The 56515-nt window shown below is 45.2% G+C and carries 59 protein-coding genes, 16 tRNA genes, 1 rRNA gene and 1 other annotated feature (1 of these 77 cut by a window edge); of the genes, 56 read left to right on the top strand and 20 right to left on the bottom strand.

What is annotated here, in order from left to right; genetic code table 11:
• The 18 genes from IFU39_RS26735 to IFU39_RS26820 form a co-directional block, all read left to right on the top strand.
• Positions 1-80, top strand: a 23S ribosomal RNA gene (locus IFU39_RS26735); the annotation flags it as partial.
• Positions 81-147: 67 nt separating this feature from the next.
• Positions 148-223: transfer RNA gene (locus IFU39_RS26740), tRNA-Asn, on the top strand.
• 3 nt (positions 224-226) lie between these two features.
• Positions 227-318, top strand: a tRNA-Ser gene (locus tag IFU39_RS26745).
• A 9-nt stretch (positions 319-327) separates the two neighbouring features.
• Positions 328-399 (top strand) — tRNA-Glu (locus IFU39_RS26750).
• A 68-nt stretch (positions 400-467) separates the two neighbouring features.
• Positions 468-543 (top strand) — tRNA-Val (locus tag IFU39_RS26755).
• 17 nt (positions 544-560) lie between these two features.
• Positions 561-634, top strand: a tRNA-Met gene (locus IFU39_RS26760).
• Between the two features lie 27 nt (positions 635-661).
• Positions 662-739: transfer RNA gene (locus tag IFU39_RS26765), tRNA-Asp, on the top strand.
• Between the two features lie 95 nt (positions 740-834).
• Positions 835-910 (top strand) — tRNA-Phe (locus IFU39_RS26770).
• Positions 911-930: 20 nt separating this feature from the next.
• A tRNA-Thr gene (locus IFU39_RS26775) sits at positions 931-1006 on the top strand.
• Positions 1007-1015: 9 nt separating this feature from the next.
• Positions 1016-1101: transfer RNA gene (locus IFU39_RS26780), tRNA-Tyr, on the top strand.
• A 6-nt stretch (positions 1102-1107) separates the two neighbouring features.
• Positions 1108-1181 (top strand) — tRNA-Trp (locus IFU39_RS26785).
• 28 nt (positions 1182-1209) lie between these two features.
• Positions 1210-1282 (top strand) — tRNA-His (locus IFU39_RS26790).
• A 22-nt stretch (positions 1283-1304) separates the two neighbouring features.
• Positions 1305-1379 (top strand) — tRNA-Gln (locus IFU39_RS26795).
• A gap of 4 nt (positions 1380-1383) precedes the next feature.
• Positions 1384-1458, top strand: a tRNA-Gly gene (locus IFU39_RS26800).
• A 6-nt stretch (positions 1459-1464) separates the two neighbouring features.
• A tRNA-Cys gene (locus IFU39_RS26805) sits at positions 1465-1538 on the top strand.
• 6 nt (positions 1539-1544) lie between these two features.
• Positions 1545-1623, top strand: a tRNA-Leu gene (locus tag IFU39_RS26810).
• 170 nt (positions 1624-1793) lie between these two features.
• A complete protein-coding gene (locus tag IFU39_RS26815; protein WP_192135839.1) occupies positions 1794-2720 on the top strand; it encodes a methyltransferase domain-containing protein in 927 nt (308 codons plus the stop codon).
• A gap of 309 nt (positions 2721-3029) precedes the next feature.
• A tRNA-Asn gene (locus IFU39_RS26820) sits at positions 3030-3102 on the top strand.
• Between the two features lie 59 nt (positions 3103-3161).
• Here the strand turns inward: IFU39_RS26820 and IFU39_RS26825 are convergent.
• Positions 3162-5525, bottom strand: a complete 2364-nt coding sequence (locus IFU39_RS26825; protein ID WP_206759596.1) for a helix-turn-helix domain-containing protein — start codon at positions 5523-5525, stop codon at positions 3162-3164.
• Between the two features lie 582 nt (positions 5526-6107).
• On the opposite strand from IFU39_RS26825, the gene IFU39_RS26830 reads away from it, so the two are divergent.
• The 12 genes from IFU39_RS26830 (at position 6108) to IFU39_RS26885 (ending at position 16832) form a co-directional block, all read left to right on the top strand.
• Positions 6108-6416, top strand: a complete 309-nt coding sequence (locus IFU39_RS26830; RefSeq protein WP_017692311.1) for a LiaF transmembrane domain-containing protein — start codon at positions 6108-6110, stop codon at positions 6414-6416.
• A 35-nt stretch (positions 6417-6451) separates the two neighbouring features.
• Positions 6452-7123 carry a PspA/IM30 family protein gene (locus IFU39_RS26835; RefSeq protein ID WP_062838036.1) on the top strand — a complete coding sequence of 224 codons (672 nt, stop codon included), beginning with the start codon at positions 6452-6454 and terminating at the stop codon, positions 7121-7123.
• Between the two features lie 4 nt (positions 7124-7127).
• Positions 7128-7361 carry a PspC domain-containing protein gene (locus tag IFU39_RS26840; protein WP_091020938.1) on the top strand — a complete coding sequence of 78 codons (234 nt, stop codon included), beginning with the start codon at positions 7128-7130 and terminating at the stop codon, positions 7359-7361.
• Positions 7362-7378: 17 nt separating this feature from the next.
• The gene (locus tag IFU39_RS26845) at positions 7379-7888 is read left to right on the top strand and encodes a PspC domain-containing protein (protein WP_192135843.1); all 510 of its coding nucleotides are present in this window, start codon (positions 7379-7381) and stop codon (positions 7886-7888) included.
• Position 7889: 1 nt separating this feature from the next.
• Positions 7890-8597 carry a PspA/IM30 family protein gene (locus tag IFU39_RS26850; RefSeq protein WP_017692315.1) on the top strand — a complete coding sequence of 236 codons (708 nt, stop codon included), beginning with the start codon at positions 7890-7892 and terminating at the stop codon, positions 8595-8597.
• A gap of 150 nt (positions 8598-8747) precedes the next feature.
• On the top strand, positions 8748-9395 hold the full coding sequence (gene liaF, locus IFU39_RS26855) for a cell wall-active antibiotics response protein LiaF (RefSeq protein ID WP_091020935.1): 648 nt from the start codon (positions 8748-8750) through the stop codon (positions 9393-9395).
• A 31-nt stretch (positions 9396-9426) separates the two neighbouring features.
• Positions 9427-10542: a sensor histidine kinase gene (locus IFU39_RS26860; RefSeq protein WP_192135845.1), complete on the top strand. Its 1116-nt coding sequence runs from the start codon at positions 9427-9429 to the stop codon at positions 10540-10542.
• Positions 10484-11152: a response regulator transcription factor gene (locus IFU39_RS26865; RefSeq protein WP_091020933.1), complete on the top strand. Its 669-nt coding sequence runs from the start codon at positions 10484-10486 to the stop codon at positions 11150-11152. The genes IFU39_RS26860 and IFU39_RS26865 overlap by 59 nt, the downstream gene beginning before the upstream one ends.
• 451 nt (positions 11153-11603) lie before the next feature.
• Positions 11604-12353 (top strand): YwmB family TATA-box binding protein, encoded by a 750-nt coding sequence (locus IFU39_RS26870; RefSeq protein WP_192135847.1) that lies wholly within the window; start codon positions 11604-11606, stop codon positions 12351-12353.
• Between the two features lie 214 nt (positions 12354-12567).
• Entirely contained in the window at positions 12568-14118 is a 1551-nt protein-coding gene (gene zwf, locus IFU39_RS26875; RefSeq protein ID WP_105601359.1) for a glucose-6-phosphate dehydrogenase, read from the top strand.
• Positions 14119-14496: 378 nt separating this feature from the next.
• Entirely contained in the window at positions 14497-14895 is a 399-nt protein-coding gene (locus IFU39_RS26880; protein WP_024634146.1) for a DoxX family protein, read from the top strand.
• Positions 14896-15248: 353 nt separating this feature from the next.
• Complete coding sequence (locus IFU39_RS26885) at positions 15249-16832, top strand: peptide chain release factor 3 (protein WP_105601357.1); 1584 nt, start codon at positions 15249-15251, stop codon at positions 16830-16832.
• A gap of 227 nt (positions 16833-17059) precedes the next feature.
• On the opposite strand, the gene sspI is transcribed toward IFU39_RS26885, so the two are convergent.
• Positions 17060-17293, bottom strand: a complete 234-nt coding sequence (gene sspI / locus IFU39_RS26890; RefSeq protein ID WP_036673259.1) for a small acid-soluble spore protein SspI — start codon at positions 17291-17293, stop codon at positions 17060-17062.
• A gap of 128 nt (positions 17294-17421) precedes the next feature.
• On the opposite strand from sspI, the gene IFU39_RS26895 reads away from it, so the two are divergent.
• The 7 genes from IFU39_RS26895 (at position 17422) to IFU39_RS26925 (ending at position 23922) form a co-directional block, all read left to right on the top strand.
• The gene (locus IFU39_RS26895; protein WP_076211287.1) at positions 17422-18123 is read left to right on the top strand and encodes a potassium channel family protein; all 702 of its coding nucleotides are present in this window, start codon (positions 17422-17424) and stop codon (positions 18121-18123) included.
• 26 nt (positions 18124-18149) lie between these two features.
• Entirely contained in the window at positions 18150-18938 is a 789-nt protein-coding gene (locus IFU39_RS26900; protein WP_105601388.1) for a TrmH family RNA methyltransferase, read from the top strand.
• Between the two features lie 262 nt (positions 18939-19200).
• Positions 19201-19959 (top strand): SDR family NAD(P)-dependent oxidoreductase, encoded by a 759-nt coding sequence (locus IFU39_RS26905; protein ID WP_091020770.1) that lies wholly within the window; start codon positions 19201-19203, stop codon positions 19957-19959.
• A 62-nt stretch (positions 19960-20021) separates the two neighbouring features.
• On the top strand, positions 20022-21107 hold the full coding sequence (locus tag IFU39_RS26910) for an alkene reductase (RefSeq protein WP_105601356.1): 1086 nt from the start codon (positions 20022-20024) through the stop codon (positions 21105-21107).
• Positions 21108-21414: 307 nt separating this feature from the next.
• Complete coding sequence (locus IFU39_RS26915; protein WP_105601386.1) at positions 21415-22413, top strand: NADP-dependent oxidoreductase; 999 nt, start codon at positions 21415-21417, stop codon at positions 22411-22413.
• 61 nt (positions 22414-22474) lie between these two features.
• On the top strand, positions 22475-23053 hold the full coding sequence (locus IFU39_RS26920; RefSeq protein WP_105601354.1) for a TetR/AcrR family transcriptional regulator: 579 nt from the start codon (positions 22475-22477) through the stop codon (positions 23051-23053).
• Positions 23054-23139: 86 nt separating this feature from the next.
• Positions 23140-23922, top strand: coding sequence for an SDR family NAD(P)-dependent oxidoreductase (locus tag IFU39_RS26925; protein WP_105601352.1), 783 nt, complete (start codon positions 23140-23142; stop codon positions 23920-23922).
• A gap of 4 nt (positions 23923-23926) precedes the next feature.
• Here the strand turns inward: IFU39_RS26925 and IFU39_RS26930 are convergent, their stop codons facing one another.
• The 5 genes from IFU39_RS26930 to IFU39_RS26950 are packed head-to-tail and all read right to left on the bottom strand — an operon-like array spanning position 23927 to position 27482.
• Positions 23927-24520 carry a class I SAM-dependent methyltransferase gene (locus IFU39_RS26930; RefSeq protein ID WP_091020921.1) on the bottom strand — a complete coding sequence of 198 codons (594 nt, stop codon included), beginning with the start codon at positions 24518-24520 and terminating at the stop codon, positions 23927-23929.
• 19 nt (positions 24521-24539) lie between these two features.
• Positions 24540-25583, bottom strand: a complete 1044-nt coding sequence (locus IFU39_RS26935) for a sensor histidine kinase (protein ID WP_105601384.1) — start codon at positions 25581-25583, stop codon at positions 24540-24542.
• Positions 25584-25632: 49 nt separating this feature from the next.
• Positions 25633-26313, bottom strand: a complete 681-nt coding sequence (locus tag IFU39_RS26940) for a response regulator transcription factor (protein ID WP_105601351.1) — start codon at positions 26311-26313, stop codon at positions 25633-25635.
• Positions 26314-26370: 57 nt separating this feature from the next.
• The gene (locus IFU39_RS26945) at positions 26371-26937 is read right to left on the bottom strand and encodes a class I SAM-dependent methyltransferase (RefSeq protein WP_105601349.1); all 567 of its coding nucleotides are present in this window, start codon (positions 26935-26937) and stop codon (positions 26371-26373) included.
• A gap of 41 nt (positions 26938-26978) precedes the next feature.
• Positions 26979-27482 (bottom strand): DedA family protein, encoded by a 504-nt coding sequence (locus IFU39_RS26950; RefSeq protein WP_105601348.1) that lies wholly within the window; start codon positions 27480-27482, stop codon positions 26979-26981.
• 855 nt (positions 27483-28337) lie between these two features.
• On the opposite strand from IFU39_RS26950, the gene IFU39_RS26955 reads away from it, so the two are divergent.
• Together IFU39_RS26955 and IFU39_RS26960 are read left to right on the top strand one after the other, a co-directional pair.
• Positions 28338-28925, top strand: coding sequence for a sigma-70 family RNA polymerase sigma factor (locus tag IFU39_RS26955; protein WP_105601346.1), 588 nt, complete (start codon positions 28338-28340; stop codon positions 28923-28925).
• The gene (locus tag IFU39_RS26960; RefSeq protein ID WP_192135848.1) at positions 28912-29661 is read left to right on the top strand and encodes a DUF3600 domain-containing protein; all 750 of its coding nucleotides are present in this window, start codon (positions 28912-28914) and stop codon (positions 29659-29661) included. Before IFU39_RS26955 ends, IFU39_RS26960 begins: the two co-directional genes overlap by 14 nt.
• A gap of 74 nt (positions 29662-29735) precedes the next feature.
• Here the strand turns inward: IFU39_RS26960 and IFU39_RS26965 are convergent, their stop codons facing one another.
• The gene (locus IFU39_RS26965; protein ID WP_206759597.1) at positions 29736-30608 is read right to left on the bottom strand and encodes an AraC family transcriptional regulator; all 873 of its coding nucleotides are present in this window, start codon (positions 30606-30608) and stop codon (positions 29736-29738) included.
• A gap of 110 nt (positions 30609-30718) precedes the next feature.
• On the opposite strand from IFU39_RS26965, the gene IFU39_RS26970 reads away from it, so the two are divergent.
• A complete protein-coding gene (locus tag IFU39_RS26970; protein WP_192135850.1) occupies positions 30719-31876 on the top strand; it encodes a Gfo/Idh/MocA family protein in 1158 nt (385 codons plus the stop codon).
• Positions 31877-32210: 334 nt separating this feature from the next.
• On the opposite strand, the gene IFU39_RS26975 is transcribed toward IFU39_RS26970, so the two are convergent.
• Positions 32211-32531 carry a winged helix-turn-helix transcriptional regulator gene (locus IFU39_RS26975; protein WP_036605715.1) on the bottom strand — a complete coding sequence of 107 codons (321 nt, stop codon included), beginning with the start codon at positions 32529-32531 and terminating at the stop codon, positions 32211-32213.
• 415 nt (positions 32532-32946) lie between these two features.
• Here IFU39_RS26975 and zwf (IFU39_RS26980) point away from each other — a divergent pair, with 415 nt between their 5' ends.
• From zwf (IFU39_RS26980) to yunB, 4 genes are all read left to right on the top strand, one after another.
• A complete protein-coding gene (zwf, locus tag IFU39_RS26980; RefSeq protein WP_192135851.1) occupies positions 32947-34401 on the top strand; it encodes a glucose-6-phosphate dehydrogenase in 1455 nt (484 codons plus the stop codon).
• 537 nt (positions 34402-34938) lie between these two features.
• Positions 34939-35832 (top strand): phosphogluconate dehydrogenase (NAD(+)-dependent, decarboxylating), encoded by an 894-nt coding sequence (gnd, locus tag IFU39_RS26985; RefSeq protein WP_062838007.1) that lies wholly within the window; start codon positions 34939-34941, stop codon positions 35830-35832.
• Between the two features lie 86 nt (positions 35833-35918).
• Complete coding sequence (fsa, locus tag IFU39_RS26990) at positions 35919-36563, top strand: fructose-6-phosphate aldolase (RefSeq protein WP_036605718.1); 645 nt, start codon at positions 35919-35921, stop codon at positions 36561-36563.
• Between the two features lie 263 nt (positions 36564-36826).
• On the top strand, positions 36827-37708 hold the full coding sequence (gene yunB / locus IFU39_RS26995; RefSeq protein ID WP_051446910.1) for a sporulation protein YunB: 882 nt from the start codon (positions 36827-36829) through the stop codon (positions 37706-37708).
• Positions 37709-37798: 90 nt separating this feature from the next.
• Here the strand turns inward: yunB and IFU39_RS27000 are convergent, their stop codons facing one another.
• The gene (locus tag IFU39_RS27000) at positions 37799-38869 is read right to left on the bottom strand and encodes a M23 family metallopeptidase (protein WP_076319835.1); all 1071 of its coding nucleotides are present in this window, start codon (positions 38867-38869) and stop codon (positions 37799-37801) included.
• 241 nt (positions 38870-39110) lie between these two features.
• Between IFU39_RS27000 and lipA the strand changes: the two genes are divergently transcribed.
• Both lipA and IFU39_RS27010 read left to right on the top strand, forming a co-directional pair.
• Positions 39111-40010 (top strand): lipoyl synthase, encoded by a 900-nt coding sequence (lipA, locus tag IFU39_RS27005; protein ID WP_017692371.1) that lies wholly within the window; start codon positions 39111-39113, stop codon positions 40008-40010.
• A gap of 14 nt (positions 40011-40024) precedes the next feature.
• Positions 40025-40444 (top strand): YutD family protein, encoded by a 420-nt coding sequence (locus tag IFU39_RS27010; RefSeq protein ID WP_235200693.1) that lies wholly within the window; start codon positions 40025-40027, stop codon positions 40442-40444.
• Between the two features lie 27 nt (positions 40445-40471).
• Here IFU39_RS27010 and IFU39_RS27015 read toward each other — a convergent pair whose 3' ends face one another.
• Both IFU39_RS27015 and ylbJ read right to left on the bottom strand, forming a co-directional pair.
• On the bottom strand, positions 40472-41275 hold the full coding sequence (locus IFU39_RS27015; RefSeq protein ID WP_036673293.1) for an NAD kinase: 804 nt from the start codon (positions 41273-41275) through the stop codon (positions 40472-40474).
• Between the two features lie 104 nt (positions 41276-41379).
• Complete coding sequence (gene ylbJ / locus IFU39_RS27020; protein ID WP_100529781.1) at positions 41380-42633, bottom strand: sporulation integral membrane protein YlbJ; 1254 nt, start codon at positions 42631-42633, stop codon at positions 41380-41382.
• Between the two features lie 152 nt (positions 42634-42785).
• On the opposite strand from ylbJ, the gene IFU39_RS27025 reads away from it, so the two are divergent.
• The 3 genes from IFU39_RS27025 to IFU39_RS27035 all read left to right on the top strand — a co-directional run bounded on the left by IFU39_RS27025 (position 42786) and on the right by IFU39_RS27035 (position 44346).
• The gene (locus IFU39_RS27025; RefSeq protein ID WP_155984997.1) at positions 42786-42950 is read left to right on the top strand and encodes a hypothetical protein; all 165 of its coding nucleotides are present in this window, start codon (positions 42786-42788) and stop codon (positions 42948-42950) included.
• 243 nt (positions 42951-43193) lie between these two features.
• On the top strand, positions 43194-43571 hold the full coding sequence (locus IFU39_RS27030) for a globin domain-containing protein (RefSeq protein WP_076254602.1): 378 nt from the start codon (positions 43194-43196) through the stop codon (positions 43569-43571).
• A 43-nt stretch (positions 43572-43614) separates the two neighbouring features.
• On the top strand, positions 43615-44346 hold the full coding sequence (locus tag IFU39_RS27035) for a DUF2225 domain-containing protein (RefSeq protein ID WP_036605724.1): 732 nt from the start codon (positions 43615-43617) through the stop codon (positions 44344-44346).
• A 12-nt stretch (positions 44347-44358) separates the two neighbouring features.
• Here IFU39_RS27035 and IFU39_RS27040 read toward each other — a convergent pair whose 3' ends face one another.
• Complete coding sequence (locus tag IFU39_RS27040; protein ID WP_017692378.1) at positions 44359-44592, bottom strand: hypothetical protein; 234 nt, start codon at positions 44590-44592, stop codon at positions 44359-44361.
• Positions 44589-44759 carry a YycC family protein gene (locus IFU39_RS27045; protein WP_074096390.1) on the bottom strand — a complete coding sequence of 57 codons (171 nt, stop codon included), beginning with the start codon at positions 44757-44759 and terminating at the stop codon, positions 44589-44591. Before IFU39_RS27045 ends, IFU39_RS27040 begins: the two co-directional genes overlap by 4 nt.
• Positions 44760-44877: 118 nt before the next feature.
• Here IFU39_RS27045 and IFU39_RS27050 point away from each other — a divergent pair, with 118 nt between their 5' ends.
• Both IFU39_RS27050 and IFU39_RS27055 read left to right on the top strand, forming a co-directional pair.
• A complete protein-coding gene (locus IFU39_RS27050) occupies positions 44878-46677 on the top strand; it encodes a M3 family oligoendopeptidase (RefSeq protein ID WP_192135852.1) in 1800 nt (599 codons plus the stop codon).
• Between the two features lie 288 nt (positions 46678-46965).
• Complete coding sequence (locus tag IFU39_RS27055) at positions 46966-47376, top strand: O-methyltransferase (RefSeq protein ID WP_105601329.1); 411 nt, start codon at positions 46966-46968, stop codon at positions 47374-47376.
• Positions 47377-47453: 77 nt separating this feature from the next.
• Here the strand turns inward: IFU39_RS27055 and IFU39_RS27060 are convergent, their stop codons facing one another.
• Positions 47454-47687, bottom strand: a complete 234-nt coding sequence (locus IFU39_RS27060) for an alpha/beta-type small acid-soluble spore protein (RefSeq protein WP_105601328.1) — start codon at positions 47685-47687, stop codon at positions 47454-47456.
• A gap of 205 nt (positions 47688-47892) precedes the next feature.
• Complete coding sequence (locus IFU39_RS27065) at positions 47893-48867, bottom strand: aldose 1-epimerase (RefSeq protein ID WP_192135853.1); 975 nt, start codon at positions 48865-48867, stop codon at positions 47893-47895.
• 245 nt (positions 48868-49112) lie between these two features.
• Positions 49113-49380: a binding site (T-box leader), on the top strand.
• A gap of 75 nt (positions 49381-49455) precedes the next feature.
• On the opposite strand from IFU39_RS27065, the gene trpS reads away from it, so the two are divergent.
• Positions 49456-50448 carry a tryptophan--tRNA ligase gene (trpS, locus tag IFU39_RS27070; protein ID WP_192135854.1) on the top strand — a complete coding sequence of 331 codons (993 nt, stop codon included), beginning with the start codon at positions 49456-49458 and terminating at the stop codon, positions 50446-50448.
• Between the two features lie 114 nt (positions 50449-50562).
• Here trpS and IFU39_RS27075 read toward each other — a convergent pair whose 3' ends face one another.
• Positions 50563-50763 (bottom strand): hypothetical protein, encoded by a 201-nt coding sequence (locus IFU39_RS27075; protein ID WP_017692385.1) that lies wholly within the window; start codon positions 50761-50763, stop codon positions 50563-50565.
• Between the two features lie 120 nt (positions 50764-50883).
• On the opposite strand from IFU39_RS27075, the gene IFU39_RS27080 reads away from it, so the two are divergent.
• Positions 50884-51102, top strand: a complete 219-nt coding sequence (locus tag IFU39_RS27080) for an alpha/beta-type small acid-soluble spore protein (protein WP_017692386.1) — start codon at positions 50884-50886, stop codon at positions 51100-51102.
• Positions 51103-51218: 116 nt separating this feature from the next.
• Here IFU39_RS27080 and IFU39_RS27085 read toward each other — a convergent pair whose 3' ends face one another.
• The gene (locus IFU39_RS27085; protein WP_192135856.1) at positions 51219-52199 is read right to left on the bottom strand and encodes a metal-dependent hydrolase; all 981 of its coding nucleotides are present in this window, start codon (positions 52197-52199) and stop codon (positions 51219-51221) included.
• Between the two features lie 424 nt (positions 52200-52623).
• On the opposite strand from IFU39_RS27085, the gene IFU39_RS27090 reads away from it, so the two are divergent.
• A complete protein-coding gene (locus IFU39_RS27090) occupies positions 52624-53235 on the top strand; it encodes an SCO family protein (protein ID WP_192135858.1) in 612 nt (203 codons plus the stop codon).
• A gap of 78 nt (positions 53236-53313) precedes the next feature.
• Here the strand turns inward: IFU39_RS27090 and IFU39_RS27095 are convergent, their stop codons facing one another.
• Together IFU39_RS27095 and IFU39_RS27100 are read right to left on the bottom strand one after the other, a co-directional pair.
• Entirely contained in the window at positions 53314-53661 is a 348-nt protein-coding gene (locus IFU39_RS27095; protein ID WP_192135859.1) for a toprim domain-containing protein, read from the bottom strand.
• Between the two features lie 521 nt (positions 53662-54182).
• Positions 54183-55358: an MFS transporter gene (locus IFU39_RS27100; RefSeq protein WP_192135861.1), complete on the bottom strand. Its 1176-nt coding sequence runs from the start codon at positions 55356-55358 to the stop codon at positions 54183-54185.
• A gap of 188 nt (positions 55359-55546) precedes the next feature.
• On the opposite strand from IFU39_RS27100, the gene IFU39_RS27105 reads away from it, so the two are divergent.
• Positions 55547-56029: an ATPase gene (locus IFU39_RS27105; RefSeq protein WP_192135863.1), complete on the top strand. Its 483-nt coding sequence runs from the start codon at positions 55547-55549 to the stop codon at positions 56027-56029.
• Positions 56030-56098: 69 nt separating this feature from the next.
• Positions 56099-56515, top strand: the beginning of a protein-coding gene (locus IFU39_RS27110) for a transglutaminase domain-containing protein (RefSeq protein WP_197997940.1). The gene runs 678 nt beyond the window's last position; the window shows 417 of its 1095 coding nt (coding positions 1-417); it begins with the start codon at positions 56099-56101; its stop codon lies beyond the right edge, outside the window.

Below are 56515 nucleotides of genomic sequence, written 5' to 3' on the forward strand. Positions count from 1 at the left end.
CGACGAGGTAGATAGGCTGGGGGTGGAAGTGCAGCAATGCATGGAGCTGACCAGTACTAATCGGTCGAGGGCTTATCCAATTAGCAAGTGATAATTCGCATGTTTCGTTTCGAATCTAGTTTTCAGAGAACGATCTCTGAAGCATATTCCCTGATAGCTCAGTTGGTAGAGCACTCGACTGTTAATCGAGTTGTCACAGGTTCGAGCCCTGTTCGGGGAGCCATATGGAGAGGTGTCCGAGCTGGCCGAAGGAGCACGATTGGAAATCGTGTAGGCGTCACAAGCGTCTCGAGGGTTCGAATCCCTCTCTCTCCGCCATAATATTAAGGCCCGTTGGTCAAGGGGTTAAGACACCTCCCTTTCACGGAGGTAACAGGGGTTCGAATCCCCTACGGGTCATAATAACTTCTCAAAAAAGAAGTTGATTTTTACAACAAGATTATGGTATGATCATAAATGTGTTGTTCGGAGGCTTAGCTCAGCTGGGAGAGCATCTGCCTTACAAGCAGAGGGTCGGGGGTTCGATCCCCTCAGCCTCCACCATATAAACTTTATAACGACGCGGGGTGGAGCAGCCCGGTAGCTCGTCGGGCTCATAACCCGAAGGCCGCAGGTTCAAATCCTGCCCCCGCAATCATACTTTCCTTTGAGAAAGTGATCTGGAACCGTGGTGTAGTTGGCCTAACATGCCTGCCTGTCACGCAGGAGATCGCGGGTTCGAATCCCGTCGGTTCCGCCATTTAATCTTTACATGAGGCAAACTGTTCACTACATCTGCTGTATGGCACTGATGCCCTATATAAAGTGTAAGGAATTAAGATTAGACTTTATTATGGCTCGGTAGCTCAGTCGGTAGAGCAGAGGACTGAAAATCCTCGTGTCGGCGGTTCGATTCCGTCCCGAGCCACCATTTTTAAAACAATTTAATATGCCGGTGTAGCTCAACTGGTAGAGCAACTGACTTGTAATCAGTAGGTTGGGGGTTCAAGTCCTCTCGCCGGCACCATGTAATCCTGGAGGATTAGCGAAGTGGCCAAACGCATCAGACTGTAAATCTGCTCCCGTACGGGTTCGGTGGTTCGAATCCATCATCCTCCACCAGTTTTTAGGGGCATAGTTTAAAGGTAGAACAACGGTCTCCAAAACCGTTGGTGTGGGTTCAATTCCTGCTGCCCCTGCCAATTATCTTTTAGAAAATAACCTTTTGTGGCGATCGTGGCGAAGTGGTTAACGCACCGGTTTGTGGATCCGGCATTCGGGGGTTCAATTCCCCTCGATCGCCCCTTTGTTTTTTCATTTTTTATTGGGGATTAGCCAAGCGGTAAGGCAACGGACTTTGACTCCGTCATGCATAGGTTCAAATCCTATATCCCCAGCCATTATGCGGACGTGGCTCAGCGGTAGAGCATCGCCTTGCCAAGGCGAGGGTCGCGGGTTCGATTCCCGTCGTCCGCTCCAAAATATGGCGCCATAGCCAAGTGGTAAGGCACAGCTCTGCAAAAGCTTTATCCCCAGTTCGAATCTGGGTGGCGCCTCCAGCATATGCCGGCGTGGCGGAATGGCAGACGCGCTCGACTCAAAATCGAGTGGGAAACCGTGGAGGTTCGAGTCCTCTCGCCGGTATATTGAATAGCCCTACATGTTGCTTATGCAATGTGTAGGGCTATTTTTATTTTATATAAATTGATTTTTTGTATTGTAAGGATAGTTGGACGTTAATAAAGATTGACGTATGATTTAATTAAGTATATTGTAGATAATTGAAGTCTTCAATTAAAGAGGAGTGAAGCATAGTGACTACTGGAAAAAATGTAACGGATACCGATCTGTTATTTGATCTTTCTGTATGGGAAGAGGCATGGAAGAACCGCCCGAGAATTTCAAAATATGAGAAGAAAAGCACTCCCTTTAATACAGAAGAAGCATTTGAGCGGTGGGCCAGGGATTATCATGCACAGTCGTTTACCGAAGAAGGAAAGCAGCGTTCTGAACGTATTATGGGCTGGATTGAAAACCAGGGTGTGGAATTCGCAGGGTTATCCATTTTGGACATTGGAGCGGCCTCAGGCATATTTACCATTCCTTTTGCGGAAAAGGGGGCAAATGTGACAGCAGTTGAGCCTTCTGAGTTGCTAGTCTCCTTTATGAAAGAGACGATACCTCCAGCACTTGAATCCAAAATCGAAATCGTAAACGAACGATATGAGGAAATCTCTATTCAGGATAAAGGCTGGGAGAAGAAATATGACTTTGCATTTGCATCCATGTGTCCGGCCATGTCGGATTGGGAAACGATTGAGCAGGCGATCAATTGCGCCCGGAAGTATGTGTATATAAGTACTATGGCGGGACAGAAGGAACACACACTAATGGATGAACTTAAGGATGTACTTGGGGTTACTTCTTCATACAAGGCCGGTGATATGGGCTATATCCAACAGTTGCTGTATTTGAAGGGTTATTCTTATACGATGATCATTACGAGAGAAGTTAACTCATTTGAAGTACCGGTGGAAGAGATTATCGAAAAGCTGCCAGAATGGCTTAGTACGTATGAGTTACCATCGAATGAAGATTCCCTCAGATTGGCTGAGAATTACATTAGCGATACGTACAAGGATAGTACGGTGACCTTCTCACGTGGAGCAAGATTTGGTAAAATTCTAATTCAACTTGAACAGCCAAATATGAAAACAGTTCGTACTAAGGATAAGCGATAAATCGCATACGCTTGGCAAGTGTACTGATAATCAGGAATTGAGATGGACAATGTAGTCTAACGTCTAAGATGACACTAGGAAGCATCACAACGCTGTGCAAAAAGATGAACGGTTGAAACATATGATGTTAAGATTGTAGAAGTAAAGTTGTAAGTGAAGGGAGCAGGTTATGTGCTCCCTCTTTTTTGAAGCTACTAATTCATCGACCGCTTTGAACCAGCCCACCAGCCCTCGTTTATTTAGAGATATTCAAGACAACGAAAAACAAAACACAGACCTCGTTTTCAGAGAATGATCTCTGAAGCACATTCCCGGATCTCTCAGTTGGTAGAGCACTCGACGGTTAATCGAGTTGTCACAGGTCCGAGCCCTGTTCGGGGAGCTATATGGAGAGGTGTCCAAGCTGGCCGAAGGAGTACGACTTACTATCGTGCTCCTTTTCTAATCTCTGTTCGACACTTCTGCTTTCTGCTTACGCTCCCGATACTGGCCGGGGGTGATTCCTTCCCATTTACGGAATGATCGGATAAAATTTTGTGGATTGTTGTACCGAAGTCGTGCTGCGATCTCTTTAACGGTTAGATCACTTTCGTCCAGCCATTTTTTAGCGATATTAAATCGGTACTTGGTAAGATATTCACTAAATGCACAGCCGGTCTCTTTGCGGAAAACACTACTTAAGTAGTTGGCATTGTAGTGAAGCTTAACAGCACATTCCTCAAGCGTCAGATCCTTATCATAATCTTGATGAATCATGGCAATCATTTTCTCAGATATATGCTGATACTGGGCATATTGTCTCGCTTTAAAAACCTGAATGACGGGCAAGATGACTTGATGGTTAAACCACTCCTCAACTTCAGCAGCGTACTGCAAACCATGAAGTTCATGAAACATCGAGCCACGACCTTGGGAGAACTGTCCGAGTCGTATGCCGGATTCCTGAGTCATTTGCAAAATATGCGTGAGTAGCCTCGTAAGAGCCACCTCATACTCCTCGGGTGTAACCTCCATACCAAAGATCACTTCAAGCAGTTGTTGCAGAAGAGCAGAGGACTGAACTTCGTCCGCGCTTTGAATAGCTTGGATCAACGAATATTCCAATGATTCCGGGTAGGTCATGGACCAAGTGGGAGCGTAATGATCTATGTTCTCATATTGAAAAATAATGCCTGTTCCCAGCTTCATCCGATGCCTCAATGCTTCCATGGCTTCTGTATAAGCTTGAGGGATGTGATGTAGAGAGCTGTGCGGCTGGCTGAATCCTATACTGACTTGAAGAGCTAGAATCTTATCCATCTGTTGTTGTAACTGATCTGTTAATACATATAGCTGCTGTGAAAAAATAAACTGATCCTGTTCAACGGTCCCAATCACCGTGACTACCGTATGTTCCAGCACAATGGGAAGCAATTGTTGGTTATGCACAACCGTTTCCTCCAATATATTTTGAATAGCGAATAATAAGAGATCACGATCACTAGCTCTATATTTTGTATGATTAACAAGATCGGCCTGTAGTGTAATAACAGCAATTTGTTGCCATTCCCGAACCTGATGTGTGTAGCCATATTCATGCAAGGTGTCATGAAGAGTATGAACAGGGATCTTACCCTGGAACAGATTCATCATAAAATGATTGCGAATCTGCAACAGATGCACATTAAGTGTGTTCTCTAATTGGGACCGAGAGGCAGATAATTGTGAGACCCCTGCCCTGATTTGTTCGAACTCATCAGAAAATGGTGGTGATTGCTGAGCTACCGTGTTTCCTTCTTTGGACAGGTGGTTGTCACCAAGTTGGGTTAAAAGTTTACGAATCGGGACATGCATTCGCTTGGAGCCGAGCCAGGCGAGTAATAATGAAAGTAAAAGTAAGAAGATACTGATATACAAGGTGTGTAATCCGATATCGATATATTCTTGTGTCAGAATATTGGTAGGTGAGATTAGAACATAAGTCCATCCTTTTAAGGTAGAAGGGCTATACGTCAGAGTATAATGTGTATCGTCGATCTTCACTTCTCGGTTTTCAAAACCTGTTGAAAATGTGATGGGTGATAGTTTGGTTATGTTGGCTTCTGTATCCCGATCCTGTAATCCAATGGCAGACAGCGGTTGTCCAATGTATATAGGATCGGGATGGACCAAGATACGTTGTTCCCGATTCATAATGATCAGTCCTGAGGCAGCATTTCCTAAGGATGCTTCTCCTCGTGTATTTTGCAAAGAGCATGCAGGGATTCCCGCAATCAGAGCAGCATCAGAAGACGTATTCAGATTGGGAATAGACCTCGCTAGGGCAATATGATAAATACAGCCTGTACCGGGTGAACGCTCATCATTGCTGAACACCGATGAAGGGGAGAGCTGCCATCCAGAAATTAACGTATCCGATATCAATTCCTTCATGGGAAGAGCCAGTGGAAAATCGGTATTACGATATAATCCGGCATGATCAATAAGCCAATTCTGGGATTGATTCACCAGGGTAATATCCAGCAATGGCTCCCATGACCTCATATTCTGAAATTCGCTCTGTAGCTTGTCGGCAAGCAAAGGTCCTTTCCCTTCTAGTGAAGAAGAAGCAGACAGGGAACGAAGGGTTACTGGAGAGCGAACGGCCTGATCAAGCATATAACTGACTGTAGCGAGTTTGTGTTCTACGTTGGTTTGCATTTGTTCCAGCAACTGTCTGTTGGCCTGCGTACGATGCAGCTCAGTTTGGTTTGATGAATAGATAAATGCGGCAATTCCCGTTAACAAAATGGGCAGGGTGCTTAACAGGATTCCGAAGATGATCATTTTATGGAGATAGCTGATTGGTCGCACAGTTTCAGTTCCACCCCTGACATTAGTAATAGTAACACTTTCTATTTTAGTAAACGCTTACATATAGAACAATCTAAATTTTGTTTATTTGGATAAATAAGTAATTTCATAAGAGGGTATAGAAGTAGAGATAAGGGATTGCTGATAGATGATTTTGCAGAAAAGGCTAGAGAAGCGGCTTGGAATGACTATCCAATACGGAATCATGAGAAACGAAATTGCAGTGTGAACGTAAATAGAGACATGGCCATCATTCTCTCTACAGGTCGATATCGGCTAAAGGGTAGCCTGAATACGGGTAATAGAAGGTATCTGGAGTGTTATTCAGCTTAGGTGGAACGTTGGTCTTATATAGGGACAGTCAAAGGTCCAACTAGATCCCCGACCTGAGTCTAGGATGAAAAACCGTCCACGGTCTGTTTTGAAAAGTCGCAGAATCCCCTAGAATAAGGACATAAGGTTAAACAAGAAACACGGAAACAAAAAAACAAGAAACAAACGAACAAATGACTCAACATTAAAACGAACGAATGGAAAGGGCGGTGAACAACAATTATGAGATTGAATAAGGGAAATGGCTGGGCGATTGTATTGATTGCGCTGGGTGCACTACTCCTCTTCGGAAAGTTAACTCCACTTCTTGGACACTTAATGGGTTATCTGATTCCGGTCCTGATGATTGCACTGGGATACTACGGAGTCAAACGAGGGAATGTGATGCTTGGCTGGATTGTTCTCATCATCGGTATCATCTCACTGATGGGTAAACTGGCATGGTTGATCGGACCGATCATCGCGATCGGGTTAATCATCTTTGGTATCTCAATGCTAAGCAATAACCGCAGTCGTCGTGGTCGGTACTAAGCTTTCACGATTATGAAAAGGAGGGACAGAACATAATGAGTGTATTTCGTCGAATGCGGGATATTACCGTAGCCAATCTGAACGAACATTTGGAGCAAAGTCAGGACCCAGTCAAACTGATTGATCAGTTTCTGGTCTCGACCCGCCAAGACATCGGTGAAGCCGAGAAACTTCGTCATCAATATGCAAGTCATACCAGACAAATGAAACAACAAGCCGATCAGGCAGCAGGTATGGTGAACAAACGCGAAGAACAGGCTTCCATGGCTCTCAAAGCAGGAGAAGAACATCTCGCTAAGCTGGCCTTGCAGGAGAAAATCCTCCACGAGGAAAAAATGGAACAGTACAATGAATTGTATGCACAAAGTTATGCGGCATTACAGGAGCTGGATGAACAGATCGACCAGTTGAAAGTTGAATATCAGAATGTATACAGCAAACGCCAATATTACTACGCTCGTATGCAGACGATTCAGTTACAACAACGTATGAACCAGAGAGGGAATCACAACGGTCAGAATGTACCTCGTATGTTTAACCGACTGGATGACCAAGTCTCAGATCTCGAATATGAAGCACAAAGTCTCCGGGATATCCGGCGGATGGGTCAAGATGGTTCAGGAGTAACTGGAAGCATGTCATCCTCCACGCTGGATAAGGAACTGGAGCGCTTAAGACAGAAATTGAACAATGACAGAAAGGAGTAGTCACATGAATAAATTATACCGCTCGGCGCGTAATCGAATGCTAACAGGTTTGATCGGCGGCATTTCTGAAAATCTCGGATTGAGCACCACGCTGCTACGTATCATTTTCTTCATCAGTATTTTTGCTACGGGAGGTACTTCATTGTTGATCTACTTCATCGCTGCATTGGTGGTACCCAAGGAATCCAACCACGTTGATCCATATGCTTATGATCCCAACGTAAGAGGATACAAGTAAACGAAAGGAGCAAGAACATGAGCAAATTATACCGCTCAACGCGTGACCGGATGTTAACCGGCTTGTGCGGCGGAATTTCCGAAACCATCGGAATGGATTCCACCCTGCTGCGTATCATCTTTGTTATCAGTATCTTCGTAACTGGCGGCACGTCGTTGTTAATATACTTTATTGCAGCACTGGTGGTACCAAAAGAACCGTATCCGCCTTATGATCCATATGGCTACGGTCAGGGCCCAGGTCCTGGTCCTGGCAGAGGATACAACAACTATGATCATCAGCCACCGAGAGGTCCTTTTCAAAATAATCACAACCAGCAAGGTCCTGGTAACTTCGGTCCCGGCCATGGATTCAACGGCAGACCTCAATCTGGTCCCCGTTCTTATGACAACAACGCCTACGGAGCAGGTGCACCACAAGAAAGTGAACTTGATTCCATGATGAAAGATATCGAGAAAAAAGCACTGAAAAAAGAAGTTGAAGAGCTTCGCCAAAAATTATCTCGTTACGAGAAGGGAGAAAAGTAAAATGGGAGTATTTAAACGGATTAAGGATATGACGAAAGCATCGGTAAATGATATGTTGGATAAGGTAGAAGATCCGATTGTAATGTTGAACCAGTACTTGCGTGATATGGAGGCTGAGATTCATGAGGCAGAGGTAACTGTTGCTAAACAAATGGCAAATGAGCGCCGCATGAAACAACGTTTGGATGAAGCGGAGCGTACTTCGGTACAACGTGAGTCCCAAGCAGAAGCTGCTCTGTCTAACGGTCAGGAAGAAGTGGCACGCAAATTGTTGGAAGAGAAAATCTACTTTGATCAAAAAATTACGGAGTACAGCGAACTGCATGCACAGTCCGAAGCACAAGCAAAAGATCTGTTGCAACAGTTGCATGATATGAAAGATGAGTTCTACAAAATGCGTAACAAACGTAATGAACTTGTATCCCGTGCACAAATGGCAAAAGCTAAAAAACAAATGTCTTCCATCAACAGCTTGCATTCGATCGAAAGTGGCGGCGCATCACTTGGATTCCACCGCATGGAGGAGAAAATCATGCAGCTGGAAGCTGAAGCTGACGTAGCTCGTGCACCTTATCGCAACACATCATCCACGTACACGAATCCTGTAGATGTGGAAAAACAATTCAAAGTGGATCAGCAATTACAAGCCCTCAAAAACAAAATGGGCAATGGTTCCAAGAATGAAGCGAACGGAACTTCAAAAGAATAACTGTTCGCTTAGTGGACAATATGATATTCTATAAATCGTGTATAATGTACGGTTGGTAGAACAAAAGTTAAGCCATACAGGACTTCATTGCCTGATATGGCTTTTCCGTTGAATAAAGAGAGATTAACTTACAGAGGAGGTGCGGCGGGGATGAATCAAAAGAGTAAATGGCTTGCAGTTGTCATTATGATTATTGGCACAATGATGTTATTGAATGACAATATTAACTTCCTGACCGCTGCCGCACTGATTCTGTTAACGGTTGGAATGCTTCAAGTCCGCAATGGGGATACCCGCAAAGGTCATCGGTATCTTGGCATTGGTGCGGCACTGTTATTGCTGGATAATTTAATGATTGTATTTTTGATTGTACTTGCTTCTTTAGCTTACTTTTATTCGAAAAACAAAAAGATTCATCTGGACGAAGGCGTTATGAAGAAACAGAATTTCATGGCTCGTTACTACTGGGATCAATCATCCTGGACGTTACGTAGTATGAGTCTGTGGCATGCCATAGGTGAGGTTAACGCCGATCTATCTCTTTCGATTCCGGAGGAGAAACAAACGATTGTGCTGCTGCAAGGAGTTATGGGCAATGTTCGCCTTACGCTACCAGAAGATTATGGAGTGGAGATTGAAGCATCGGTTCTTTTCGGCCGGATTAATCTTCTTGGAGAACAAGATAGCGGCATGATGAACAAATTAGTATGGAGAACGCCTGGATATGAATCCAGTGAACATAAAGCAAAATTTGTCATTTCTTATATTGTTGGCGACCTAAGTATCAGTAATCCGTAGTAAAATAGATGAAGAGAAGGAGGAGACCCCGATGAAGACAAAACGACATACCGACATGGTAACCCGAAGTATGGGTGAAGGGATCCTCCTGGTTTTCATTGTGCTCGCTGTTATTTTGTATGTATTGTATACATATGGTTATCTTGCTCCGTTTACAGGTTGGCGGCATCTGATTCAATCCGGGCTGGCTCTATTGCTGCTTCTGATTGGGATTGGTGCGGTCTTTGGGTTCTATCAGAGTTACCGCGTTAAACGCCGGCTCGAACTGCTGCGGGAAACACTTCTACTGTGGGAGAAGGGCTCTCTATCCCGCACTGTACCTGATCTGGGCGATGATGATGTGGGTCGTCTAAGTGAGCAACTCGGACGAATCGGCAAAAAGTGGGAAGATCAGGTATCTTCGCTCCAGCGATTGTCTACTCATAATGCACAGCTTGCTGAACAATCCAGAATTACGGCTATTGTGGAAGAGCGGCAGCGTTTGGCACGGGAACTGCATGATGCGGTATCGCAGCAATTGTTCGCGATATCCATGACAGCAACGGCCGTTGGACGGAAGATGGAGAAGGATTTTGAACGTGCTCAGCGGCAGGTGGCTTTGATTGAGGAAATGGCTTCGGTAGCTCAGTCCGAGATGCGTGCGTTACTGTTACATCTGCGGCCAGTTTATCTGGAGGGTAAACATCTCGAACAAGGTCTACGTGATCTGGTGATGGAACTGAAAACAAAAGTACCTATGGACATTGTGCTCGAAATGGACGAAGACATTGAACTGATCAAAGGCATCGAGAATCATCTGTTTCGAATCGTTCAGGAGGCTATGTCCAATACGTTACGGCATGCAAAAGCGGAAAAAATGGAGATACGGATCCAGCGCCGTACTGATGCGATCCGAGTATTGATTCGTGATGATGGGCAAGGCTTCGATCTGGATGAGAATAAACAAGCTTCCTACGGTCTGGCTAACATGCGTGAACGTGTTACGGAGATTGGCGGGGCTATACAATTTGTAACAGCGCCTGGTAAGGGAACGCGGATTGAGATTACGATACCTTTGATGAACGATGAAAGTGAGGAAGAACATGTCAATGGAACCGGAAGTCGAAACGGAGACGGAAACGTCGATCAAAGTATTGCTCGTGGATGATCATGAGATGGTGCGTATTGGTCTTGCAGCGGTACTGGATACCGAAGATGGAATTGAAGTTGTTGGTGAAGCAGGTAGTGGAGAGGAAGGCATTCGGCTTGCACAGGAGTATAAGCCTGATGTTGTTCTGATGGACCTGGTTATGGAAGGCATGGATGGCATTGAGGCTACTCGTCAGGTACTTAAAATGTATCCAGAGTGCAAAGTCATTGTATTGACCAGTTACTTGGATGATGAAAAAATGTATCCTGTCATTGAAGCAGGTGCATTCAGTTATCTGTTGAAAACATCAAGAGCCAATGAAGTGGCAGATGCGATTCGCGCAGCCGCTCGCGGGCAATCCGTTCTGGAGTCACAGGTCGCTTCGAAAATGATGAATCGATTCCGGCAGCCACAGGCAGCAGCTCCTCTGCATGATGAATTGACGGACCGTGAAATGGATGTGCTCCGGTTGCTCGCCAAAGGTAAATCGAATCAGGACATCGCTGATGATCTGATCATCGGCATTAAGACAGTCAAATTCCATGTCACGAATTTACTGGCAAAATTGGGCGTAGACGACCGTACACAGGCTGCGATCTATGCTTATAAAAATGGACTTGCAGAGTAATAACAAGAATCATATGCGTTAACATCATTAAGCCAAATAACCGTGCATTAATGTGCGGAAGTTATAGATAAGAGATGATTTATATATAAGTGCGTGTTCAAAAAGGTCGGTTTTCAGTACCAAGAAGATGGGATAAAGCTAGAAATGGAGTAGCGGAGCGTAGATCGAGCTACGTGAGCAACCGCAATGTTTCCGAAGGAAACATTCTTCGTAAGCCCCTACTTATTTCGGCTGAATTCCATAATGATGTTGAGGATGCCGCTAGGCACCCTTCGTAATCAAAAGCGGACTTTTTGAACAACCTCTATAAGTATGAATGGAAAGCTCTGATCTGCCATGCAAGTGGCGGGTGGGGCTTTTTTTTGCTGTGTTCAGAAGAAGTATGGCTAATGTGGGAATGGGGCATGCTGTTGATAGATTCATAGAATGCAAGAATGAACGGGGGATTCAAATGTTAAATCGTTGGATGACAGCAGGTATATTGGCAATGGCTATTATTATTCTTATTGGTGTGACACAGGTATACGCAGAGAAGAACGAACCGAAAGCAGCCCAACTGGAACAGCTAATCTATACTGCTGACAGTGTAATTGATAATGTGGATCGTCTGGTGATTAAATGGCAAGGAGAAGGCAAGGGAGATGCACAAGCACAGGCCGTGTTACTAGCAAGTCACTTGGGACTTGAATCACCGATGCAGGTACGTCAGACGGGCCATAATGTGTACCGCAGTGAGGTGGTTGTAGGTACAGCTAATAGTAGCATAGGCATGTTGGTCAATGTCGTCGAGACAGGAGATAACGGCTACTACGCCATCGTACAAATTTCTGGGGATGCACACACGGATCGGAAGGCATTAATGACAGTACATGAACAGGTGGATCAACTGCTTGTAGACTCAGGGATGAAGGCAACCTGGAATATGTCCGTGCAAGGTACAGCAGTTACTGCTACTGCACATGATGCGAGTCAGCAACTGGAACTGATTGAAGAACAGCTGTCCACAAAGGTGGATATCACCTCCGTTGAACGTTATACGGATGTAGCCAGCGCAAGTGTCTCTTATGAGGCGGCTGAGCTGCCCCTGTCGATCAAGAGTGGCTCGCATATGTTGAATATGCAACTCGCAGTTCACCAGGTTGGTGACGAGGTCGACAATCGAATTACAGTGGGGTTTCCGGTGATTACGATTGAATATTAAGGATGAATTTTTCATGAATTAGGACCCAATATTGAGAATCTTTATCAGAAAAATGAGTTTGAAATAGTGCATCCATTCAGTTGATATGCTAAAATGGCATCACATCCAAGAAGGAACTTGCTGGTAATTGACAGTTGTATGTCGTGCATATATAACACCATTACATAGCTCGGGGAGAGTGTGAAGGTTATCTTCCCGGAAGAAAGAGGAGCCCATGGTTGAAAAACAATTGCAAGATGAAGTACAGACACCAGGCGCAGTATTTTTCATTTTTGGAGCAACGGGTGATTTGGCCCGCCGGAAGCTGTTTCCGGCTATCTACAGTCTTTACCGTGAAGGCAAGCTTGCCGAAGACTTTGCGGTTATTGGCGTAGCACGTCGTCCGAGGTCCCCAGAAGAATTCCGGGAAGACATCTATGAATCCATTAAAGAGTTCTGCCGTTATCCAGCGGGGGAACCTGATGAGTGGAACGCTTTTGTCGATCATTTTGAATACAAAGCACTGGATATCAATAATGTGGACGGATTCAAAGAGCTGCGTGCGCAGACGGAGCATCTGGAATCAAAGTTTAACACGCCGGGGAACCGGCTGTTCTATCTGGCACTGGCACCTGAGCTGTTTGGCAGTGTCTCGTACAGTTTGCGGGACGGCGGTATGCTGGAAAGTCAGGGTTGGAACCGTTTGGTGATCGAAAAACCATTTGGTTATGATCTGCAATCGGCCGAACATCTGAATGAGCAGATTCGTGAGGTATTCCGTGAAGAGGAAATCTATCGGATTGATCATTATCTGGGCAAGGAAATGGTGCAAAATATCGAAGTGATCCGCTTCGGAAATGCTTTTTTTGAACCGCTCTGGAACAACAAACATATTGCCAACGTTCAGATTACGCTTGGTGAGACCGTCGGCGTAGAAGAACGTGGTGGTTATTATGATCACTCCGGTGCACTGCGTGACATGGGGCAGAATCATATGCTTCAGATGTTAACGATGATTGCGATGGAGCCGCCGAGTCGCCTATTCCCGGAAGACATTCGGGATGAGAAGGTGAAGGTATTGCGTTCATTGCGGGCCTTTACTTCGGATGAGGAAGTGAGCAACAACGTTGTGCGGGGACAGTATTCCGAAGGGGAATACCGTGGCAAGCAGCTTCCGGGGTATCGTCAGGAAGACAAGGTTGATCCGCAGTCGAATACGGAGACGTATTTTGCCGCACGTGTATTTGTTGATAATTTCCGCTGGGCGGGTGTTCCATTCTACATTCGGACAGGCAAGCGTCTACCGGTGAAAACGACCGAGATCGTAGTTGAGTTCAAGTCGATGCCAAACAACGTGTACCTTGGGAAAAAGTATAAATTGGAACCGAATCTGCTAGTCATTCGGGTAAATCCGATGGAAGGCATATATATCAAAATCAATGCTAAGAAACCAGGCTCGGATTCCGAGATTCAGCCACTCGCAATGGATTTCTGTCAGAGCTGCATGATTGGAATCAACTCGCCTGAAGCGTATGAACGTCTGCTGCACGATGCAGCAGAGGGGGATTCTACGTACTTTACCCGTTGGGATGAAGTGGCAACAGCCTGGTCTTTTGTGGATCGGATCGCAGCAGCCTGGGGACAGAATCAGGGAGAACTTCATACGTACCCTGCTGGAACATGGGGGCCAGAAGCGACAGATAAGCTGCTGGATCAGGACGGATTCCACTGGTGGCCGGTGAATGGTCAGGACGAGGACAGCGTGATCTGGCAAGTGAATGGTTAGGGTAGGGTAAGGGCATTAACAATGGTAATAACAACATACACAACATGACTGAGTCTGGGGAAATCGCAAATTTTGCGGTGTCTCCAGGCTTTTTTTCGCGGGGAAAGGGGAGGTATCCATCATAAGGAAATAAGTAATTTAAATTAAGTTGTTGACAAAAAGTAAGTATGTAACTTATACTCAACACATGAGTTAAAGAGTTACGCAAATGACAAACTTTATTCGGGCAAACATTTCGGATAAGTTATCATTCATGAGATAAAATGTAAACCAGTTGAAGGGGTTTGCGTCACAGAGAATCATGAAGAAAAAATGTGCATAATATCTTTAATCTAAGAATACTATTTTGTATATATCGAATGGAGGAAAAAGAAAATGATGTTGGATGTAGGGTTGTTGTTGATTCGTTTGGTGATTGGATTGTCGTTCATGGCGCACGGGGCTCAAAAGCTGTTTGGTTGGTTCGGAGGGTACGGGATCAAGGGTACAGGCGGCTGGTTTGAATCGATGGGTATGAAACCCGGTGCATTGGTGGCGTTACTGGCTGGACTCGCGGAATTCGGTGGCGGATTGCTGCTGGCTCTGGGTCTGCTCACACCGGTAGGTGGCATTCTGATTGCATTGACGATGGTCATTGCCATTGTGAAAGTCCATGGAGCGAACGGATACTGGTCCACACAGAACGGATTCGAATATAATCTCGCGATTCTGGTGATTGGTGTAGCGCTGGCACTGACGGGTGGCGGACAATACGCACTGGATGCATTGATTTTCTAAATCCGATAAATAAAAATGAATGAGGAGTGCCTGGATGCCATGGAAATGGCTGAAGGGTGCTTTTTTTTGCAAGTGAAAAGAGAAGAATCTGCTGTAGTAATCGGTTATTTTCGGTACAGATTATGGTACAATAGGAGAGTTGGGTTAAGAAGCAGTTCACGGTATGCATGAAAGCACAGATTTGAGGAGGATGAACTCCATTGTAAATGTGTAAAATTAATCTAGTGTGTAAATACATCGTATGTAAAATGATCAGTGTACAATCAACCGGCCTCGCCGGATTGCATAAAGATTGAATGATGGACCGGCCATGCCGGATTAACGTGAATGAACGGACGAAAGGGATTAAACCTATGAGCAAAGCTGGAAATGAAATTCTTCAACAGGAAGTGGACAAACGCCGGACGTTTGCCATTATCTCTCACCCGGATGCGGGTAAAACTACATTAACCGAGAAACTGTTGCTGTTCGGGGGCGCGATTCGCCTTGCGGGAACGGTAAAGGCTCGGAAAGCCAGCAAACACGCAACAAGTGACTGGATGGAAATTGAGAAACAACGGGGAATCTCGGTTACCTCTTCCGTAATGCAATTTGATTATCTGGATCATCGCGTCAACATTTTGGATACACCGGGTCACCAGGACTTCAGTGAAGATACGTATCGTACACTCACGGCTGCCGATAGCGCAGTAATGTTGATTGACGTGGCAAAAGGTGTCGAGGCACAAACGATCAAGTTGTTTCAGGTATGTGCGAAGCGTGGCATTCCAATTTTTACGTTTATCAACAAACTCGACCGTGAAGGTAAAAGCCCATTTGATCTGATGGAAGAACTTGAAAATGTACTGGGTATTCGTTCGGTTCCGATGAACTGGCCTATTGGTACAGGTCGCGAACTGTGCGGTGTCTATGACCGGATGAAAAATCAGGTGGAGTTGTTCCAAGGGGACGATCACTCGACGATTAAAGTGCAAAAGGTAGATGGCTACAAAGATCCCATTATCCGTGAGATGGCAGGAGAATACCTGCATGATCAATTGTGTCAGGATCTGGAGTTGCTGGATATTGCGGGCGACCAATTCGACATGGAGAAAGTTCAACGCGGCGAATTGACACCTATTTTCTTCGGTAGTGCGATCAACAATTTCGGCGTACAGACTTTCCTGGAGAACTTCCTGGAACTGGCACCAAAGCCTGAACCACGTCGCAGTACGGCAGGAGAGATTCAGCCAACGAATGAGAAATTCAGCGGTTATGTGTTCAAGATTCAGGCAAACATGAACCCGGCACACCGGGATCGTATTGCGTTCCTGCGTATTGTATCAGGCAAGTTCCAACGTGGAATGAGTGTGAAGCATACTCGTGTGGGCAAAGAAATCAAGCTGTCACAGCCACAGCAATTCCTGGCACAAGACCGGGATATTGTTGAAGAGGCATATGCTGGCGATATTATCGGTTTGTTCGATCCGGGTATCTTCCGGATTGGCGATTCACTGAGCCAAGGCAGCGAGATTGTCTTTGAGGAGTTGCCAACGTTCTCACCAGAGATTTTCGCCAAAGTTACTGTGAAAAATGCATTGAAACATAAACAGTATCAAAAGGGAATTGATCAGTTGACGGAGGAAGGAACCATTCAGGTGTTCCAGACGGCAAGTTTCGACGAGACAATCCTCGGCGTAATTGGTCAACTTCAGTTCGAGGTATTTGAGTACCGGATGAAAGGCGAGTATGGGGTAGACGTGCAATTGCAGCGCATGCCTTATCAGTTCGCTCGCTGGATTGTGGACGAGAATCTGGACCCAAGCAAATTCCGGATTAACTCTGCGCTTGTAAAAGATAAAAAAGGGAATTATGTAGTGCTCTTCGAAAATGAGTACGCCATGAGAACGGCTATGGATAAAAATCCTACAGCTCAATTCCTGGAGACTGCGCCTTAAGTGAAGACGGAAGTCTTTCGTGGATATTGTTAAAAGGTTAGTTAAACGCGACAAGTTCATGTGATGAGATAGATCTTGTTATAAATAAGATCCCTCTGCCAATTGGCGGAGGGATCTATTGCTATACACCTTACTTGGAGGCGGGTATAACCAGCCGAATAAGGGAAAGCTTTCTTTTGCAGACAGAACAAACGGTTTGATGGTTACCTTACCCTTCAATGCTTCGATTAACGAAGCGGTTGAACGGGAATGGTGTGCAGATGCTCCTGCGCGATTTGAATGAGTTCTTCCTGCTTGGCAGGTTCTGTGTTCTTCCAGATCATCTCGAAAATGGCGCCAAGTCCAGGTAATGCAGCTTCCGGTCCATCCACTGAACCTTCAATCATCTCCCGGAGCTGATCATCACTCTTGTCATGAACTTTATGAACAATCGCTTCACGCAGGCTTAATGTAATGGGCATCGCAATTCCCTCCTCGTATATTCGGCTGCTCTAATACTGTTCCCTGGGAAGCGCGAGCGCATTCAAGTTTATCAGGCTTTGTGGTATACTACGAAGGATTATTTACGTTAGCATGGGTATCCGTAATGATGCGTCATGCTGAAGTGCAGCGGGAGGTTAAGACCCTAATGGCCAAGAAACAGTATGCCGTAATTGGCATGGGACGGTTCGGATCAAGTGTTGCCAATGCACTGAGCGGTATGGGATTCGATGTGCTGGCAATTGATGCGGACGAGCAGCGGACTCAGGAAATGTCCAATGTGGTGACCCATGCGGTATCGGCAGATTCAACAGATGAAGAAGCGCTGCGTGCGCTGGGCATACGAAATTTCGACGTTGTCGTTGTGGCAATTGGTGAAGATATACAAGCGAGTATTCTGACAACATTGATATTGAAAGATATGGGTGTACCGGTGCTGATCGTAAAAGCTCAAAATGAGCTTCATGGTAAGGTATTGCAGAAGATTGGGGCGGATAAAGTCATCTATCCTGAGCGGGATATGGGACTGCGCGTAGCCCATCATCTGACCTCACCTAATATACTGGATTACATCGAATTGTCTGAGGATTACAGCATTCTGGAGATGAGAGCTTCCGAGCAGATGATCGGCAAAAACCTGATGGAATTAAACATTCGTGCACGTTTTGGTTGTAATGTGATGGCGATCCGCAGTGGGAATTCAATGAACATCTCGCCGTACGCGGAGGACCGGATCGAAGCTGGAGATGTGCTGATCATTGTAGGTCACAAGGATCATTTGACGAAAATGGAGCTTGCATATCCGAAGTGATGGATGCAGATGGGAAGGATGGAAAGATGGATATTGTATCACCGCAAAATACACGTGTAAAAGAATGGGCACAGCTGCTGGAGAAAAAGCATCGTACCCGTCAACATAAATATATCATTGAGGGCATTCATCTGGTACAGGAAGCGTTGCGCGCCGGAGCAGATCTGGAGTGCATTGTGTACGACGGAGAGCAAGGCGTACCTAGCGAACTCGCCGGACTTGAGAATCCGCTACAGCGTGTGGAGTGGGTCAGTGTATCTCCAGCGGTTATCGCCAAATGTACGGATACGATGACACCGCAGCCTGTATTCGCAATTGTGCGTAAAGGCAGTGAGCCGCTGGAAAGCCTGATTGCCGGAGCGCGCGGGCTTGTTGTGGTGCTGGACGGAGTGCAAGACCCAGGGAATGTAGGAACCATTATTCGTAGTGCGGATGCAGCTGGTGCAGCTGGGGTCGTACTTGGCGCGGGCTGTGCTGATGTATATAACCCGAAGACGATTCGTTCGACGATGGGGTCATTGTTTCATTTGCCCATTGTGGAGGGCCAGTTGGAATCCTTGCTTCCCGAAGCGAAGGCAGCGGGCGTGAAGCTGGTAAGTACTTCTTTGCAGGCAGAGCATTCATGTTATAGTTATGATTTTACGCAGTCGGTATGGCTTGTCATTGGTAACGAAGGCAAGGGTATCTCGGACGCTACGGCAAGTTTGGTGGATGATGCGATTACGATCCCGATGCAGGGACAGGCAGAGTCGCTTAACGCGGCAATGGCGGCAACGATTCTGTTGTTTGAGGCCATGAGACAGCGGATGGTGTAGGTAGTAATATAGCTAATATTTTGTGAAAAATGTATGAAGACTGGATACTGGTTGAAGATTGATTAAACCAATTCCAGTCTTTTTTAATTCTCATGTGAGTGCGTTCGAAGCATATTCTTTAAACAAATAATTCTTTACTGTTCGTTCTAGAAATGATATGCTAACAGCAAGTTAGTTCTAACTGTTTTTTTTGCATAATAAAGAACGATCGTTCTCAAAACTGAAATTACACTAATCTAAAGAATATGAGGGAGAGAATGAGATGAAATACACCGTAATTACAGGAGCAAGTTCAGGGATTGGATATGAAACGGCATTGGCATTTGCAGCACGGGGCAAACACTTGATTTTGGTAGCTAGAAGATTAGATAAGCTTGAAGAGCTTAAATCGACTATTCAGGGTATCGATCCTAATGTGAGTGTTATCGTTCACACAAGTGACCTGTCTGTTAGCGCAGAGGCGTACACGCTATATAACGATTTGAAGGAATATGAAATTGAGACTTGGATCAACAATGCAGGGCTTGGAGAAGGCTCGTTCATTGCTGAACAGAATTTGGATAAAGTGGAGACCATGCTGCGTGTTAACATCGAATCGTTGACCATCCTTTCTACACTGTATGTGCGAGATTATGCGAATGTCGAAGGGACACAATTGATTAACGTCTCATCCGCACTTGGATATGCCATTGCTGTAGGCAGTGTAGCTTATTCTGCATCAAAATACTACGTAAGTGCCTTCACCGAAGGTCTTGCCAGTGAACTGGATCTGAAAGGTGCAAAACTAAAAGCGAAGATCCTGGCACCAGCGATCACGGAAACAGAATTTGTACAAAAATCAATAGATGCTGAAGGATTTGATTACAAAGCGAATATGTCCAAATATCATACTGCTAAAGAAATGGCAGGCTTCATGATCGATCTGTATGATCGCAACGATGTGGTTGTGGGGATTGTAGACCAGAACTATGATTTCCAACTTACAGGTGCAATCTACCCGGTGATTTCAGAACTAGGTTAATTCAGAAGCATCCACCAATACATCTTTCACCAAATTTCAAATAAGAAGAGGAGTACATCCAATTGAAAAAGATATGGAGTAAAACAAAGGTTGGCAACATGGAATTGCCTCATCGACTAGCGATGGCCCCTATGACACGCAGTCGAGCACAAGAAGATGGTACACCTGGAGAGTTGGCGGCACTTTATTATGCTCAGCGTGCAACGATGGGACTTCTGATTACGGAAGGAACACAACCTTCCGACGATGGACAGGGTTACTTATGGTCACCGGGCATTTATACGGACAAGCATATTAATGGATGGAAAAAGGTAACGGATGGGGTGCATGAAGCTGGCGGATATGTGTACATCCAATTAATGCATGCGGGTCGCATGTCACATCCGGACAATACCCCGCATCATCGTCAACCGGTTGCTCCATCAGCAATCGCACCGGGTGTAAAAATGTTTACGGCTACAGGGATGCAGGATATCCCCGTTCCCCGTGAACTGAGTCAGGAGGATATTCAAACGACCATCTCCGATTTCCGAAAAGCAGCAGCCGCAGCGATCGAAGCAGGGGCGGATGGCATTGAGATTCATGGGGCCAACGGATACTTGATCAATCAGTTCTTCGGAGAAAATTCAAATACACGGACAGATGAGTATGGCGGGTCTATTAAAAATCGTGCTCGCTTCGCAATTGAAGTAACGAAAGCCATCGTGGAGGAAATAGGTGCAGAACGAACTGGCTTCCGAATTTCGCCTGGGACACCACTGGGCGGTATTCAGGATGGTGAACAAGGTCCTGAACTCTATCGCTATCTTGTAGAAGAATTGGCTCAATTGGATTTGGCTTACCTTCATGTTATGCATCTTGGAGATGAGAACCTGTTGCAAGACATTCGTTCGATCTGGCAAAATCCATTGTTGGTCAATCGGGCTGGAAGAACGTTGGAGGATCTCAGTGTCGATTTAGATCGTGGTCTCGCTGATGTGGTACCTGTAGGTATATGGTCCTTAGCTAATCCAGATTTGGTGGAACGACTTCAACAAGGTGCGCCACTCAATGAAGCAGATCCGACAACCTTCTTTGGATTAGGAAGTAAGGGCTACACGGATTATCCTACGTTGGAAGAATTAAAGTCGCAAGAGGGGCAACACTAGCACCAACCATGGAGCATGGTGTACAACTGAACATTGCGCGCCATGTTCCTACATAAGTTGAACTAATCATTTACACGATAACGTAGAGGACAGAAAGAACCTGAAAAAGCGAAGCTACAAGCTTTCTGAAAGAAAGCTACTTCGGAAGCATACACCTCGCCTTTATCACCGGATTTTCCCTTTAGAAAGGGGATCAAAAAAATCTGGGGATAACAGCGATTGGAGGGTTGTTCTGTCATCGTAGTGTCAGTGTAAATAATCTTTAGTTCAACTTATATAGTTTATAAGCAAAGGAAGAGGATAAATGATGAAAGCAGCTCAAATACAGAAATACTCCAAAAAAATCCAAGTGGAGATCAATAATATCGAGATACCTCAGATTCAGAGCCATGAGGTCCTTGTCAGAGTAAAAGCAGCGGGTGTAAATCCGCTGGATATCTTGAATATGAATGGCAGTGTTCGGATGATTGCCGACTATGCGTTACCTTTAACTTTAGGGAATGAACTATCCGGTGTCATTGAAGCCGTCGGTGATGATGTTTTGAAATTTAAAGTGGGGGATTCAGTCTATGCCAGGTTGCCAATAAATAAAATTGGTGCTTTTGCTGAATATGCAGCTGTGCATGAGGATGCTTTGTCCATAATGCCGGAGAATTTGTCCTTTATTGAAGCTGCGGCGGTACCCCTTACTGCCCTGACCGCGTATCAAGCATTACATGATGTACTCCGAGCTGAACCGAATAAAAAGTTGTTTATTCCTGGTGGAACTGGTGGATTCGGTGCGATGGCCATCCCGATTGCCAAGTCCATGGGATTAACAGTGATTACAAGTGGAAGCGAAAGAGGCAGAGCACGTGCACTATCTATTGGAGCAGATCAATTCATTGATTATAAAACTCAACATTATGCTGACATTCTGTCCGATATCGATTATGTAATTGACACTTTGGGCGCGGATGAGATCAAAGCTGAACTGAGCATTTTGAAACCACAGGGCAAATTAGTTTCTTTAAAGGCTGGACCCAATTATCGCTTTGCAGTGGACAGTCAATTCCCGTTGTGGAAAAGAGCATTATTCGGTCTCGTAGGTGCACGCCTGGATTCTTTAGCGCGTAAGAATCAAAATGAATATCGTTTTTTATTCGTGCACTCCAGTGGAGTTCAATTGCAAGAAATCACAGCTCTTGTGGAAAAAGAAGACATTAACCCTTCGATCGATTCTACGTATACGTTTGAGGACATTGAAAAGGCATTGAACAAAGTATCAACGGGTCACTCTCAGGGCAAAATCATTCTTACCTTTTAAAGGCTCGTTAAGATCATACGTATGTTATTCAATGTTCGTTTTCTGAACAGGAGGGAAGCTAATGGCGAGAAGCAAAGAGTTCGATGAGTCTGTTGTACTGGATAAAGCGATGAGACTTTTTTGGGAACAAGGCTATGAGAAGACGTCTATGACGGAGCTGGTTAATCATATGGGAATTCATCGTAAAAGCTTGTATGACACATTTGGCGATAAACATACCTTGTTTCTGAAGTCAGTAGATCTGTATGATCACAAAATCAGCTCTGCCCTTGTAGCAGGCGTAAAGCGTTCCAAAACGGCAACGGAAGCACTTCAGTTTATATTTTGTTCTTTAATGCATGGAGAGGAATCTCCAGCATCAGGCTGCTTCATTGTTAATTCGACGGTAGAATTGGCGTCACGCGATGAAGACATGAACAACCGATCAACGGAGATGTTTGCAAATACGGAGAAACTAATCAAGGACATTATGGTGTGGGGACAGCAAGAAGATGAATTCACAACGGAGTACAACGCCGAGGTATTGGCGGAATATCTGCATAATGTAGGGGTTGGGCTAAGGGTGATGGCCAAGACTTCAACGACAAAGGAAAAACTTCTTCGTATATCGACACTATCTATGGATCTCATACTGAAGTAGTCTATTTTTTCACCATTATAGAACGTCCATTCTAATTAATGTTCCAGATGAAACATATTTTATAGAAAAGAGAGGCAGGTAACGATATGAGAAAGACAGTTCTAATCACAGGGGTATCGGGTGGGATTGGTAAAGAGTTAGCAGATCGGTTTGCCAAAGGTGGACATCATATTGTGCTGGTAGCACGAAGCGAGGGTAAAATACAGGATCTAGCTCAGGAGTATCAGAAAAAGTATGGCATTCAGGCGACGGTTATTGCCAAAGATGTTGCGGCACCAGGGGTACCACAGGAAATTTATCATGAGCTGAAGGAAAAGGGGATTGTTGTTGACTATCTTGTCAACAAAGCAGGTTTCGGTCTGTTCGGGATGTTTATGGAAACGGAACTGGAACAAGAAGTTAATATGATTGACGTGAATATCAAGGCTTTAACCGTCATGACCAAGCTATTCTTGCCGGATATGATACAACGTGGACACGGCGGTGTGATGAATGTGGCTTCGTTGGTAGGTTTTTTCCCTGGACCGATGATGTCGGTATATTATGCAACAAAGGCATACGTGCTATCGTTCACTGAGGCTTTGGAGAATGAAGTAAACGGAACGGGCGTTACGGTAACGGCACTGTGTCCAGGTCTGACATCTACCGGATTTGTTGATCGTTCGGGTATGGGTGTCTCGAAGATGTTGCAGGGCCCAATCATGGAAGCGGGACAGGTGGCTGAAGAAGGGTATCAAGGCTTCTTACGTGGCAAGACGTTAATTATGCCTGGTGCTCGAAACCGATTCATCGCGTTTATGCCGCGGTTGTTGCCGCGCAAGATGATGACCCGCATGATTAGATCCTCACAGGACAAGACAGGACATTAAACATTTATAGAGTGTGTCCTTCATCTTGTCTTTTACGACAAACATACACAAAAACAGGAGGAAAGTTGAAAGGCACAAATTGAATTTTCTCCATCTCAAATAACTCAGCTAAGTGTTTCCTCATATGAAGAGAGTACTGGTATAAAACTAATGTGCCTCCAGGTCGGAGCGCTGTATGGATCTGTGACAGGATGTTTTGTCTCATTTCTCTGGAAAAATTAAAAAAGGGCAGTCCGCAAATGATGCTATCCAACTGATGAACATGTTCTTGATTGATCCTTTTTGATAGATAAGATGCATTCGAATGGAACATGAATTCAGGATATGTGTTCTTCAGATTACTTCTCATTTTGGGGTCCCTTTCAAATAAAAACACGGTTGCCGATTTCGGTAATTGTGCTCTCATGAGACGTGTGATGGCTCCTGTTCCTGGCCCCAGTTCAGCGATGGTTCTAACCTCATCCCATGGTACAGACTGGACGATTTTACAGGCTAGAAATTTGGAACTGGGGAGGACACTGCCTACTCGTTTGGGGTTCTTCAGGAATCCTTGCAGAAAAAGGAGTGGTTCGGATGTTTTCATTGCGGTTTCCTCCATTATCAATGCTATTGATGTTTCACTGGGTGTTAGAAAGCAAGCTTAGTTGGAATATAAATACGTTACGCGTATGTTCTAGTGTTAGAGTCCCCTGATGTAACTCCGCAATGTTTCTCGCAATAGAAAGTCCCAGACCAGATCCTGATTGAATGCCTTCGCTATTCCTCGAATAATCCACCTTATAAAAGCGATCAAACAGTCTGTTCTTTTGTTCTATCGTTAGAGGCATGCCTTTATTCTCTACTTCAATGGTAACGTGATTAGGCTGCACACTCATTCGAACATGAATTGTGCCCGGTTTAAAGGAATACTTCAGTGCATTCATGAGGAGATTGTCGATGGCTCGTGCAATCTTATCACTATCCAGAGAGACCATAATCGGAGCCTCACCGAGTTTTTTTTCAATACGAATCCCATGTTCCTGAGCTAAAGGTTCGAATTCAAACAACAATTGATCCAATAGCTGACGTAGGTCAACCTTTTTCAAATCCAATTGGGTATTCACTGCGTTAAGACGTGTGTATTCAAATAAATCATCAAGCAGCTTCTTTAAATGCGTTGCTTTGTTATGGGTGTTCTGGATAAAACGATCATACTCTGCTTTGTCTTGAAATGATTCTGATTTGAGAAGCTCAATATAACCAATTATGCTGGTAAGCGGTGTACGCAGGTCATGTGAGAGGCCAGTGATCATGTCCATCTTGGATTGCTCCAATTCACGTTCTTTAGCAATCTGTTGCTTTAACTGTTCTGTCATGTGATTGATGTTGGAAGCGACTCGCCCAAGTTCATCTTGTCGATTAACGGGCACCCTGTAATTCAGATTTCCTTCGGATATGAATTGAAGCCCTTTCTCTAATGTAATGAGATCTCTCACAATTTTTCGTGTGGAAAACAAAAAAAATAACGTGAAAATTACGATGAAGATTGGTGTTAAAACATAAGGAAAAATGTGAAGAAGTGAAGGCCAATTAAATCTTTCACTAATTTCTGCGGCAGCTATGATCAACATATTATTTACACCCACAGAGCCAACAAATGAAATCAATAAACTGATCAACATTTGATATAGGATGTTAATCTGTATCTTTTTTTTAAAATGTGGTAATGGTTTAATCAATTTTATATCCCACTCCCCATACCGTTTTAATGTACTGAGGTTCGCGCGGATTTACTTCCAATTTCTCTCGCAGGTTACGAATATGAACCATCACCGTATTATCCGAATACCCGTAAGGTTCTTTCCATACGGTTTCGTAAATTTTCTCGGAGCTAAATACTTGTCCAGAATGGCTGGCGAGCAGCACCAGAATGGAAAACTCCAGTGGTGTAAGTGAAATGTCATTATCTTTGAGCTTAACAGAATGTTTACTCGTATCAACGACAAGGTCTTTAATCAGGATAAGTGAATCAAATTCAGCTTTGCCAATGAGTGTTTGACGTCGGAGCTGAGCCTTAACGCGAGCCAGTAATTCTAACGGATTAAACGGTTTGACCATGTAATCGTCGGCCCCGGTAGTCAGGCCCGTGATTTTATCAATGTCTTCTTCCTTGGCGGATAACATAATAATGGGAGTGGGTGATACTTCTCTTATTTTGAAGCAGGCTTTGATTCCATCCATAATGGGCATCATAACATCCAGAATAACGAGTTGGACCGATGTTGTATTGATAATATTTAGCGCTTCTTCACCATTGGCTGCTTCAATGACCTGATATCCTTCGTTACGTAAATAGACATGAATGACATCACGGATATCGGGTTCATCATCAACAACAAGAATGGTACTCATGATTCAACACTCCTTAAAAATTAGGATAACATCAGTGTAAACGATAGCCAGGAATGTTTAAATTGTTTCCTTTTTGCGACAGACATAAACGAACGCAGGTGGGATATTCAAAGGCACTAATTCTATTTTTTCGATGATAAAGTGTTCGGATAATAATTTTTTCATTTGAAGTGAATATTGAAAGGCGATGAATAATCCTCCGGGTTTTAGTGCCTTATGGATCTGCCCTACCAACGTATTTCTTAATTCAGGCTCAAAGTTGAAGAAGGGCAACCCGCTAAAAATGTAATCGAGTTGCTGAACGCCCTCTTGATTCATAGATTCTACCAATCGAGCGGCGTCTGGATAACAAGAGAACTCCGGGTATGCCGTCTTAAGAGTATTCCTCATCGTTTCGTTCATCTCAAACAATAGGACTTTGGTGGAATCCTGTACTTGTTGATGAATATAGCGAGTGATAGGACCTGTACCCGATCCAAGCTCGGCGACTGCTTTTGCCTCTAGCCAAGAGGCTTGCTTCACCATTTTGCTGGCGAGAAACCGGGAACTGGGTATGATACTGCCGACATGTTTAGGGCTTTGCAGAAAGCTTTTCAAAAATAAAACAGGTTCATTGGAATTCATAGGGGTTCCTCCATAATGTGATGTTATGTTATCCAAACCAGTTAGAAATGTAATAAATGAAGCGTCGATAATATGGGGCCGCCGAAGTAAGTTCCCGCTGTAAAATACGTTAGGGTCCATAACAAAGCACTGGAATAGGAGATAATAGCAAATTTTCTATACTGGACGCCGCTCAGCCCAATGACCAAAGGGAGAACATACCGCACGATTGGAATGAACAAACCGATGCACATCGCCCAATTGCCACTCTTATTCAGGATGAGTTCAGCCTTGACGAAGTGTTTATGATGTTGAAATCTGTGTTTTATCTTGGTTCCAAATAACTTCCCTGCAAAATAGGCAAAGGTAATGGCCGTTAATAGTCCTGATAAAATACAGAAATATGTGATCCATGAATTGATAACTCCTGTGTGGCTCAAAATGGCACCGCTGATAATCGTGATTTCATTTGGAATTGGAATTCCGAAAGGCCCTAATGAGAAGGCAAAATAAAAAATCAGATATCCATACTGATGTAGTAGCTCTAAGATCGTATTACTGATCATTGTTTTGCCTCCTCTCTTGTCGATATAGCAATCTTAATGAAAAAAACTAAGGAATTAATGAGCATAATTCTGAAGAAAATCTAAAGAATACATAAGCAAGGCCAAATAACTTACGTTTAAGAGAAAAAAGCCTTGCCAACTTAATGGCAAGACTTGAACAGGTAGAACAATTCAGGAGCGGTGATCAAGTGATTTCTGAATATCAAATAAAGTTTGTCTCAAAAATGAACGTATGAGCGAGCTCGAGTTGATTACCTATATCTTTATCTGCAAGGAATAGGATGAGCATCAAAGAAGAGCCGAGATGTCATAATGACGACTCAGCTCTTTTTGATGTCCCAGGGGATCAGATTTCTTTAAAATCAGTTTATTGTAGGAAGTAGAACCATCTGAGTTTGGCACCAGCAATATAAAACAAAACAATCCACCCCCACAAAAACAACAAACGTAGAGGTCGTGGAATCAGGAGATATTCTGAGTACAATTTGCTGAAAAGTTTCATTACAGTAGTGACCACCCCTGCTAAGTTACTCCCTTATATCCGCTTTCGAAAGAAAAAGAGATGATAAGATAACCAAGATCCCAATAAGTCTGTATACCGTGGTCTAGGGCTCAAGGTTTGTTCTGGCGATTACCAATCTGATGATCGATATAGATAATAGTAAAAGACCAAAGGGGATCTTATAACTCAGATGCAGAACCTCCAATTATATCAAAATTAGGTATATTATATCATGATAAACACCAGAGGACATTTTTGTATCAGATTCAGCCGTACCTACTCATTCAATAAATAAATCGAACGATATGATGCTGGCATGCCAATATATAGTGTAAGGAGGAGGGGGATGGATAATGAGTGAGCAAGATGAGTACATAGAACTTGTAACGTTAATACGGGCGGGGCATGAAGAAGCATATGGAGAATTATATGAGAAAACAGTGACGAGGATATATCACACTGTGCGATTTCTCATCAAGGACAAGTCTGACGCGGAGGATGTGGTACAGGAGATTTACATTCAGGCGTATCGATCATTGGCGCGATATGATGCGGAGCGTGCTTTTCGTCCCTGGTTGATGGGGGTGACGATGCGACAGGTTCAGAGTTATCGACGCAAAAGATTGATGCAGTTTCGGTTTGGCAAGCGGCTCGAGAAATCTGACGTTGGTATGGAATATGATTTTTCCACTGATCTGGTCAACAAATTGGCAAATCGTCCTCTGCTGGAACAGGTGCGTCGTTTGCCGTACAAGCTGCAGCAGGTGGTTACACTTCATTATTTGAACGAATACACGCAAGAGGAGATTGCTGGCATATTGGAGATTCCACTTGGAACCGTGAAATCGCGCATACATGCGGCGCTGGCGAAGTTGAGACAAAAAGAGAAGATGAATCCAAGGTTGCGGGGAAAGGTGGAGGATTTGCATGAGACTCGATGAAGAGTTGCGAACAGCCTACCAGGAAGAGACTAAAGAGTGGTCTGTTCCTGCGGGAATTAAACATAAAATGTTGGATGGTATTCGAAGTGATATTCACATTAGAAGAAATCGAAAAAGATGGCTGGTCACTGGGCTATTGGCTGTTGTACTCATTATTCCCACCGGAGCCTACGCAGGGTACACCTATCTTGCAGACGGAATATATGGTTCACAGGAAAATATCACTGCTATGGGGGGAACAGCTGAGGATTATATGAGGTTGGAAGCAAAGCTGCAGACGGCCAAGACGCATTTCAGTGAAGAAGAATTTGTTCAATACATGGACCTGCTGAAGAAAATGGGGCAAATGGCCGTGAAGCATGCTGATTCTCAAGGCAATATGCATCCTGAGCAGTGGAGTACAGAGGAGCAGGAACAATATAACCTTCTTGTAGCTGAGCTGGAACCGTTTTTTGAGAAGCTGGAAGCTGTGAGTGAAGGGTCTTCCAAAAAATTGATGGACGAGCAACAATTCTGGACGGAGCAGTTGGAACGGGCTGAGAAGACATTTACCAAGGAACAATATCGTGAGTTTAAGTCTGTCTATGAACAAATGAAGAAGTATGAAGCGATGATATTGGACAAGGATGGAAGCATCCATGAGGAACGCTTGTCAGCGGAGCAAAAGGATGATTTGAGGCAGCTAGAGAGACGTCTAATTCCCTATTTGAAACGATTGGAGCTTAATGTGCGTTGAATCGGGTGAACTGTGAAAGAGGAGAAGAAGCGGAGAAGTGAATTCTTTCGCTTCTTTCTTAATGTGGTGATCCATTACTTCCTCCCCTGCATCTTCAGCCGATATTGATGCGGTGTAGAGCCTGTGGCAGTACGGAATACTTTGCAAAAGTAGGAGGGGCTGGTCATACCAACACGGTGACCGATTTCGGGAACGGAAAGGGAGGACCGAGTGAGCAGCACACAGGCATGACGAATGCGGGTAGCTTGAGCATAAGCAACGATGGTGGTGCCAGTCGCTTTTTTAAATACATGAGATAGATGATAGGGGGATAGATGAAGTGTCTCTGCGATATCCTCCAAACGAAAAGGCTCCTGGTAATGCTGTTCAATCCACTGCATGATGGCTTCGGCATGAGGATGAAGCATTACTGAACTGGATACGGAATGTGCCTTTAGATCCTGAATGACAACATCTTTCCATAAGTAACGTAGTTGCGTAAGTGAATCAAGTATAAAGAGGCAAGTATCCTCCACTGCTTCATGAGGTAGTAGTTCTGGATAGGTCTTATCGAATTGTTCCATTCGTTGAATGAGTGGGGAAGTGGCAGGAAGTCGGATCGGGTGAATCGGAGAGTGCTCTCCCAGCAGGTCATGTATGAAACGGTGAGTCGTCATAAAATGCGACCAATGTGTCTTTAATATTTCAAGCTCAAACATAAGCACGTTTCTGATGAAAGGCTGCTGACTGGATACTTGAATCTGGAAGTGGTGCAATTGAAAAGGTCGAAAAATCATGAGCATACCGGGTTCAAGGGAGAAAACCTGACCTTCGGTTATCAACTGCCCGTATCCTTCGTGGATATATGTTATCTCCAGCTGCGAATGAGCATGGAACACTTCGCGAAACGTAGTGTTGGATGTACGACGACAGGCCAGGTTAAATTGTTCTCCCAGGATGATGGACATCATGAATGCCTCCCTTATCATGCACAAGATAGTTATATTTTACCACAAGATGAACGCATAAAAGCGCTTTATTATTGTGTATTGTGAAGGAAACAAGGGAGGTTGTAACGATGTTAAGAGTGGCGATTATCGGAGCAGGTGCAATTAGTGGAGCGCATATCTCAGCATACTTAGCATTTCCAGAGCGATGTCAGATTGTTGCTGTGGTCGATATCTACGAGGAAAAAGCACAGAAGCGAATTAATGAATATGGATTGGAAGGTGCACAAGCCTTTACGGATTACACAGAGCTACTTGCCCAAAATATTGATCTGGTATCCGTCTGTACGCCACCATATACGCATGCTCCAATTGCGTGTGATTTCATGCAAGCAGGTGCGCATGTGTTGGTCGAAAAACCGATGGCATCTTCCCTGGAGGAAGCGGATCTGATGTTGAGAGCAGCGCAAGAAAGTGGCAAGTTACTATCTGTAGTAGCACAGAATCGATTTACGACACCGATGATGAAATTAAAAGGTGTGCTGGACAGTAAACGGATGGGACCTATTGTACATGTGCAGGTTGATTCGTTCTGGTGGCGGGGCCACAATTATTATGATCTGTGGTGGCGCGGGACATGGGAAAAAGAAGGCGGGGGCTGTACCCTTAATCATGCGGTGCATCATATTGATGCTATGCTTTGGATGATGGGACCTCCAGTGGAATTACAGGCGATGATGGCAAATACGGCTCATGATAATGCCGAAGTTGAGGATATATCCATGGCGATGCTTCGCTTCCAGGAAGGGGCGCTTGGCATGATTACCAGTTCCGTCGTACATCACGGAGAGGAGCAGCAGTTAATTTTTCAGGGCAAAGAAGCCCGGGTATCTGCACCTTGGAAAGTGGTTGCTTCTACCGCGAGGAATAACGGGTTTCCGGAACCGAATCGAGAGTTGGAACAACAGATTCAGAAGCTCGCTGACGAATTGCCGGATGTTACTCATGTCGGTCACGCTGGGCAAGTGGAGAATGTGTTAAATGCTATTGAGACAGGATCTCCCCTTCTGGTGGATGGCCAAAGTGGTCGGAATACGCTTGAACTGATTGTGGGTATCTATAAGTCGGCAAGTACGAGAGAAAAGGTTGTTTTTCCACTAGGGGCGAAAGACGCGTTTTACACAAGAGAAGGAATTATGCAACATGCCGTACACTTTTATGAAAAAAAGACGACGGTGGACAACTTCGAGGATTCGAGTATTACACTCGGGAGTAAGTTGGATTCGTAGTATTATACGTGAAAAAGATGCCCCTCACATAAGTGAGAATTGGCATCTTTTTTTGTTCCAGGTCTATTACACCTACACCACTAAAAAATCAATACACCCGGTTTTTCCATCCATTTAACTCGCAATCGCTTCGAGATAATAATCTCCATAGTCATTTGGTTTGCAAAATAATAGCGTTATTACGTCTTTGTATACAATTAGTATTCACTGTTTGAAGTAAATAAATCCCGGATGCGGATTGCACTAGCCAGTTGCTAAATGCGATACTCCACCTCCGGGATTATCGGCGTTACCTTTAAGCTAAATAAATAAACCATAATGATTCCTCAAAATATTACAGCCACTTATCAGCCCAACGTTCCACGGCGCTTAGCGCTCTCCCCAGTTCCGTGCCTTTTCGTGACAACATATATTCAGTCCGAACTGGACGTTCCGTGACCACATGGCGAACCACGAGTCCTTCTTCTTCCAATTCCTTCATTCGCTCATTTAACACGCGTTTACTCAAGTCAGGGATATAAGCGTGAATCTCACTGAAGCGCTTGGGTTCCTCCATCAACGCATGGATTATGAGGGCTACCCATTTTCGGCCAATGATCTGATAAGATTGTTCCACTTTTGTGCATATTTGCTTGGCATTCTCATCATCGCTCATGATTGTGCTCCTTCGGTTTAGTATTGCTTGTAATATCATTAGTATACTTATTGTAACCTACTTGTCCACAGGCCATATGTGTAAAATGTCACATACCAATTGTTCTTAATCTTACCACATAAAGCGTTATCATCAAATAAAAACCCTATAAACACTGGAGTTCACAGGTTAGACACGATTATTGACGAATTGTGACGACAGGTGTAATATGGGTAACGTTAATTCAAAAGGTTACAATTTATAACCTAAATACAGGTTGTGGAGAGAAGGAATGTTCCATGGTTAAATTCAGGTGTGTTATATAAACGGAGGCAAGGCGGGGAACACACCCACTTATTCCGTCTTTTGTCATGCTTGGATTTGAACATTTTGCAACATCATATACTATACTGCACAGATCACAGGAGGCACTCCAATGGATGCAATGACATTTGTCCTGTTCGGGGCAACAGGCGATTTAGCCAAACGCAAGATTTACCCTGCATTATATAACTTGTACATGGATGAGAAAATGCCGGAATCCTTCTCCGTTATCGGTTTGGGACGACGTGAATTGTCGGATACGGACTTTCAGGCGAATGTTGAAAAGTCACTGCATGAATTCTCACGTCAGACGCCGGAAGAAGCATCTCAGGTTCGGGATTTCATTGGAGCTTTCCGTTATTGTTCTTTAAATAATACGAAGCTTGAAGATTACACCAAACTGTTGGAACTGGTTCAACAGCGTGAACAAGAGCTTAACATTCCCGAAAACCGCATGTTCTACATGTCGGTGGCACCGGAATTCTTTGAGCCAATCGCATTAAACATACAAGAAAGTGGCCTGGGTAACACCAAAGGCTGGAAGAAACTGATTATCGAAAAACCTTTCGGACACGACCTGCAATCCGCTCGTGATCTGAACGAAAAACTGAGCAATACGTTTGCGGAAGAAGAGATTTACCGTATTGACCATTTCCTTGGTAAACCAATGGTTCAAAATATTGAGACGCTCACCTATGCAAATCCGGTAATTCAAGCGTTGTGGTCTAACCGTTATATTGCCAATGTTCAGATTACGGCAAGTGAGACGGTGGGTGTTGAAGAACGTGCGGCGTATTACGACCAAAGTGGTGCGCTTCGTGACATGTTCCAAAACCATATGCTTCAGTTGCTGATGATGATTGGTTTGCATTTGCCAAAACGTTGCAAACCGGAAGAAATTCAATTCAAAAAGCAAAAAATTGCTGAAGCACTTCGTCCTTTGACGAAAGAAAACGTCGCTTCTGAAGTCGTTCGTGCGCAATATGCCGCAGGTGAGCTGCAAGGCACTTCGGTTGTTGGATATCTGGACGAGCCTGGCATCCCTGCCGGATCGCAGAATGAGACCTATGTTGCCGCAAGACTGTGGATCGATGATCCGTTCTGGAGTGAGGTTCCATTTTATATCCGTACAGGTAAACGCCTGGCTGAGAAATCCACTCGAATCGTTGTTGAGTTCAAGGCTCCACTGAAAACGGGGCATGAATCCGAAAATACAACGGAACCTAACCTGCTTACGATTGAAATTGGTCCGGGAGAAAGTATTTCCCTTCAATTAAATGCGAAGAATCCATTGAACCATGGTGAAGTGGAGCCGATGCATATGACCTTCAACTCAGGTAAACGTAACATCCCTGAAGCGTACGAGAATCTGATCTTTGACGCTATGCGTGGTGATTCCACCTTCTTCGCTCACTGGAACGAAGTGGAGCTGGCATGGCAGTGGGTTCAACCGATTCAGGAAGCATTCGAAGCCGGCAACGTGCCACTGGATACGTACAGTGCAGGTTCGCATGGACCAGAGTCAGCAGATCGCCTGACCGCAGCAGACGGCTACCGTTGGTGGTAAGTGAAACGAAAAAGTGAGCACAGAGATAAGAGCGGTATAATCCGTTCTGCTCACGAATGAACATTTTGCAAAATCCAAATGCGTCTTCCAAGCCAGCAGGATGTAGAACGACATGTTTCTATTCATCTAGAGCGTTTATCTTTGGGAGCGAACTGGATCGATAAAGCAAAATGCTGATATATATGAAGTATTTATCATGAATTATACCGTTCCAATTTTGCATAAGCCCTTCCGGTAATGTGACCGAAAGGCCGTGAAAATTTTTAAATATAGATTAGCGGTTCAGTTTTGAAAATGGGTTGGCTTTGAACGCTGAGAATGCAGTGCAGGGCACGAGATCGATTCTGAAGAAGCGTAGCGTTCGCCTTTATCCCCGGATTTTCTCCTATTTTAGGAGATTCAAAAAAATCTGGGGATAACAGCGATCAAAAGAACGATTCGTGACCGGAACGGTTACTTCACCAAACGTTAAGCACTTATTTTTAATTTTGAACGCAAATGCAATTTAAACATTGTTCATAACAGGAGGATTTTAAAATGAAACTTGGACTCGTCGGATTAGGAAAAATGGGATTGAACCTGGGTAGAAACCTGATTGATCACAAACACGAAGTGGTTGCTTTTGACCTGAACGCTGAAGCAGTAAATGAAATGAAAGAATACGGCGCTGAAGGCGTGTCTTCTTACGCTGAGATGGTGGCTTCGCTCGAATCCCCACGTGTATTGTGGATCATGGTTCCCCACAACGTAGTAGACGCTGTATTGGCTGAAGTTAGCCCGTTGTTGTCCAAAGGCGACATCATCATTGAAGCGGGTAACTCCCACTACAAAGAATCCATCCGTCGCTATGAAGAGATGAAAACCAAAGGCATTCACTACATGGATGCAGGTACATCTGGCGGTATGGAAGGCGCACGTAATGGAGCATGTTATATGATCGGTGGGGACCCGGAAGCTTGGGCAATCGTTGAACCGGCATTCAAAGATACTTCCGTAGAGAATGGCTACCTGTATGCTGGTAAAGCGGGCAGCGGTCACTTCCTCAAAATGGTTCACAATGGTATCGAGTACGGTATGATGGCATCCATTGGTGAAGGTTTTGACGTATTGGAGAAAAGTGGATTTGATTTCGACTTCGAACAAGTAGCACGTGTATGGAACAACGGTTCCGTTATCCGCTCTTGGTTGATGGAGCTGACAGAACGTGCCTTCTCCAAAGATGCAAACCTCGATGAGATTAAAGGTGTAATGCACTCTTCCGGCGAAGGACGCTGGACAGTAGAAACGGCATTTGACCTTCAAACCGCTACACCGGTTATCGCGTTGTCCTTGCTGATGCGTTATCGTTCCCTGGAGACAGACACATTCACAGGTAAAGTGGTAGCAGCATTGCGTAATGAATTTGGCGGTCACGCTGTAGAGAAAAATTAATTTTATATATAACTGTTAACATATGATGAGAATCGGGTAATGACTTATATCGTGTTTACGAATTCATCAAGTGGAGGTAACATATCATGAAATTTTTCTTGGATACAGGGAATGTGGAAGAAATCAAACGGATCGAACGTCTGGGTCTGGTGGATGGAGTCACGACTAACCCGTCTTTGATTGCCAAAGAAGGTCGCGTATTTAAAGAAGTCATTCAGGAGATCTGTGGCGTTGTTAAAGGCCCGGTCAGTGCTGAAGTCATCGGTCTCAAAGCCGAGGATATGTTGAAGGAAGCTTATGAAATTGCAGAATGGGCACCAAATGTAGTCATTAAATTGCCGATGACCGAAGATGGGCTGTATGCTTGTCATGAGTTGACGCAAAAAGGGATCAAAACCAATGTTACGCTGATTTTCTCCGCAGCACAGGGCCTGATGGCGGCGAAAGCCGGTGCAACCTACATCAGTCCATTCGTTGGTCGCTTGGATGATATTGCTGTGGATGGTATGAAATTGATTCGTGATCTGCGTCTTATTCTGGACATGTATGATCTGCCTTCCGAGATTATCGCAGCAAGCATTCGCAATATCAAACATGTAGAGGATGCAGCCCTTTCCGGTGCGCATATTGCCACCATTCCGGGTTCGCTTCTGCCGACACTTTGGAAACACCCACTGACGGACAGCGGGATTGAACGTTTCCTGAAAGACTGGGAATCTGTTCCGAAATAAAAGGATAGACATGCCTGAATCTTTGGGTGGACTGAACATAAAACCTTTCGCCTTGCAGAGTAATCTGCGGGTGAAAGGTTTTTTTTATCTCTGTTTATGTAGTTTCCGATTCGAGGTTAGTTTAGCCAATGAGGAGTGCTTGTCCCTTTCATGTTGTTGTTACTTTCTATCCAGTGTCCACGTGCTGTCCTTCTTTTTCGGGACAACGGTGCATAAGGTTAACATATAGCCTATAGCTCATCCCGTAGGGGAGGGACACTTCGATGATGAGAAGAAAATGGCGAAGCCGGAGACGCCGTAAGCCGCCAAGTGGCAAACGCAAAATGTGGTTGATCATTTTATTGGTCACCGCGTTTTGTTTGATGCAGGGCTTTGCTTATGTGGATAAAAAGATGAAGCCCCCCATCATGCACTTGGCCAAGATCAGAGTGAAGCAGATTGCGACCGAAGCGATCAACAAGGCGATTACAGCACAGGTTGCCGATGGCAAAACCAACGAAGGACTGATTGACTGGAAGACGGATACTGCCGGGAAAGTGTCCGGTTTCATGCTGAACTACAATGAGCATATGCGAATCACTGCAAGTACGATGAATATTGTGCAATCCACGCTGCAAAATGTACACATGTTAAAAGAAAAAATCCCGCTGGGGCAGGCGCTGGGCAGTCCGGTGTTGGCTTCATTTGGCCCGAGTATACCGGTTCGTATTGAGCCCCAAGGCGCTGTCAAAGTGGATCTGAACACCCGTCAGCAGAATGCGGGTATTAACATGATTTTGGTGGAAGTGTACATTCACATTATTGCTGAGGTCGCGGTCGTGGTGCCCTTCGACATGGAACCCGAAACGGTTGATACGGAAATCCCGATTTCCTACCTTTTGGTTGTCGGGGATGTGCCAATGTATTATTACGATAATCAGGGCAAGCCAGTGGGCAGTAACGGTAGTAATGCCCCAGCTATTGCGCTGCCATCAGGTCATACGGGTGTATCAAGCGGTAATGGAGTAACTACGAATCCCCCTAGCCAGAACCAGCAACAGACGCCGTCAGACCATTTGCAAGGGAATGAACTTGAAGAAATTGAGCCGGATGATCTGCCTGATGTGAATGGGGGATTACAGCTCAATAAGGACGCGCACCCATGATACACACAAATTTGAATTACTAAGCATTCGAAAAAGGGGCCTCTATTAAAGAGGTCCCTTTTTCGAATACTTATCGTGCATATCCTCGTCTCACTTACTTTTCTTGTTCTTTTGTTTGCGTTCATCCTGTTCCCAATGTTTCAGTTGTGGATAAGGATCGAACGACCATTCGTGCAGTCCGCTGTCCCGGTAGATACCATAGTGCAGATGCGGAGGAAATTTGCCCTGTGTTCCAGGTTTCCCGTAACCCGAACTGCCAACCCAACCTACAACCTGACCGGGGATCACAACTTCACCGATGCGTGCACTTTTGTCAAAACCCGAAAGATGGGCGTAATAGTGATAATGGTTGTTCAAATCCCGAATTCCGATGCGCCAGCCGCCAAACGGGTTCCAGCCTTTGATCTCCACGACACCGTAACAGGTACTGCGTACAGGCAGGCCATGCGGAGCGAAAATATCTGTTCCCTCATGAATACGATAACCGCCCCAGCTTCTTTTTGTCCCCCAGGTACTGCGATAGGAGTAGTTGGTTCCGAGTGGGACCGGAAAGGCATGTCCGAATAGATCCAGATTGTCAAAATGCTCATATAACTTCGCGAATTGCTGTATCCGCTGCACAGCACGGGAGTTGTGATAATATTCCCACAAGGCAATGTTGAAGTCCTCTTGTTTGTTCCCGTAACCTTGAATAACAGAAGCCATGCTGTACAACACATCCTGATCATTGTTGGCATCCGCTATACCGTCTCCTGAACCATCCCGTCCATATCCTTTGAAAAAAAGAATGGATTCCGGATGTTGATCCGTCTCATCGGGATTTAGCCATCCTCTCCAGGCCGGAGGGGTCATGAAGATACCCGTAAGCCGCTCCGGATGCTTGCGATCCTTTGGGTGTGCACGAGTAATCGTACGTTCATACTGATCAATGGCGGCAAGCCTGTACCAGGGAATCTGGGTCATCTGACCAATGGTTTCATATAAATGGCGACGTGCAGCGAAAATTTCTGCGGGTTTTAACTCGGCAGCCTGTGGTTTGGGAGCGGCCTGGGCGGGTTCACCGTAAACTTCAACAGGCAAGAATGGGAGAAGCAGAGTACCTGCAAGTAATGTTTTGATCCAAAAGCGGTACGTGTGCCTGAAGGTCAAGCGTTGTTGCACTGGGATGCAGCCCCTTTCCATTAGAATGATACAAGGTACCCGATGAACCAAGCTAAAGGTTAGCGTTCTTCAAAAGTTCTCATTTTATCCATGTAAGCTCTTGGGGGGGAATCCAATTATACAAATTGTCCATATCGGGCATGAATGCACAAGATGTGACAAATGGGGGTTTTTCCAGCGCTTTCATGGTATAATATGTTCCGAGCAACAGCCTAACTTCAGTAGAAAGAAGGTTTATGCATTGGCTAAACGTGTTAAAGAACCGAAGCCGGATTGGATTCGGATCAAATTGACAACCGGCGATAACTATCAGGAAATGAAAACGATGATGCGTTCCAAAACGCTGCATACGGTATGTGAGGAAGCACGGTGTCCGAATATTTATGAATGCTGGGCCAATCGAACGGCCACTTTTATGATTTTGGGCGACATTTGCACAAGGGCATGCCGTTTTTGCGCGGTGAATACAGGCTTGCCAACGGAGCTTGATTTGCAGGAACCAGAACGTGTGGCGGAAGCAGCAGAGCAGATGAATCTGCAACACTGCGTAATTACAAGTGTAGCCCGTGATGACCTGAAGGATGGGGGAGCTACGATTTTTGCAGAGACCGTGAAGGCCGTAAGACGACGGTTGCCATTGTGCAGCGTTGAAGTACTCATTCCAGACTTTCTGGGCGATCGGGAATCTTTGCAGATTGTAATGGATGCCAAACCGGACATTCTGAATCACAATATTGAGACGGTTGAGCGGTTGTCAGACAAAGTGCGTGCCAAGGCAAAATATAAACGTTCACTGGAATTGCTTGCTCGTGCCAAAGAAATGCAACCTAACATCCCTACGAAATCAAGCATCATGCTTGGTGTAGGTGAGGAATATAATGAAATTTTATCAACAATGGATGATCTTCGTGCGGTGAACTGTGATATTATGACGATTGGTCAATATTTGCAGCCATCGGAGAAACATCTGTATGTTGAAAAGTATTATCCGCCAGAGGAGTTTGCTGCATTGAAACAGGAAGGATTAAAACGTGGGTTCAGCCACGTCGAATCCGGCCCGATGGTACGCAGCTCCTACCATGCGCATGAACAGGTGAAATCGGCTACCAAACATGCTGAACAGGCGGCAACACACGCGTGATGGAGGATACCGGATTGGAAGAAGAAAAAATCACAGAACAGATTCAGGACCAACTTCAGGAGCAGATCCAGGAGCCGGTTCAGGAATCAGTTGTTGAATCAGTTGAGGAAAAGCCCAAAGAACCGGTCATTGTACAGATCGGCGGCAAAAATTATGAAATCGTCCAGAACCACAAAGAGGGCTGGAATCCAGAGGTCTTCCGTGATCGTTACAGTGAAGTGCTGGAGCGTTATGATTATATTATCGGGGACTGGGGTTATAGCCAGCTGAGGTTAAAAGGGTTTTACCGTGATAACCATCCAAAAGCGACAAAGGATTCCACAATCGCCAGTATGGTGGATTATATCAATGAATATTGTAACTTTGGCTGTGCGTACTTTGTGCTTCAGAAGAGCAAGGATCAACCTCAAGCCAAAGCAAAAAGCGGTTCCTGAGAAGGACCGCTTTTTTGGTGTGTTATTTTAGTCAAGAAATGCCGTGCGAACCCGGTTCCAGAATGGATAAGGGCGAAAACGTGCAAAACTGACCTTGTGACTGGATACCTGACAACGGACGGAGATCAGATCCTCCACCATCACATTCACATGATCAATCGTCATCAATAACCGCTGATCCTTGCGGGAGAAAATATCACAATGATGATGCTTGGGCAAAATAACCGGTGAACCAAGTGTACGATAGACCCGGTTATTAATCGATGCAATCTCCGCAATCTGAATCGCCTCGATGGTTGGATGAACCATGGCACCGCCAAGGGCCTTGTTGTATGCCGTGCTGCCTGATGGCGTGGATACACAGATGCCATCCCCACGGAACATCTCAAATGTCACATCGTTAATATCGACCTGGGCTACGACGGTACCGTCTACACCTTTTAACGTAAATTCATTAAGGGCGATGTAAGAGGAATTCCCCGACTTTTTACGAATCTCAAGCTCCAAGAGTGGGTATTGTACAATACGTGGTTTGAGACGCTCCGGATCTCCCTTGCCACTCATCAGCCTGACTAACTCCCGTAATTCTTCCTTCTTCCAATCGGCGTAAAAGCCGAGATGGCCTGTATGAACCCCAACAAAAGCAATATCCGGAATACGGTCGATGAAATTGTGAAATGCCTGTAGCATCGTACCATCGCCCCCGATGGAGATAACAATCTCCGGCGATTCTGCATCCAGCTTGAACCCTTCTTCCTTCGCCAGCGCATGAAACTGCTGACTGAGATCAATCGATAACTGGTCTCCGCGGTCTTGAACATAGTATCTCAAGATGAAAGCTCCTTTGTGGTCATTATACTACCGATGATAATCAATTCCGCTGAAGAACACAACGTTTGGGCGCATATTCAGTTAAATATAGATGAATCGTTCACTTATTTTTTGGCATGTCGTCTAGGTTTGAGAATGGAACTTAATATCGCAAGGAATAACAACAACACGATGAGGCTTACAAAAACAATCATTCCGGATAAAAAAATCAGTCCCCAGTCCGGTGTATACGTTGATAACGATGGGATGAAACCGGGCTCCATGAGAACGGGTGAAGAGGAACGCCCCATCATGGGTGTCCATAACAGCAGGACCAGCACAGGGGCGATTAGCGCATGGATTGCTCTGGCAAATAGAAATGGACCGTATCTCATGGGTGTGTTGCTAAGAACACTCATAATCTGTGCATGGACGGATAATCCACCCCAAGAGAGAACAAAGGCTGCTGCTGCTACTTTATAGACGAGTGGGATGGATGCCCCGGCACTCCCAGCCTCTTTGTTCCCCAGCGTTACTTCAAACAGCCCACCGACCAAGCTAGGAGATAAGGATGGAGGCAGTCCGCTATGTCGTAACAATTGCTCGGTTATCCCGTATAATCCGCCAAGCCAACCGGTCTGGACAAGTAGCTCCATCATGACCGAGAAGAATACAACCAGCCCTCCTACGATAATAATAAGGCGAAGGGATGAGGAGACTGCCTGGCGCAGCAGTTCACCAAATGCCCGCCCGTCAGCTTTTCTTGCTTCATGCATCGCATAGATGGCCCGGACCAGTCTGTTTCTAGGTATCCCCTCCGTTGGAGATCCAGAAGAACTGTCTGGGTGTGAGCCTTTTGCTGTACCCCCGTGAAAACGCATGAGCATACCCACCAGAAAAGCTGCAGCGTAATGGCTCGCAACCAATACTGGAGCAATGGCGACATTATGGAAGAACCCAACCGATACCGCTCCAATCATGAAGATCGGATCGGATGATGTAGTGAAGGCAACGAGCCGTTCTCCTTCTTCCCGAGTAACCAGCTTTTGTTCCCATAACTGAGCGGTGAGTTTTGCCCCTGTAGGATAACCGGATGCACAGCTCACGGCAAATACAAAACCACCGCTTCCGGGAACACGAAACAATGGACGCATCAGTGGATTCAGCAAGGTACCTAGAAAATGAACAATGCCAAAGCCGAGCAGCAGCTCGGACAGCACCAAAAAAGGAAAAAGGGAGGGAAACAATACGTCCCACCAGATGGACAGTCCGCGTACACCTGCATGCCAGGTTTCCGCTGGATACAAGACCATTAACACACAAAGGGTCAGGAGAGCGAGTGTGACCAGGACATGGGTGAGTCGTTGTGAAGCAGCCATGAATTCTTCTCCTTTATTTTTGGAATGGTCGGTGTGCGGAAGTCTGTGGTGTTATTGCCATCAATATATGAAAAAAAGTGGACAAACAGTACAAAATTATACGTAGAAAGCGCTTGCAAAAGTGGCTGTGTTTTTGAGTGATGTGTGCTAAAATGAGAAAAACGCCTGAACGTCACCTAATTGTCTCCAAGGTGGAATTCAATTCGGATGGAGTGATGATCATGAGTCTTGTCACCGGAATCCTGGTCTGTGCTTTTGTATATGTGATACGTGCCTCGCTGGTACGCTCTGAGGAAGAGGACTGGCGGAGTTATTAATGAAATACTAGTGCGCCAACCCAAGCGGTTGGCGCTTTTTTTGTGTTATGTTTCGAATAAGGTCCTATATACAGATGGCAGGTTACATGTCCTGATGATTTCATGTTATATAGGACTTTTTGGTTTTTTTTGATAGAATGGAGATAAAGGCTTTTGTGGCCTGGATATTGTTACTGTTTTCACAATGTTCACGGAACGTGTAATATATGGCAAAATTCGACATCAGAAAGGGGAATCAGACGAATGAATCCCAGTTTAAGCATTTATGACAATCTTGGCGGTGAGAAAGGTGTTCGCGCACTGGTCGAGGCTTTCTATCCGATCGTTCAGCAGAATGAGCAGCTGGCTCCGCTTTTCCCGGAAGATATTCAGCCGGTCATCGACAAGCAGTATATGTTTTTGTCTCAGTTTTTTGGAGGACCAGGGCTGTTTTCCGAGGCGTTTGGACATCCGATGATGCGTGCCCGTCATATGCATTTTGAAGTGACGGTTGAACGGGCTGAGGCGTGGCTTGCATGTATGGATCAAGCCTTAACACAGATTGGTGTGGAGGAGCCCTTGCATGCGTTTATCCTGCAGCGTTTATCCGGGCCTGCACATCATTTTGTAAATACACCGTAGATCCGAATATGATTATAAGCGTACGGGAGAGGGATGGAAGAGATTGGAATTAGAGCCGCTGTATAAGGTGAAGGTGACCTGCCATTATTGCGAAACCGAGTATGAAACCTCACGGGTAAGACCGAGTTTGAAAAGGCCCTACCGGACGGATTCGGATTTTTGTGCTTACTACAAGCTGGAGAATCCAGATTTTTATGTGGTTCGCATCTGTCCGCAGTGCGGGTTTGCCACGACGGAGAACGCAACGGAGCATTTAAATGATGCTCAGCGCAAGGCTTTTAAGGAACAGATCGGTAACCGCTGGGTTAAACGTGATTATAGCGGAGCACGAACATTGGAACAGGCGTTGGCAACGTACAAGCTTGCCTTGCTGTGCGCACAGGTTATCCGGGAGAAAGATCGTGTCGTCGCTGGTCTGTTGCATCATATAGCTTGGTTGTATCGTTATATGGAGGACCATGCACAGGAACATCGTTTTCTTGAATTTAGCCTGGAAGCCTATGTGAAGGTGTTCGAACGTGAAGGAACGGGTGGCAATGAAGCCAAACTGTTGTATTTGCTCGGGGAATTGAACCGCAGGGTAGGACGGTTTAATGAAGCAGTGCAATGGTTCAGCAAGGTCATTCATGACAAGCGGATCACAGATGCGGCCATGATTCGTGCTTCAAGGGAACAGTGGGCCGTGCTGCGTGAGCAGATGATTTCAAGTAAGTTGGAACTCCCTGAAGAGATGCTGGAAACAGACAAAGAGGCTGCAAAGCGCAGCCCCCTCTAGGTTGATCTTACATTAGTTACGGACAGGACGGCTGGATAACAAATAGTCACTGTCGTTGTCGATCACGGTCATGCTTGTATTACAGCAGGGAAAGACCAGTAATTTCTTTTTGCCTTCGCGAATGAGCACAAGCTCTTTGGGTTTGAGGGGGAGCAGCACGTTGCTTGCATGACAGTAGGGACATTGCTGTACATAGATGTCTCCCATCACAATATCGTAAGGCCAGCTGTTCTCAAACGGAATCATTCTTGTTCGCCTTCTGGTGCGGAAGGTTTGGAGGTTTCTTGTTTGGCGAGTTCCGCAATCTTCTGCATCAGGATATGTTGGGGCATGTGCATCAGGTGCTCCAAAGGTACGCCCAGGGATTCTGCTAATTTGACGGCTGTATCAGCCGATACTTGTAAAGGTTTCATACGTTTACCTCCTGAAGGTTGCTATAAGTATTTCTCTAGTATAGAGATATGGCTGACAGAAAACCAGTTTTTAATTCAATCCTAACCATCCAATTTATAGAGAGAGGTGCCTTATTAAATGAAAACGCCATTACACCCCGTATGGGACCTGGAGTCCATTTTTAGTGGAGGTTCTTCCTCCGAGACATTTGCTGCGTATCTGATTGAACTGGAAGAGGATGTACGTAAACTGCAACATCTGCTGAACGAAACAGCTGCACCGACTTCATTAGAAGAGACGGCTGCATTTGATCCGATTTTGGAACTGCTGCAAAGCTGTTATATCCGCATATCGGAAGGATCTGCGTTTGTATCCTGCCTCTCATCGCAAAACCAGAAGGACAAAAAGGCAACGCAGCTTCAGGGCGCCATCAGTTCTATTGCAGCGATGCTGAACGGCAGCAAATCGAAGTTTGATAATACACTCAGTCAGACATCGGATTCGGTGTGGGACGCTTGGATTGCTCGGGAAAATATTCAGCCGCTGGCATTTGTACTGAACGAGAGTCGCACGCTGGCTCGTGAGAAGCTGTCGCCTGAACTGGAAGGTCTTGCTCTGGATCTGGGTGTGGATGGTTACCATGGTTGGGGCAAATTCTATAACACGATTGTCAGCAAGGTGAACATTCCGTTTGAGCAAGATGGGGAAACGGTGATGCTCTCCGCAGGACAGGCTGCCAACAAGCTGAGCGATAGTGATCGGAATGTACGCGAGACGGTATTCGCAAACTGGGAGCAAGCTTGGGCCGATGTCGAAGATTTCTGTGCTGACACGCTGAATCACCTCGCGGGATTCCGTCTGAAGTTATATGAGAAACGTGGCTGGGATGATATCCTCAAAGAACCTCTGGCCATCAACCGGATGTCACGTCAGACACTGGATACGATGTGGGATGTGATTAACGGTGCCAAACCTGCGCTTGTTCAATATCTGGAGCGCAAGGCAGAACTGCTGGGGGTAGACAAGCTCAGCTGGAGCGACGTAGATGCACCTGTAGGTAAATCGAGTGGCAAAATCACTTACGATGAGGCAGCCATCAATATTGTTGAACAGTTTGCCAAGTTCAGTCCTAAACTTTCCTCGTTTGCAGAAATGGCTTTTGAGAAACGCTGGATCGAAGCAGAAGACCGTCCTGGCAAGCGTCCAGGTGGATTCTGTACGTCTTTGCCACTTAGCAAAGCAACCCGAATTTTCATGACCTTCTCCGGGACACCATCTAATGTGTCGACTCTTGCGCATGAACTTGGGCATGGATATCATCAACACATCATGGAAGAGTTGCCCGCATTGAATCAGCGTTATGCGATGAATGTGGCTGAGACAGCGTCCACGTTTGCTGAACTGATTGTAGCAGATGCCCTGGTGCAGGCGGCAACAGATGAGCAAGAGAAGCTGGCTTTGCTGGAAGACAAGATCCAGCGAAGTGTGGCTTTCTTTATGAACATCCATGCCCGGTTCCTGTTTGAGAATCGTTTCTATGAACAACGCAAAAAAGGTCTGGTCAACGCGGATGAATTATCTAAATTAATGGTGGAGGCGCAGCAGGAAGCGTTCTGCGGTGTACTTGCATCAGATCATCCTCATTTCTGGGCATCCAAACTGCATTTCTATCTGACGGGTGTGCCATTCTATAATTTCCCATACACGTTCGGTTATATGTTCAGTGCGGGAATCTATGCGAGAGCACAGCAAGAAGGAACGGCATTTGCAGATAAATACGATGATTTGTTGCGGGATACAGGGCGTATGACGGTCGAAGAACTTGCTCAGAAACATCTGGGTACGGACCTGACACAACCGGAATTCTGGCAAAATGCTGCGGACTTGGTTATTGCCGATATTGAGCAGTTTCTGCAGATGACAGCAACCGAAAAATAAGTTGAATATAATAGGTTGAATATATATAAAAAGGCTGCAATTTCGTGTTAACAGACACAGGATTGCAGCCTTTTTTTGTACAGAATCCTCATTTTTGATTCTCGAAGATTTTGTCGTAATTAAGTGAAAAAGCTCAGTTTAAGGGAGTGGAATGGCAATTAATTGTGCAAATCATAGTTAGAAATACCCAACTTTGCCGTTCTTTGTTGAATGAGCACATATGATGTCATATAATGAGTCGTAAGTCCTTGCTGTATAGGACTATAAGCATATAAGGAGAGTATTAATATGAAAATTGATGAGCTTTCATTAGCGAGACAGTTGGATCTGGTGTTCAAAGAACTTGATCATGAGTTATCAGGGTTAGATTCAGGGGTGGTTTTTGTGCAAATACGAAACAACGTAATTGGGAAATTCGGTATTCGACATAATCCGATAGCTGGACGAGATGGGCAGATGGATGTGGAGGAAGGGGGGCTAAACCAAACCCAGAGAACTTCTTTCCGGGCAATGGCACTGGAGACGTTGAAATTCAAACGCAATTGGACGCATGGCGAGATATCATACGACTTCACAGTAAGACAAGGTATGATTTTGGTAGATGCAACGATGGAGTCTAATTACAATATGGCGAGCCTCATGATTCGTTACCCTAGAACCAATACATACAAGGATTCAGATATGGAGTCGACCTCATAATTCGTTGCACAAGAGAAAGCGGCACTTCCGAAGAAGGCCGCTTTTGGATTCTGTTTGCTTAAGCAATAATTACGAGCTTACGAACGACCCGATAATTGCTGCTCAGCGATTTGCACCAGACGTTTAGTGATGTATCCACCCAGAGAACCTGTCTCACGGGAAGTATAGTTACCGTAGTAACCATCTTGTGGAATAGTTACACCCAGCTCTTGTGCAGCTTCCATTTTCAATTGTTGCAATGCTGCAGTTGCTTGGGGAACGACCAGGTTGTTGGAGCGGCTACCGCTACCTTGGTTTTGACCTCCGTACATATGTGTCACCTCCTTATGGGTTGGTGATGTTAGTATGGTTAGAGAATACGGAAATATACATGATATGGCGTAAGGGAAAATATGGATAACTATCAGTGCACAGGACACATAAAAAAGCCGACCCAATGCGGGTCGGCAAGTTGTATTTGGATATCAAAATATAGGTTGATATGCGTAAAAGCAAAATAGAGGATGATCAGCTCGCTTAGTCTGTAGGAGGTATAACCTCAATACGTGTAAATAACTCAACAGGCTGTTCCGGTTCCAAGCGAATCAACCCGGTTTGTTCATCCGAGAAAGCCAAATTAGGTGCATCCGGGAGCCAAGTGTACGGTTCAATGCACAAAAACTGATCGGATTCACCTTTGGTAAAGAGAACCCAATGTTTGAAAAATGCTTCATCTGCTGAATATTTCAATGTATATCCATCTTGCCTGCGTAAGTAAGCCGTAGCCGGTTCAGCTTCGGTAGCTTTCAACAGGGTATCCCAGTTACGTCCCTGCAAATTGATGCCTTCGTTCAGAGCAGACCATTCACCCAGAGATTCCAGTTCACCTGTCGGTAATTGTTCTTCATTCTGTCCGTATATTCCGGAAACAGGCAGTTGCAGTGTCCAGTCGGCAGGTTTGCCGTCTAACAAAAACCATGTATGATATCCCATCCCAAAAGGAGCAGGTGTTGAGCTCAGATTGGTGACTCGCAGACGCTGGCTAAATACAGCGTTTTGCAGACTGAACGTCATCTCAAGTTTCAGGGGAATCGGGAATTGAGCAATCCAATGCTCTTCATTTTCGGTCAGTAATTCAGTCGTAATTGCACAGCCGTCTTCATCTTCCTCAATGTCACTGACACACCAGGATTGGGTACGGTGGAGACCGTGAATATGGTTGTCATTCGCCGTGTTCTGATCGAACTGGTAATGAACGCCTTCATATTCGAATTGTCCACGATGAATGCGGCCTGGTGGTATCAGGAGAGGAACGCCAAAATGGTACGGCTTCTGCAGATAAAAGGCAAGATCGTCTTCATCCGGACGGCGAACGACATCTCTGTCCTGCACTAAATCACGAATAGAAATAATATTATTTCCAAGACGCGGCAGCAGGGTGATTTCCAATTCACGGCTATGTAGGATATACGTGTCGTAACCATTCCATTGGCCTTTGGTCACTTGTTTCATATCGATGCTCCTTTTCCCACTTGAAATCTGTCTGCAAGCAGTTATGATGAAGCTACTGCTGCAGGCGTGTCGTTGTGTACATGCCAGCTATTTCCTGCGCTATTTCGTGTGAAGCAGACAACAGGATAAGCAATTCCATCATAACAGATTTTGATGTCTCGGGTAAAAAAGTTCAACTCATTTTGACATTCGCGCCTGTGCGCATTAAGATGGAACTCTGAAAGCATTTATTAGAATTGAATGACATGAAATCGATGACAGGGATAAGTAGGCCAAGAGAATCCTCTTCAGAAAGCCGGTGGTTGATGTGAACCGGTGTGAGCTCTGTACCGAATGGACCCTTGAGTGTAGGTTTGAACAGGTTAAGCCGGAGATGGGCTTGCCCCACTAGAGTCTGCCGTTTAATCCACGTTACGGAACAATGAAGGCATTTCTCCGGCTTGACTTGATTCAGGGTCAGGAGCAATAGAAGAAAAGCGAATAAGGGTGGCACCACGGTCTCACGTCCCTTGCGGATGTGGGGCCTTTTTGCGTTCGCAGAGAATGGCAGGAGTTTTTTTATATACAATCAGGGAGGCGTTATGTGTAATGAAAACAGTACTTTCAGGTATTCAGCCAAGCGGTAAGCTCACATTGGGCAACTATATTGGTGCAATCAAAAATTTTGTAAAACTCCAGCATGACTATCAATGTCATTTCATGGTGGTTGATCTTCATGCCATCACCGTGGCACAGGAGCCAGCAGCATTGCGTGAACAGTCGGAAGCGGTAGCTGCGCTGTTTATTGCAGCAGGTATTGATCCGTCGAAATCTAACGTATTTCTGCAATCCCATGTACCGCAGCACGCGGAATTGGGCTGGTTGATGACAACGCTGACCTCCATGGGTGAGCTTGAACGCATGACTCAGTTTAAGGATAAATCATCCGGTAAAGATTCCGTTGGTGCTGGACTGTTTGTGTATCCATCATTAATGGCGGCTGATATTTTGTTATACAATGCTGACCTTGTACCCGTAGGTGAGGATCAGAAGCAACATCTGGAACTGACACGTGATCTGGCAGGGCGTTTTAACCACCGTTATGGGGAGTACTTCACCATTCCAGATCCGTATATCCCACAGGTAGGTGCACGGGTAATGTCACTTGATGATGCCTCTTCGAAAATGAGCAAAAGTAACCCTAACGCTGGCAGTTATATTGCCCTGCTGGATCCGCCAGATGTGATTCGCAAAAAAATCAGTCGAGCCACTACAGATTCGGGACGTGAAGTCGTCTATGATCCGGCAAACAAACCGGAAGTCAGCAACCTGATGAGTATCTACGCGGAATGTGCGGGTATGACGCTTAAGGAAGTAGCTGAGCGTTATGAAGGCAAGATGTACGGTCCGTTCAAAAAAGAACTGGCTGAAGTGGTTGTGTCTGTTATTGAACCCCTGCAACAACGTTATAATGAGATTCGCGAGTCTGGCGAATTGGCGGATGTTCTGGATACGTCAGCCCGCCGTGCAGAAGAAGTTGCAGCTCAAACGTTGGATGCAGTGAAAGAACGTATGGGATTTGTCCCGAGACGTAAACATTAGTCCTGAACAATATAATCATTTCACGCAATGAATAGTTAACATGAATAAAGAGGAGCCCTATTGAAGGACTCCTCTTTATTTGTGCGTTCATTATTGAACTATCAAATGACCTGCTCAAGAAGTGGGCTCTGAAGCAGCCGAGCGAACTTCCTGACGTTCTTTTTTGGCGCGAATCACAAATCCCCAGCCAATGTTGGCAATGGACAGGACAAACAGTAGTGCAGCAAACCAACCGGAGTAGGAGATCATAATTGCTGAAACCGTTAACAAAATAATCGAAGAGAATGCGAACCATAAAGACAAGCCCTTACTCATTGGGAAAAACCTCCATCTACAAATTTAGTAAAACTCCGTATAACCTGTAGCCTACGAGCCATAATAATCTTGCAAGCTTGCAATTACATTACAGACACAGATTGAAGGGAGATTATAAATATGGCTCAAGGATCTCGTTCTAACAACTTGGTGGTACCTCAGGCAAATTCAGCACTGCAACAATTGAAAATCGAGGCTGCACAGGAACTGGGTGTAACTATCCCACAAGACGGTTACTATGGTAACTACACTTCCCGTGAAACAGGATCTTTGGGTGGATATATCACCAAACGTCTGGTACAAATCGCTGAGCAGTCTCTGGCTGGGTCTGGCAAATAATTTATTTTAACCAACAGCAACAAAACAGGATAAACAGAAAGCCCGGAGCGGAAACGCTCCGGGCTTTCTCGCGTATCAGTTCCTATGTCTGATTGTGCCTTGCCATGCTCACTTCGTCAAGGGCGTGCAGATAAAAGTTTTTTATCCATTTTCTCATCGCTTAACCAGCCTACATACGTATCAATCGTCTCAAAATTCCGATCCATCACAATTACAGCGACAAATGGATATTGTTTTCGGTGTCGATAACGTACATCTGCCCAACGGACCTTGTAACCGGCAGGCAGTTCTTCAACCTCTGCCACCGCATAGGAGGTGAAATAGAGGAAGGCACTGACTTCCGGTGATTTGCGTGAAGCAGCAACGGCCGCATGAGTAGAAGACGAGGCGTGCAGACTCCATACCAGATTAGAACCATCCATTTTACCGATCACATAACTGCCGTCCTCAACTCGTTTAACCACATGCCAGCGGTTCCAGGATATCGTTGGAATGACGATGTATCTTGCCTGCTCTGGGCTGTTGTCGAGACGTCTAACTTTTCTGACTGCTTGTGCACGAGCAATCGTTCGCCATATATAATATAAACCGGTCAAACTATACAACGTAACGAAGAGTGGTGCAGGGGCGATCAGATCAAAGGCCCATAACAAGATAGCTATGACATGTGTAGTGAATAGAAACGGATCAAAAATATGAATGATGTTCCAGGCGATCCAGCGTTCCGTGAAAGGCCGGGCGGCTTGGGTTCCATAGGTGTTGAACAGATCGGTGAATACGTGAAAGCCTACGGCCACAGCTGTCCAGGTGGCAACGTGTCCAATAGGGACACCAGGGAATATCAGTGCAATGACGCCTGTGATGAGCAAAACCCATAACAGGAGAAATGGCAGAGAGTGTGACAAGCCCCGATGATTCCGAATGTAAAGCGAATTGCTTTTGAGACGTAACGCAGTATCGATGTCAGGGGCCTGTGAACCGGCAATCGTGCCAACCATTACCGCAGCTGCAAGCATAGGGTTGGACGCAACGACAGGATCGACATAAGCCAGACCGGCTAAACCAATCCCCATGACAAAATGTGTAGAGGTATCCATAAACGTCTCCTTTGTGTGGTGTATCGTTCTAAGGCATATTACTTCTCTATCTAGGTGATACCCATATATAGTGTATAATATCCGTCTGTCAGGATGCAAAACATCCCTAATTTCAAAGTTATGACAATAACCTGGTCCATACCCAATAAATGTACGTAGTTTGTCAAACTATTTCGGCATTTCCTGTGATAAACTTTATATCGGATAGTGAGCGGAATTTCGTCAGAGCCTACGCGTTCAAGATGTTTCATAAATATGTATGGGCATTGTTACGTCAAACCGTTACAATAATATAGAATCTCATAAAAAGTAGGTTTCTTGGAGTACATATGTCACAGTAGATGGATGATGTTAAACAAACGTGTTTTTAAGTTCAAATATGTATGCGTATTCACAAAAGGAAGATACAGAAGGGACGAGAAAGATGCTGAAAAAGTACAAATGGACATGGATATTGCTTGGGCTCGCACTTATTATGGCTGTGTATCTGATGTGGGGCACCGTTTTTGCCAGTAAGGAGAAATTACCCGAGATTCGCGAGATCCAATCCTTTTCCATGGAAAATGTAGATGGCAGTACGGTATCCCTCGAGGATACTCAAGGGAAGGTCCGTTTGTTCTACTTTTATTTCACCAGTTGTCCGGATGTATGCCCTATTACGACGTTTACGTTATCCCAGGTGCAGGATCTGTTGAAAGAGGACGACACCTTTGGTAAAGATGTCTCGTTTGTCTCCATTTCATTCGACCCGAAAGTCGATACAAGAGAGAAGATTAAGACGTTTGCGGATCGCTTCCATGCGGATTATTCCGGATGGTACTTCTTGCGAGGGGATATGGACAAAACAAAACAGTTCGCCAGGGATTCATTCCAAATCCTGATTGAAGGCGAGAATAAGGACGATTTTGCCCATATGAATATGATTGGCTTGGTGGATCAGAATAACCAGCTTCGCAAGGTATATAATGCGTTCAATACAGAGGATGTTGTACCTGCTGTAATTGCCGAGGATATTCGCAATCTAATCAAGGAATAATTATCGGATACTACTCCTATTGTAAAGGCTGCCTTCAGGTTGGATATCAACCGAAAGGCAGCCTTTTGGCATTTCTTTTTAAAAGGAAGGATGTTCAGGGTATTGGATGTATGTCTCTAACCCGGCTTTCTCCAGCTGGGCGATGATATACTCATCAGGTGTTCCTTCCACACCAGCATATCCTCGGCGTGTATACATCTGTACTGCATCCGGGAAAGCATCCCGAAGCACACCTCTAATTTTTTTGCCGGAACTGTCATTATCCATAAATAAATAAACTTCATCATACCCGACTTGTTTGCGCAGGGTTTCCAGTTTGAGTGAATTAAGTGTTCCAAACGTACATAGAATGTTGATCTCGGGACCAACCAGACGTTTCAATTTGCTTCGGTCATTCTTACCTTCCACAATGACATGAATAGGCATGGTATTCACCTCTTGTTCGAGAGCTTATGTCGACATTCCCCGGGAAATGTTGCAGCGAAAATCGACGGATTATATAAGATGGACTCCTTTCTTTACACTGTTCACCACGCGACAGGAGCACCTTTGATTTCTAAATTCTTTTTCACATACATCAGGAATTAATTCTGATCAGTAGTGGCCGTTACGGTTACGGATCGTTCCTTCGATCGCTGTTGTCTCCAAATTTCTGATTAATTTTTTAAAGGTTGAAATATGGAGACAAAGGCGAACGCTACCGCTTCTTCAAAATCGATTCCGTCCCCTTCACTACTTCCAATGATCGTCCATACCTAATGATGCTTTAAAGAAAAAGATGAAATCTTAAAGACGGCGCTGAGGATCACTAGGCCGCTCCGTTCGTGTGTGTAAAACGTTAGTCCATTTTATATAGTTTAGCTGTAAATGGGGGAATGATGCAAAGCTAATGAAAATACTGGCCTAATTGATGCCATAACGGTAAGGAGACAGAGACTGATCGAAATTTAATTCAATATACTTTTCGGATCGGCGAGGGAAGCTTCGCGTCTGGATGTATAGTATGGAAGCAACAGCATACCTATCATTAACAAAACAAAGGCGATGAAATAGGGCGATAACCCGACACGAAGTTGCCCGGCTGTGATTGGGCCGATAAAAGAGCCGATGGATGTGGCAATGGATTGCAGCGAGAAAATACGGCCCAACCTGCTTCCTCCGCTCAGACGGATAAATAGGGTTGCCATAGCTGGAAAGATAATGCCTTTGGACATCCCGAGTACAAATAATACGGTGGACAACGGGATTTGCGGAATGGCGGCCATTGCAAAGAAACACAAGGACATCAGCAGCACACCCGCAACCAGACGTAGCTTGGGGGAATACCGGTTAAGAAATAACATGCTCAGTGTGAAAAGAGCTCCAATGCTAATAATGGAAAATAACAACCCGGTAGACATGATGGATGAATGCCCTCCTCCCCGCAGGGGCAGCTCGAAGAAGAGAATCCCTTGAGCACAAGCAATAACCAGAGGCAGGGCAAAATAGCGCCAGGACACCGGAAGGAATGCACTTTTGGCATCTACTGGTGAAACGTCAGGTTTGGCAGGTTCAGTCACTCTCTCATGCTGCTTGATGATGCCACGAGGCATGGTCATGAAAGCAATCACACCTGTAAGAATGAGCAAGTAACCCAAGCCTGAGAATGTAGCAGAGAATCCCATGGAACCCACAATGATCGCACCTGCTGCGGGAGATACTACAGAAGCGAGGGTATGTACTACCCCGTGTCCCGACATATACTTTCCCTGTTTCACCGGATCGCTGGATAACTGTGCAAGCAGGGCGAGACATGCAGGAGACAGAAAGGCCAGTACAAAACCGCTGACGGAACGCAGCGCGAGTAGTTGCCATGGTGTCTGGACGTAAGCTTGCAGGAGCAGGATGAATCCAGCCCCGAGCAGACTGAATACAATGTAGCGGCGACTGCCATGTTTATCAATTTGTGTTCCGGCAATGAGATTGCCAGGTAGATGCGTCAAGGAATAGATGCCCATCATCCAGCCAATGAAAGTAGGGGCGGCTCCCAGCGAGATGGCAAAAGGAGTCAGAATGGGATACTGGGCGTGCAGATCGAATACAGCAAGGAACAAAAACAGGTATAGCCAGATGGCCGTTTTCACATAAGCCCCTCCTTGTTAAGCGATGCATGTGCAAACTACAGATCTTGAACGTGTTCCCGTTCGCCAGCAGAACCTTATGGTACTACTTGTACGCCTGGCGGGACGAACTTAGACCGTTTATTTTTAAGGGAGAGGGCTTAGCTGACAGCGGCTTCGGAAATCATGTATAATATTCGGGAGTGTTACGAATGAATTCAAATACGGAAGGTGTAGTCATGAACATAGAAGTAATCAAAGAGTTTCTGATGCAGAACTGGTTGGTGATCGTGGTTGCGCTGATCATATTGTTCTTTGTTCTGAATGTGGTCAAAACCGTATTGAAATGGTTGATTGCCATCATCATTATTGCGGCTCTACTGATATACAGCGGCATCTCCATTGATCAGATCAAACAGACAGTGACAGACGTGCAATCCAGTACGATGGACACCTTGAAGAAGGAAGCAACTAGCATGATGCTGAAGGAAGCTTCCAAAGCAACTTACGTCAAAGGATCGGATGGAGCATTTATCATCACAAGTCCCAATGTGGAAATTAAGGGCAGAAATCAATCCGATAAAGTGGATGTGACCTTCCGCGGAATTTCACTTGGCGAATGGAAACTCGACAACGAAACGATACGTACATTTGTCGAACAGGCACAGGAGAACAAAACAGCACCAGCATCGTAGTAAAGGGGGAATCGGTACGTGCTGCAGAATTGGCTGGACAGCCTGAAGGAATTGAATGGCATCACGATTATGTTGTTGCTGATTGTGGCTGCTTCATTATTGCAGGGTTGGTCCAGAGGAGCTTCACGTTCAGCAGGCAGACTCTTTGGGTTCCTGATGGATGGCATTATGGCGGTTATTGGTATTCTGTTGTCGATCGGTTTAACATTGTGGCTTGCGCCATATGTACAGCATTGGCTGTCTGAGTATGCTTCAGCCATGCCTAACCGGGAGCTGAACCGGTGGGAACAGATGTATTATACGTTGATTACGGCGATTGCAGATTTTCCGCTCATGCGGTTCGCTGTATTATTTGTGCTTAGCTATGGACTCATCCGATTGGTTCTCGGATTGCTCTCTTCATTAATTTTCAGTAGCAGGCAGGGAGCGGCCGAGGAAAGTGCTCCTAAAGGTATGTTTAGTCGGTTGACGGGTGCATTGATTGGC

It is taken from the genome of Paenibacillus sp. CFBP 13594, assembly GCF_014842675.1.
Lineage (GTDB): Bacteria > Bacillota > Bacilli > Paenibacillales > Paenibacillaceae > Paenibacillus > Paenibacillus amylolyticus_B.

Coding starts and splice junctions, on each gene's coding strand:
- IFU39_RS26950 (WP_105601348.1), bottom strand. CDS start 27,482: ATGATCAGTAATACGATCTTAGAGCTACTACATCAGTATGGATATCTG.
- IFU39_RS27050 (WP_192135852.1), top strand. CDS start 44,878: ATGAAAACGCCATTACACCCCGTATGGGACCTGGAGTCCATTTTTAGT.
- IFU39_RS26835 (WP_062838036.1), top strand. CDS start 6,452: ATGAGTGTATTTCGTCGAATGCGGGATATTACCGTAGCCAATCTGAAC.
- IFU39_RS27055 (WP_105601329.1), top strand. CDS start 46,966: ATGAAAATTGATGAGCTTTCATTAGCGAGACAGTTGGATCTGGTGTTC.
- IFU39_RS27045 (WP_074096390.1), bottom strand. CDS start 44,759: ATGAAACCTTTACAAGTATCGGCTGATACAGCCGTCAAATTAGCAGAA.
- IFU39_RS26930 (WP_091020921.1), bottom strand. CDS start 24,520: ATGGAGGAAACCGCAATGAAAACATCCGAACCACTCCTTTTTCTGCAA.
- IFU39_RS26870 (WP_192135847.1), top strand. CDS start 11,604: ATGTTAAATCGTTGGATGACAGCAGGTATATTGGCAATGGCTATTATT.
- IFU39_RS27090 (WP_192135858.1), top strand. CDS start 52,624: ATGCTGAAAAAGTACAAATGGACATGGATATTGCTTGGGCTCGCACTT.
- IFU39_RS26905 (WP_091020770.1), top strand. CDS start 19,201: ATGAAATACACCGTAATTACAGGAGCAAGTTCAGGGATTGGATATGAA.
- IFU39_RS26955 (WP_105601346.1), top strand. CDS start 28,338: ATGAGTGAGCAAGATGAGTACATAGAACTTGTAACGTTAATACGGGCG.
- IFU39_RS26840 (WP_091020938.1), top strand. CDS start 7,128: ATGAATAAATTATACCGCTCGGCGCGTAATCGAATGCTAACAGGTTTG.
- liaF (WP_091020935.1), top strand. CDS start 8,748: ATGAATCAAAAGAGTAAATGGCTTGCAGTTGTCATTATGATTATTGGC.
- IFU39_RS26900 (WP_105601388.1), top strand. CDS start 18,150: ATGGATATTGTATCACCGCAAAATACACGTGTAAAAGAATGGGCACAG.
- IFU39_RS27060 (WP_105601328.1), bottom strand. CDS start 47,687: ATGTACGGAGGTCAAAACCAAGGTAGCGGTAGCCGCTCCAACAACCTG.
- IFU39_RS27040 (WP_017692378.1), bottom strand. CDS start 44,592: ATGATTCCGTTTGAGAACAGCTGGCCTTACGATATTGTGATGGGAGAC.
- IFU39_RS27065 (WP_192135853.1), bottom strand. CDS start 48,867: ATGAAACAAGTGACCAAAGGCCAATGGAATGGTTACGACACGTATATC.
- IFU39_RS26915 (WP_105601386.1), top strand. CDS start 21,415: ATGAAAGCAGCTCAAATACAGAAATACTCCAAAAAAATCCAAGTGGAG.
- IFU39_RS26940 (WP_105601351.1), bottom strand. CDS start 26,313: ATGAGTACCATTCTTGTTGTTGATGATGAACCCGATATCCGTGATGTC.
- IFU39_RS26880 (WP_024634146.1), top strand. CDS start 14,497: ATGTTGGATGTAGGGTTGTTGTTGATTCGTTTGGTGATTGGATTGTCG.
- IFU39_RS26970 (WP_192135850.1), top strand. CDS start 30,719: ATGTTAAGAGTGGCGATTATCGGAGCAGGTGCAATTAGTGGAGCGCAT.
- yunB (WP_051446910.1), top strand. CDS start 36,827: ATGATGAGAAGAAAATGGCGAAGCCGGAGACGCCGTAAGCCGCCAAGT.
- sspI (WP_036673259.1), bottom strand. CDS start 17,293: ATGCCCATTACATTAAGCCTGCGTGAAGCGATTGTTCATAAAGTTCAT.
- IFU39_RS26975 (WP_036605715.1), bottom strand. CDS start 32,531: ATGAGCGATGATGAGAATGCCAAGCAAATATGCACAAAAGTGGAACAA.
- IFU39_RS27080 (WP_017692386.1), top strand. CDS start 50,884: ATGGCTCAAGGATCTCGTTCTAACAACTTGGTGGTACCTCAGGCAAAT.
- IFU39_RS26860 (WP_192135845.1), top strand. CDS start 9,427: ATGAAGACAAAACGACATACCGACATGGTAACCCGAAGTATGGGTGAA.
- IFU39_RS27075 (WP_017692385.1), bottom strand. CDS start 50,763: ATGAGTAAGGGCTTGTCTTTATGGTTCGCATTCTCTTCGATTATTTTG.
- IFU39_RS27105 (WP_192135863.1), top strand. CDS start 55,547: ATGAATTCAAATACGGAAGGTGTAGTCATGAACATAGAAGTAATCAAA.
- IFU39_RS26825 (WP_206759596.1), bottom strand. CDS start 5,525: ATGATCATCTTCGGAATCCTGTTAAGCACCCTGCCCATTTTGTTAACG.
- IFU39_RS26945 (WP_105601349.1), bottom strand. CDS start 26,937: ATGAATTCCAATGAACCTGTTTTATTTTTGAAAAGCTTTCTGCAAAGC.
- IFU39_RS27085 (WP_192135856.1), bottom strand. CDS start 52,199: ATGGATACCTCTACACATTTTGTCATGGGGATTGGTTTAGCCGGTCTG.
- zwf (WP_105601359.1), top strand. CDS start 12,568: ATGGTTGAAAAACAATTGCAAGATGAAGTACAGACACCAGGCGCAGTA.
- IFU39_RS26935 (WP_105601384.1), bottom strand. CDS start 25,583: ATGTTGATCAGTTTATTGATTTCATTTGTTGGCTCTGTGGGTGTAAAT.
- trpS (WP_192135854.1), top strand. CDS start 49,456: ATGAAAACAGTACTTTCAGGTATTCAGCCAAGCGGTAAGCTCACATTG.
- IFU39_RS26850 (WP_017692315.1), top strand. CDS start 7,890: ATGGGAGTATTTAAACGGATTAAGGATATGACGAAAGCATCGGTAAAT.
- IFU39_RS27025 (WP_155984997.1), top strand. CDS start 42,786: ATGAGAAAAACGCCTGAACGTCACCTAATTGTCTCCAAGGTGGAATTC.
- gnd (WP_062838007.1), top strand. CDS start 34,939: ATGAAACTTGGACTCGTCGGATTAGGAAAAATGGGATTGAACCTGGGT.
- zwf (WP_192135851.1), top strand. CDS start 32,947: ATGGATGCAATGACATTTGTCCTGTTCGGGGCAACAGGCGATTTAGCC.
- IFU39_RS26920 (WP_105601354.1), top strand. CDS start 22,475: ATGGCGAGAAGCAAAGAGTTCGATGAGTCTGTTGTACTGGATAAAGCG.
- IFU39_RS26865 (WP_091020933.1), top strand. CDS start 10,484: ATGGAACCGGAAGTCGAAACGGAGACGGAAACGTCGATCAAAGTATTG.
- IFU39_RS26845 (WP_192135843.1), top strand. CDS start 7,379: ATGAGCAAATTATACCGCTCAACGCGTGACCGGATGTTAACCGGCTTG.
- IFU39_RS26895 (WP_076211287.1), top strand. CDS start 17,422: ATGCGTCATGCTGAAGTGCAGCGGGAGGTTAAGACCCTAATGGCCAAG.
- fsa (WP_036605718.1), top strand. CDS start 35,919: ATGAAATTTTTCTTGGATACAGGGAATGTGGAAGAAATCAAACGGATC.
- IFU39_RS27030 (WP_076254602.1), top strand. CDS start 43,194: ATGAATCCCAGTTTAAGCATTTATGACAATCTTGGCGGTGAGAAAGGT.
- IFU39_RS26960 (WP_192135848.1), top strand. CDS start 28,912: ATGAGACTCGATGAAGAGTTGCGAACAGCCTACCAGGAAGAGACTAAA.
- IFU39_RS26925 (WP_105601352.1), top strand. CDS start 23,140: ATGAGAAAGACAGTTCTAATCACAGGGGTATCGGGTGGGATTGGTAAA.
- IFU39_RS26965 (WP_206759597.1), bottom strand. CDS start 30,608: ATGTCCATCATCCTGGGAGAACAATTTAACCTGGCCTGTCGTCGTACA.
- IFU39_RS27095 (WP_192135859.1), bottom strand. CDS start 53,661: ATGCCTATTCATGTCATTGTGGAAGGTAAGAATGACCGAAGCAAATTG.
- ylbJ (WP_100529781.1), bottom strand. CDS start 42,633: ATGGCTGCTTCACAACGACTCACCCATGTCCTGGTCACACTCGCTCTC.
- IFU39_RS26830 (WP_017692311.1), top strand. CDS start 6,108: ATGAGATTGAATAAGGGAAATGGCTGGGCGATTGTATTGATTGCGCTG.
- IFU39_RS26885 (WP_105601357.1), top strand. CDS start 15,249: ATGAGCAAAGCTGGAAATGAAATTCTTCAACAGGAAGTGGACAAACGC.